The sequence below is a fragment of the Streptomyces sp. NPDC043867 genome, from assembly GCF_056435845.1.
Genome location: NZ_JBWKDS010000017.1, coordinates 100,785 through 158,455 on the forward strand (window position 1 = coordinate 100,785; position 57,671 = coordinate 158,455).

Genomic DNA, 57,671 nt, shown 5'->3' on the forward strand with positions numbered 1-57,671 from the left:
GGGGTGCGTGGTGGAGGGGGGGACAAGGCACCCTGGGTGTGCGTGTCGGGGGGTGTGGTCCTCCCCCCCCCCCCCCCCCCCCCCTCCACCCCCCCCCCCCCCCCCCGACCCGCCGGCGGGTCGCCGGCCCGGTCCGCCCTCCACCCGGGCGGACCGGGCCGGCCTGACATCCCCGCGCTCGGCCCGCTCGACGGCCGACCGCGGTCCAACGGGCTCTCGTCGGCGGCCGGTTCCGCCCCGGCCACCACTCCGCCCGGGCAACCCCGCGGCGCCCCCACCCGGGCGCCCACGCCGGGGCCCGGCCGTGACCCTTGACGAGTACACGTACACGACGAAGAATGAGCGCGCTGCGTGCTTTGACAACGTTGTCCAAGCCTGAGGAGGCCCTCCCGCCCATGAAATGGACCCAACGGCTCCGCGGAGCGGGCATGGCGGTCGTCGCCGCCGCGCTGCTCGGCAGCTCCTTCACCGCACCGGCCGCCCAGGCCGCCGACGCGCCGGACGGACCGCTCACCGACCTGGTCAACCCGTTCATCGGAACGGAGAACGAGGGCAACACCTACCCGGGTGCCGCGGTGCCGTTCGGCATGGTGCAGTTCTCGCCGGACACCGGCCACAACACCGGCTACGACTACTCCCACACCCACATCCGCGGGTTCTCACTCGTCCATCTGTCGGGCGTCGGCTGCGGCCTCGGCGGCGATCTGCCGGTACTGCCGACCACCGGGGACGTCACGAAGACCGACTACGCCGCCTACCAGGCCGGGTTCAGCCACGACGACGAGTCCGCGAGCCCCGGCTACTACAAGGTGGGCCTGAAGACCGGCATCGAGGCGGAGCTGACCGCAACGGAACGCACCGGCGTGCAGCGGTACACGTTCCCCGCGACCGGCAAGGCCAACGTCCTGCTGAACGCGGGCCAGTCGCTGCACAGGGGGATCACCACCGAGGTCGAGATCCTCGACGACCGCACGGTGCGCACCGCGATCACCGGCAGCGGCTTCTGCCAGGACACGAAGCCCTACACCGTCCACACCGTCACCCGCTTCGACCGGCCGTTCACGACGTCCGGCACCTGGAACGGCGACACCGTCACCACGGGCTCGAAGGAGTCGACGGGCACCGGCCGCAACGGCGCCTTCGTCCGCTTCGACACCACCGAGGACCGCACGGTCGAGGCGACCACCGCCCTGTCGTACGTGGACGCCCGGGGTGCCGCCGTCAACCTCCGCTCCGAGGGCGGCCGTTCGTTCGACGCGGTCAGGAGGGCGGCCCACCGCTCCTGGGAGGACCGGCTCGACGACGTACGCGCACGGGGCGGCGGCGACACCCTGCGCCGCACGTTCTACTCGTCCCTGTACCGGTCCTTCCTCGCGCCCAACATCGGCAGCGACGCCGACGGCCGCTACACCGGCTGGGACCAGCGGATCCACCGCGCGAAGGGCTTCACGTACTACCAGAACTGGTCGCTGTGGGACACCTACCGCACCCAGTCGCAGCTGCTGTCCCTGCTCGCGCCGCGCGAGGCCCGCGACATGGCGATCTCCGTCATCAGGATCGACGAGGAGAGCGGCTGGCTGCCCAAATGGGGCTACGGGACGGTCGAGACGAACATCATGACCGGCGACCCGGTCACCCCCTTCCTCACCAACGCCTATCAGCAGGGGCTGCTCAAGGGGTACGAGGAGCGGGCCTACCGCGCGCTGAAGAAGAACGCGGACGGGGTGCCGCCCGCCGACTCGCCGGCCGTCGGCCGCGAGGCGAACAAGGAGTACCTGGCCCACGGCTTCGCACCCCACGTCAAGGGGCGGCCGCACGCGAAGCCCGGCGACTCCGACTACGACCACGGCGCGTCCGCGACTCTGGAGTACGCCCTGTCGGACGCCATGCTCGGCGAGATGGCACGCGACCTCGGGCACGGGGCGGACGCCGCGCGCTACGCCGCCCGGGCGCAGAACTACCGCAGGATCTTCGACTCCTCGACCGGCTTCTTCCGCGCACGGGACGCCGCCGGGGCCTTCACCGGACCGGCGGACCCCGCCCGCAGCGAGGGCTTCCACGAGGGCACGTCCTGGCAGTACCAGTGGCTCGTGCCGCAGGACCTGCCCGGCATGGTCGCCCTGATCGGCGGCAAGCGGGCGGCCAACGAACGGCTCGACTCGTTCTTCGCCTACGACGAGCTGCTGAAGGACCCGGCGAAGACCGCCCGCGAGGTGTGGGTCAACGGGCCGTACGACTACTACACCGCGGACAAGTACAACCCGCAGAACGAGCCGGACCTGATCGCCCCCTACACCTACCTGTCGACCGGTGAGCCCTGGAAGACCACGGACGTGGTCCACGCGGCGCTGACCCTGTTCACCGACACCCCGACCGGCATGACGGGCAACGACGACCTGGGCACGATGTCCGCCTGGAACGTCCTGTCGTCCATCGGGATCTTCCCGGTGCAGCCCGGCTACGACAGCTGGGGTCTGTCCACGCCCGTCTTCGACCGCGTCGACCTCACGCTGGACCGGCGCTACTATCCGCGCGGCGCCCTGACCGTGACGGCGCCGGGCACCTCGGACGGTTCCCGGTACATCCGGTCGGCGCGGGTGGACGGCGACGCGTACGGACGTACGTATCTGACGACGGACCAGCTGCGCGGCATCCGCTCGCTCGCCTTCACCGTCGGCCCGGAGCCGTCCGGGTGGGGTACGTCCGAGGAGGCCGCTCCGCCCGCCCTGAACTGACCCGGTAGCTCCTCCGCCACCCCTGCGTCCCGCCTCTCCCTGAGGGGCGGGACGTAATCTGATGTTGACTGAGCGTAGCTTGATCGCCCTTGACCGTAATCGACGGTCAGGGGTTGACTTGCTGGTTCACCCGACCGTCGACGCGAGAGCAAGCCCTTGACCTCAGAGCCGCTCGCACCACTCGACCTGGCGTTCTGGAACATCGAGTCCGCCCGGCACCCCATGCACCTCGGTGCCCTCGGGGTCTTCGCGGCCCGGTCGCCCGGCGCGGCTGCGCACGCGGCCGAACTCCTCGCGGTGCGCGCGGCGGCCGTTCCGGGGCTGCGCATGCGGATCCGTGACTGCTGGCAGCCGCTGCCCTCCCCGCTGGCCTTCGGCGGTGCGACGCGGGAGCCCGTACCCGACTTCGACCCGATCCGGCACGTACGCCTCCACGCCCCGACGCGCGATTTCCACGCCGTCGCGGGCCGTCTCATGGAGCTCCCCCTGGAGCGCGGGCGGCCCCCGTGGCAGGCCAACGTGCTGCCCGCCGAGGACGGCAGGTCGTTCGCCGTCCTCTTCACCTTCCACCACGCCCTCGCCGACGGACTGCGCGCGCTGACGCTCGCCGCGGCGCTCATGGACCCGACGGACCTGCCCGCCCCGAGGCCGCGCCCCGCCGCACCCCCGCGGAGCCCTCTCCCGGACGCGCGCGACCTGCCGGGGCGCCTGCGCGACACGCTCAGCGACCTGGGCCGCGCCCTGGACATCGGGGCGTCCGTCGCCCGCGCCACCTGGGACGTACGGTCCTCGTCCGCGCTCACCTCCGAGGCCACCGGCACCCGCAGGACCGCGGGTGCCGTCATCGACCTCGACGAGGTGCACCGCGTCCGCAAGAGCGTGGGCGGCACCGTCAACGACGTGCTGATCGCCGTCGTCGCCGGTGCGCTGCGGCGCTGGCTCGACGAGCGGGGCGACGGCAGCGAGGGTGTCGCGCCCCGGGCGCTGATCCCGGTGTCCCGGCGCCGCCCGCGCACCGCGCACCCGCAGGGCAACCGGCTGTCGGGCTACCTGGTACGGCTGCCGGTGGACGATCCGGATCCGCTCGGCCGGCTGCGCACGGTGCGCACCGAGATGGACCGCAACAAGGACGCCGGACCCCACCGGGGCGCAGGCGCCGTCGCACTGCTCGCCGACCATGTGCCGCCCCTCGGGCACCGGCTCAGCGGGCCTCTCGTCGGCCAGGCGGCCCGGCTGCTCTTCGACGTCCTCGTCACCAGCGTGCCGCTGCCCAGCCTCGGCCTGACGCTCGGCGGCTCCCCGCTCACCGCGGTCTTCCCGCTCGCACCGCTCGCCCACGGCCACTCCCTCGCCGTCGCCGTGTCCACGTTCCGCGGACGCGTCCACTACGGGCTGGTGGCCGACGCGGAGGCCGTGCCGGATCTCGACGTGCTGGCGCGCGCCCTGCGCGACGAGATCGCCGGACTGGTGGCGGTCAGCGCGCTCCCGGCCGACGGCGACCGGCGCTGAACCCGGCTCCCGGGGCGGCCCAGGAGGGCCGGCCGGGTGACATGCGACCATTTTGCTGACACCCGCCGCGTCAGTATGCTCCTGAGCTGGCGGGATGCAGGGAGCAACGTGTAGGGTGCCCCCTTTTGGGAGCTGCCGTGGCCGTTCGAGGCGCGCGGCGGACCGAGTGACATGAGGAACGCAGCGGCGATGACGGTGACAGAGCACGGCCAGACGGGTGCCACGGACCTCGCGGAGGTGTCGTGGGGCCCCGGCATCGACCCGGAACGCCTCGCCGTCTGCCTCGGCGTGCTCGAGGAGCTCGACAAGCTGGACGTCGACCACCCCGACGCCATCGCGGTACGCCGCGCCACCGCCGGCGTCTACCGCACGGTCAAGCAGCGCCGCCGCCAGGAGCGCCGGGCCGCCAAGACCGCCCACGACAAGGCGGTCACCGAGTCCACGGCCACCGGATCCGCCCAGCGCATCGACGACGAGACCGAAGGCATCCTCCCGTCGTCGGTGACGGACGCCGGCGAGATCGCGGGGATCCTGCAGCGCCCGCGCTCCTGCTACATCTGCAAGACGCGGTACGTCGAGGTCGACTACTTCTACCACCAGCTCTGCCAGGGCTGCGCCGCCGAGAACCGCTCGCGGCGCGAGGCCCGCGCCGACCTCAGCGGCAAGCGGGCGCTGCTCACCGGCGGCCGCGCCAAGATCGGTATGTACATCGCGCTGCGGCTGCTGCGCGACGGCGCGCACACCACCATCACCACGCGCTTCCCCAATGACGCCATCCGCCGCTTCAAGGCCATGCCGGACAGTGACGAGTGGATCGGCCGCCTGAAGATCGTCGGCATCGACCTGCGCGACCCCGCGCAGGTGGTCGCCCTCGCCGACTCGGTCGCCGCCGAGGGCCCCCTCGACATCCTGATCAACAACGCGGCCCAGACCGTACGCCGTTCCGCGGGCGCCTACAGCGAGCTGCTGGCCGCCGAGTCGGGCCCGCTGCCCGCCGGTGAGCTGCCCCCGGCCGAGGTGATCGGCACCTTCGGCTCCGGCGCCGTGGCCGCGCTCCCGGTCGCCGGCGGCGGCGCGCTCACCGCGCAGGAGGTCACCGACCTCGCGCTGGTCTCCGGCTCGGCCTCCCTGGAGCGGATCGCGGCCGGCACGGCCATCGACGCGGGCGGACTCGTGCCCGACCTGCACGACACCAACAGCTGGATCCAGTCCGTCGAGGAGGTCACGCCGGTCGAGCTCCTCGAGGTCCAGCTCTGCAACTCCACCGCGCCGTTCATCCTCATCAGCCGGCTCCGGGCGGCGATGGCGGCGGCGCCGGCGAAGCGGACCTACATCGTGAACGTCTCCGCGATGGAAGGCGTCTTCAACCGCGGTTACAAGGGCGCGGGCCACCCGCACACCAACATGGCCAAGGCCGCCCTGAACATGCTGACGCGCACCAGCGCCCAGGAGATGTTCCAGAAGGACGGCATCCTGATGACCGCCGTCGACACCGGCTGGATCACCGACGAGCGCCCCCACCCCGACAAGATGCGGCTCGCCGACGAGGGCTTCCACGCCCCGCTCGACCTCATCGACGGCGCGGCCCGCGTGTACGACCCGATCGTCCGCGGCGAGCAGGGCGAGGACCTGTACGGCGTCTTCCTGAAGGACTACGCGCCCGGCAAGTGGTGACCCCCCAGGGCTGACGGCGTCTCGCCACGTACCGCGCCCTGACGGGTCGTCAGACAACGGACCGCCAGCGCAGGCGCGTTCAGGGCCGCATCGCGATCCCCCCGGTTCATCCCGTCCGTCGGGGCCCGTCCCGGGATGTGCCGCGTTCCGCATTTTCTTTCCCCCGCTGAGCCGAACGGGTGGTGGACGCTTGGGGCGCAAACTTCCAAATGCCCCCGTATCGTGGGGGGATGGACGCCGGACGACTCGATACGGTTACCTGTTGTTTTCAGCCCCATCGAGCGGGCGCCCGCTCATTTGGTTACTCTGTAGCGGACGGACAGCCACACTGGGTCCCACCCACACCCACGGTCCGTCCCGGGACAAGCCGTACATCACGGCCTGCTCTCCCTCGACTTACCGGCGCCACCGCGTCCGAACTGCTTCGACCCAGACCCGAGCGGGCGTCAGGCGCACGGCAGCAGAGTGGGCCAGTACATCCCGAGGGTGACCCGACACATAAGGAGTGCGCGGTGACACCGGAGAAGACGAACCCCGATCAACGTTCCAAGGAACGCCTGGAGCGTGCAGGCCTGTCCGAGAAGAAGCTCGGCAGCCTCGACGTGTGGGCCAGGTCCGCACCGATCCGCCTCGCGGGCTACGAGGACGACCTCGCCGAGCCCCATATCCTGCCCAGCGTGGACTGACCTCCGGAACATCCGCAGAGGACCCGTCGCCACAGAGATCAGCATGGGCGTGCCAGACTGACGCCCATGCTGATCAGGGAAGCCGCGGCCGAGGACTGGCCGCGGATCTGGCCTTTCTGGCACCGCATCGTCGCCGCCGCCGAGACCTACGCCTGGGACCCGGACACCTCCGAGGAGGCCGCCCGCGCTCTGTGGATGGGTCCGGGCAAGCGGGTGTACGTGGCGCAGGACGACACCGGAACCGTCGTCGGCTCCGCCTACGTCACCCCCAACTACGGCGGCCCGGCCGCCCGCATCGCCAACGCGGGCTTCATGGTCGACCCCGACCGGTCCGGCCGCGGCATCGGCCGCGCGCTGGCCGAACACCTCCTCGCCGCGGCGAAGGCCGACGGGTACCGCGGCATGGTGTTCAACGCCGTGGTGGAGACCAACCCCGCCGTCAAGCTGTGGACTTCGCTCGGTTTCACGATCCTGGGCACCGTCCCGGACGCCTACGAGCACGCCCGGCACGGCCGGGTGGGCCTGCACGTCATGTACCGGGCCCTCTGACGGCGGCCCCCGCTCGCTGGTCGAGCGGTGCGGTGCGCCGCCACGGCCGCAGCGTCTCCAACTGCCCCGCCACGTCCAGGAGTACGGGTTCCGAACCGGGCCTTCCCACGAGCTGCACGGCGCACGGGGCGCCCGACGCCGACGTGCCGAACGGGACGGACATCGCGGGCCAGCCGGTCAGATTCCAGGGCGGCGTCATCGGCGAGCAGGCGGTGTTGACCAGCAGGTTGCGCAGCCAGCCCCGCTCGTGCCAGGCCGCCGCGGCCGGTCCGCGCCGGGCGAGCGCCGGGGTCAGCAGCACGTCGTGCTCCGCGAAGAACGGCTCCAGCCGCCGGCGCAGCTCCGCACGCCGGTCACCGCCGCGGACGCTCCGCGCGAACCGGCGTCCCACGGCCGCGTGGACACGGGTGCGCCGGGCGAGCCGCCGCGGGTCGAGATCCTCGGCGTCCACCGCGGTGCCCGCGGTCCAGTGGGCCAGCGAGGTGCTGCCGAGCCACCACGGGTACGGGGGATCCGCGGGCCGTACCCGGTGACCGGCACCCGCCAGCAGCCCCGCGGCCTCGCGGGCGGCGGTCGTGTACGGCCGGGTGACGCGCACCCCGACGAGCGGGCTGCGCAGGGAGAGGGCGATGCTGTGCCCCGCGCCCCCGGACGGGTGTGCCGCGTGGTTGTCCGTCCCGGGGGCAGCGGCGGTACCGGCGAGGACCGAGAACATCAGACGGGCGTCCTCGACGGTGGTCGCGAGCGGCCCGTTCTCCGACATGCCGAACCAGTCCCCGTGGCCGATACCGGCCGGGACCACGCCGTACCCCGGCTTCAGCCCGACGAGCCCGCAGTGGGCGGCCGGGATCCGCAGCGAGCCCATCCCGTCGTTGCCGAGGGCGAGCGGCACCAGCCCGGCGGCGACCGCGGCCGCGCTGCCGCCCGACGAACCGCCCGCCGTGCGGGAGGTGTCCCAGGGGTTGCGCGCGATGCCGTGCACCCCGTCCGTGGTCCCGAAGACGCAGAGCTCCGGCACGTTCGTCACGCCCACCACGACGGCGCCCGCGGCATGCAGCCGCGCCACCGTGACGTGGTCGTGGACGGCGGGAGTGTCCGCCGTCGCCGCGGTGCCGTTGCGGGTGGCCTCGCCCCGTACGGGCAGGTTGTCCTTGACCGCCAACGGGACTCCCGCAAGGGGGAGTTCCGCCAGGTCCGGGCGGGCGGCGACCTCGTCGGCCTCGGCGAGCGCCGCGTCCGCCCGCACCTTGCGGAAGGCGCCGATTCGGGCGTCGAGGCGCTCGATCCGCGCGAGGTGCTCGGCCACCACCTCGCGCGGTGTGACCCTCTTCTCGCGCACGGCGGCGGCTATGTCGGCGGCGGTCCGGCCGGCCCAGCTGGTCACGGGCGCTCCTTGTCGGTGGGTGCGCCGCACGGTGGGTGCGCCGCACGGTGGGTGCGCCGCACAGCGGGGCGCGGCGGGTTCCTCGTCGGGCAACGCGGGCTTACTCGCGAGTAGTAGGGAGCACTGTGCCCGGAAAGGGGGCCGCGCGTCGAGCCCCTTCGACCGGCCGTCCCGGTCATCGCGAACCCTCGCGTGCGGAGCCCCGGAGCCCCGGAGCCCCGGAGCCCCGGAGCCCCGGAACGCCGGAACGCCGGAACGCCGGAACCCCGGCGCCCTGGGACCCCGGCGCCCTGGGACCTGGGACCTCCGGCACCCCGGGACCTCCGGCACCCCGGAACCTCCGGCCCGTGCCCGACTGTTCAGCGGTCGGCGGTCACGTCCCGCAGGGCCCCGTGCTGTCCCGTTCGATCAGCCGCGGCACCGGGACCTGCACCGTGCGCGCCGGGCCGCCGTCCAGCAGCGCCGTCAGCTCCTGCGCGGCGGTGCGCCCGAACTCCACGGTGTCGCGGGAGAGCGCGGAGAGCCACGGCTTGACCATGCGGCACAGTGCGGAGTCCTCCCAGGCCACCACCGACACGTCCCCGGGAACCGAGAAGCCGAGCTCGGCCGCGGCGGCCACCCCGGCGACCGCCATCACGTCGTTGTCGTAGACCAGCGCGGTCGGCGGTGCGCCCTGCTCCAGGACGCGGCGGGTCACCGCCGCGCCCTGCGCGTCCGAGTAGTCCGTGGTCACCGAGCGCACCTCGGCCAGACCGCGCCGGCCGGCCTCGTCGCGCAGCGTACGGATCCGGCGCTCGGTGTGCGCGAGGCCGGGCAGGCCCGCGATGTGCACGATCCGGCGGTGCCCGAGGGCGTGCAGCTCGCCGACGACCGCGGCCATCGCGCCGGCGTCGTCCGCCCACACGACGGACAGCCCCGGGTGCCCCGCGTCGGGCACCCCGCCGATGACCACGGCGGGCAGGCCCAGTTCGTCGAGGAGGTCCGGCCGAGGGTCGTCGGTGCGCGGATCGACGACCAGCACACCGTCCACGCGGTGCTCGGCCCACCACCGCCGGTACACCGCGCACTCGGCGGCCACGTCCTCGACCACCTGGAAGAGCAGGCCGAGATGGCGCTCGGCCAGCACTTCCTGGATGCCCGAGATCAGCTGCAGGAAGAACGAGTCCACGCCCAGGGTGTCCGCCGGGCGCGCCACGACGAGGCCGACGGTGGCCGTGCCCTCGCCGGACAGCTGCCGCGCCGCCGTGCTGGGCCGCCAGCCCAGCTGTTCGGCGACCCGGCGCACCCGGTCCCGCGTCACCTCGGAGACTCCGGGCCGGTCGTTCAGCGCGAAGGAGACCGCGCTCTCGGAGACCCCGGCACGCTGCGCGATGTCCTTCATCGTCGGCCGGCGCGCGGGGGATCGCTTGGCTGACACACCTGGCCCCTTTCCCGTGGCTTGCGGCCGTCAGCGTACCGCAGCCGACTACAGACTAAAGCGCTTGAGTCAGGGCTGACTAAAGCGCATTAGTCGTAGGCGGGCACGGATTCTTGAAGCGGGTCTGACCTGGTAATTCGTCCGGCAGGCCAATTTCGTGTGCACGAATGCATTGACTTCCCGGCGGGCCTGCGTGCAAGGTCTGCGACGGCACCCGTTCATCCCCTGCGAAGGAGCCCCATCCGTGCGTATCTCCCGCAGAGCCCTCGCTGTCGCCGCCGCCGTCACCGTCGTCCTGCCGCTGAGCGCCTGCGGCTCCGGGGACGACGGCAGCGGCTCGACGGACGCCTCCGGCAGGATCGAGGGCGACATCACCTTCCAGACCTGGAACCTGCGAGCGAACTTCAAGCCGTACTTCGAGGGTGTGATCGCCGACTTCGAGAAGAAGTACCCCGGCACGCACGTGAAGTGGGTCGACCAGCCCGCCGAGGGCTACGCCGACAAGATCAGCGCGGACGCGGCCGGCGGCACCCTGCCGGACGTCGTCAACGTCTCGCCCGACCTCGTCGCCCCGCTCGCCCGGGCGGGCCTCGCCCTCGACCTCGACAAGGCCGCCGGGAAGTACCGGAAGGAGTACCTGGACGGCGCCTGGGCCAGCCACCGGATACCGGGCACGACCGGCACGTACGCGTTCCCCTGGTACCTGAACACGGGCCCGCTGTTCTACAACAAGAGCCTCTTCGAGCAGGCCGGGCTCGATTCCTCGAAGCCTCCGAAGACGTACGACGAACTCTTCGCCGACGCGCTGCGACTGGCGAGGAAGAGCAAGGGCGAGGTGGCCACGCTCGCCAACGTTCCCACCATCGAGGACTTCGGCCGCTACGGTGTCCGGCTGATGAACGAGGAAGGCACCAAATTCGCCTTCGACGACGCCAAGGGAATCGAACTCCTCACCAAGTACAAGGAGTTGTACGACGCCAAGGCGCTCGACTCGCAGGCGCTGACCGCGACCCCCGAGTCGTCCGGCAAGAAGTTCCTCACCGGGGCCGTCGCCATGAACCCCGGCAGCGCGCTGGACCTCGGCAACTTCAAGAAGCAGGCGCCGAACCTGTACAAGAACATCGGCATCACGGACCAGATCACCAGCACCGGCAAGGTGAACATGTACGTGATGGGCGTGATGGTCAACTCCCGGACCAGGCAGAAGCCCGCCGCGGTCGCCTTCGCGCACTACGTCACCGACGCGAAGAACCAGATGTCGTTCGCCAGGAAGGTCGCGATCTTCCCGAGCACCGCCGGATCGCTGGACGACCCGTACTTCACCAAGCAGGACGGCACCGACGAGACCCGGGTGCGCGTCGCCGCCGCCAAGTCCCTGAAGAACGCGGTGAACTACACGCCGGTCCTGTTCAGCGAGCAGATGAAGACCGCGCTGCGCAACGAGGTCGCCAAGGCACTGCAGGGCAAGCAGAGCCCCGAAGCGGCACTTGACAACGCTGTCAAGGCCTGCGACCGGCTCCTCCAGCAGCAGGGCTGAACCGGCATGGCGAGTTCCACACTCTCCCGGGTGAGCGGTCCGCGGCGCGAGACGCCTCCCGGTCCAAAGGGGCGCCCGCGCCGCGTGCGACGCCATCTCCCGTTCAGCCCCTGGCTGTTCGCCGCGCCAGGCCTGCTGATCACGGGCGCGTTCATCCTCTACCCGTTCGTCTCCACGCTGGTCAACGCCTTCACCGACCGGCGGACCCTGATCCCCGGCCGGTTCGTGGGCCTGGACAACTTCCGGGAGCTGCTGCACGACGAGATGTTCTGGATCGGCCTGCGCAACAGTGCCCTGTACGTCGTCGGGGTCGTCCCCGCACTCGTCCTGCTGCCGCTGCTGCTCGCCCTGCTGGTCCGGAAGAACATCCCCGGCATCACCTTCTTCCGGTCGGCGTTCTACACCCCCGTCGTCGCATCCGTCGTCGTGGTCGGACTGATCTGGGTGTGGCTCCTGGACGAACGCGGCCTGGTGAACTCGCTGCTGGAGGCGATCGGCGCCGGCCGGGTCGGCTTCCTCAGCGACCAGTGGCTGCTGCTGCTGAGCGCCATGGCCGTCACGGTCTGGAAGGGTCTCGGCTACTACATGATCATTTATCTGGCCGCGCTCGCCGACGTGCCGCGCGAACTGCACGAGGCCGCCGCGGTGGACGGCGCGGGTACGGTGCGCCGCTTCCTCACGGTGACCGTGCCCGCCGTCCGCTCCACCATGGTGCTGGTCGGCGCGCTCTCCTCCGTCGCCGCCTTCAAGGTCTTCTCCGAGGTGTACCTGATGGCGGGACCGGACGGCGGCCCGGCGGGCGAGGACACCACCCTCGTCATGCTCGTCCAGCGCACCGGCACCGGCCTCACCGGCCGGGTCGGCTACGCGTCCGCCCTCTCCGTCGTCGTCTTCGTCGTCACCGTCGCGCTCATGCTGCTCGTGCTGCGCGCCGACCGGAAGGAGGACGCGTGACCACCCTTGAGAAGACGCCCGGGGCCCGCCAGGCACCCGGGGAAAACACCCCGCGGCGGCGCGTCACCGACGAGCACGGCCGGCGCATCGGCGTCCGCGAACTCGCCCTGCGATACCTCCTGTTGCTCGCCGTCCTCGCGCTCACCGTCGGCCCCTTCGTCTGGCAGCTGTCCACCTCGCTCAAGGGCCCCACCGAGGACATCTTCAGCTCGCCGCCGCGCTTCCTGCCGGACGACCCCACCCTGCACAACTACCGGCGCGTCGCCGACACCATCCCGGTCTGGGACTACGCCCTCAACTCGCTCAAGGTCGCCGGAGCGAACGTCGTCACGAACTGCGTCGGCTCGGCGCTCGCGGGCTACGCCCTGGCCCGGCTGCGCTACCGCGGACGCGGCATCGCCACGCTCGTCTTCGTCCTGGCGATGCTCGTCCCCGTCGAGGGCATCATCATCGCCCAGTTCACGACCATGCGTGAGCTCGGCCTGAACAACACCCTCATCGGGGTCGTCCTGCCGGGCTGCATCGGCGCGATGAACGTGCTGCTGATGCGCAACGCCTTCCGCAACCTCCCGTACGAGATCGAGGAGGCGGCCTACGTCGACGGGGCGAACGCCTGGCAGCGGTTCCTGCGCATCGCGCTGCCGTCGGTGAAGGGCACCCTCGCCGTGGTCGCGATCTTCGCGTTCATGGGTGCCTGGGACGACTTCCTGTGGCCGCTCATCGTGCTCAGTGATCCGTCGAAGTTCACCCTGACCATCGGCCTCAACTATCTGCACGGCACCTTCGCCAACGACGAACGGCTGGTCGCCGCCGGCACGATCATCGCCGTGGCACCGCTGATCGCCCTGTTCGCCTGCCTCCAGCGGTACTTCTTCCGCGGCGTGGGCGAGGGCGCCGTGAAGGGCTGAACCCGCGGAGAGGGGGCCACGCCCCCTTCTCCTCGCGGCGCGCCGGACCGAACTCCCGCCACCACCCGATTCGCAAGGATCCCGTATGTCCTCTGCCGTGCGCTTCGGCGTCAACTACACCCCCAGCGAAGGGTGGTTCCATCACTGGCTCGACTTCGACCTGGACGCCGTCCGCGCCGACCTCGACTCCATCGCGCGGCTCGGTCTCGACCACATCCGGGTCTTCCCCCTGTGGCCCTACTTCCAGCCCAACCGCACCCTCATCCGCCCGCGCGCCGTCGAACAGCTCGTCGCCCTCGCCGACGCCGCCGCCGACCGGGGACTCGACGTCAACGTGGACGGCCTGCAAGGACATCTGTCCAGCTTCGACTTCCTGCCGGCGTGGACCCAGACCTGGCACCGGCGGAACATCTTCACCGACCCCGAAGTGACCGAGGGGGAGGCGGAGTTCGTGCGCACCCTCGCCGCCGCACTCGCCGACCGGCCCAACTTCATCGGCATGACCGTCGGCAACGAGATCAGCCAGTTCGCGGCGGGCCCGCACCCCGACCCGGACCGCATCACGCCCGCGGAGGCGGAGGCCTGGCTGCTGACCCTGCTCGCCGCCTGCGAGAAGGGCGCCCCCGGCAAGCTGCACCTGCACGCCTCCTACGACGCCACCTGGTACCAGGACGACCAGCCCTTCACCCCCGCGCACGCGGCACGGCTCGGCGCGGTCACCGCCGTGCACTCCTGGGTCTTCAACGGCACCGCCCAGCGCCACGGCCGGGCCGGCCCGGCCACGGAGCACCACGCCGCGTACCTCGTCGAGCTGTCCAAGGCCTGGGCGGACGACCCGCACCGGCCCGTCTGGCTCCAGGAGGTCGGCGCGCCCGCGCCCGTCATCCCCGCCGAGCACGCGGCCGCCTTCACCGAGGCGACCGTCACGAACGTGCTGGACTGCCCCGACCTGTGGGGCGTCACCTGGTGGTGCTCGCACGACGTGAGCCGCGGCCTCGTCGACTTCCCCGAACTCGAGTACTCGCTCGGCCTGTTGACGAACGACCGGCGGACGAAGCCCGCCGGGGAGACCATCGCGCGGATCGCCGCGGAGCGGCGGACCCACCGCCCCGCGCCACGCACCACCGCGCTGGTCGTCGACACCACGCCGGGCCGCTCGGTCTGCGCGCCCGGCGGACCGGTCTTCGAGGCCTTCGCCCGGCTGGCCGGCGACGGCGCCCGCCCCACCACCGTGCTGGCGAGCCGCGCCGGCGACAGGGAACACCTCACCGCCCGCGGCATCACCGAGACCGTCACCCCCGACCAGGTCACCACGTGACCTGCCGCACCACGAGCACACCTGGGCAAGCACCGTAGTCCGTCCCCCAACGTTACGGAGCACACCGTGAACCTCAGCAGACGCACCGTCCTGCTCGCCGGAGCCGGCGCCGCCGCGGGACTCGCCCCCGGCCTGTCCGCCACGGCCGGCGCGGCCACCCGGGACCTCCAGCCGTACGCCTCCTACTGGTACCCCGACTCGCTGCCCTCCGGCACCCCGGGCGCCGGCATCACCTGGCGCAGCCTGAAGACCTGGCGCGCCGCGGACGACACGGACCTCGCGTTCAACGCGGCGTCCGTGCCGCTCGCCACGCGCTTCACACCGAAACCGGCGAACCGGACGGCGCGCGCGGGCCAGGCCCGGATCCAGTCCCTCGTCTCCTTCGGCCCGACGGCGGGCAACCCCTCCCAGGGCGCACCGACCGCCGACTACTACGCCCTGACCCACTGGGCGTACATCGACGAACTCGTCTTCTGGGGCGGCTCGTCCGGCGAGGGCCTGATTCTCGCCCCCAACGCGCCGGTCGTCGACGCCGCCCACCGCCACAACGTACCCGTCCTGGGCAACGTCTTCCTGCCCCCCGCCGCCTACGGCGGACAGCTGCGGTGGACCCGCGACCTCGTCCAGAAGGACACATCCGGGAACTTTCCGCTCGCCGCGCAACTCGTCGCGGTCGCCGCCGCGTACGGCTTCGACGGCTGGTTCGTCAACGCCGAGACCGGCGGCGGCGACGCCGCCCTCGCCGCCGACATGCTCGGCTTCCTCAAGGAGCTCAAGGCACTCGGAGCGGCGAAGGGGCAGCGGGTCACCTGGTACGACTCGATGACCGCCGACGGCTCGGTCAGCTGGCAGGGCGCGCTGAACAGCCGGAACAAGGCCTTCTTCCAGACGGCCGACTCCATGTTCGTCGACTTCCGCTGGTCGCGGAGCACGCTCGCCTCCTCGGGCACGGCAGCACAGCAACTCGGCCGCAGCCGGTACGAGTTGTGGGCGGGCGTCGACGTCGAGGCGAACGGCACCAACACGTCCGTCGACTGGGACGCCATCGTGCCGGCCGACAAGGCCCACGTCGTCTCCGTGGGCCTCTACCGACCCGAGTGGACCCGCAACCACCTGCCCGCGGACCGCACCCCGGGAGACTTCCACGCGGCCGACGACGCGTTCTGGACCGGCGCCTCACGCGACCCCTCCACGCCCGGCCCGACCGCCGGCTGGCGGGCCCCGGCCGTCTCCGTCGCCGACCGTTCGACCGTGACCGCGCTCCCCTTCGCGACCACCTTCAACACCGGCCACGGCCAGAAGTGGTACGACGGCGGCAAGGTCACCTCGGACCGGGCATGGAACCATCTCGGGCTCCAGGACCGGCTGCCCTCCCGCCGCTGGGTCGTACGCACCACCGGCCGTCGCCCCGACGTCACCTTCGACTTCGCGGACGCCTGGCGCGGCGGCAGCAGCCTGCTCGTCGCCGGCCCGCTCGACGCGCCGGTCACCCTGGACCTGTACGCCACCCGGCTGCCGCTCGGCACGGACACCGTCGTCGAACTGACCCACCGCACCGACGCGGGCGCGGTCAGGACCGAGCTCGCCGTCGCCACCGCCGAACCCGGCACGGCGGGCGGGGCACCCCCGTACACCTACTTCCCCGTCGAGGCGGGCAGCGGCGGCTGGCGGACCTCCACCGTGCGTCTGACCGGCCTGACCGGAACCATCCGCGCGCTGGGCGTCCGGCTCACCCCGAGCGGCGGCACCCCGGTCCGCCACCGGCTGGGCGGACTCGCCGTCCGGAACGCGCGGGCGACCCCCGCCGCGCCCGCCGGCCTGCGGATCACCGACGCCGACGGCGGCGACCTGCGCCTCGCCTGGCAGGCCGCCCCCGGCGCCGTCCGCCACTACGAGCTGTACCGCACCCTCCCCGACGGCACGCGCCGCTTCCTCGGCGGCACCTGCCAGAGCGCGTTCTTCGTCAAGGGGCTCACCCCCGAGCAGCAGGAGAGCGCCGCACGGTTCGAAGTGCGCGCGGTGGGGGAGCTGTTCACCATCTCCACCGCCGCCACGACCACCCATCCCTGGTAGCCCGCACCCACACCCACGGAGCACCCCATGCATGACGACCGCACCCTGGTCGAAGCCCGCCTCAAGCGCGTCCTCGACGAGCGCATCCGCCCCGCCGTGTATCCCGAGTCCGTACCGCTGGACGTGGCGGTGTGGAACGCGCCCGGCGAGCCCGTGCCGGTCGCCGAAGGACTGGCGGCCGACGCGAAACCGGTCGAGGTCGGCGCGCGCTGGGGTGCTCCGTGGGGCACCAGCTGGTTCCAGGTCACCGGAACCGTCCCGAAGGAGTGGGCGGGACGGACCGTCGAGGCGATCCTCGACCTCGGCTTCGACGAGAACATGCCCGGCTTCCAGTGCGAGGGCCTCGTCTACCGGCCCGACGGCACCCCCGTGAAGGGACTCAACCCCCGCAACCAGTGGGTGCGGATCGGCGCGCCCGCCGAGGGCGGCGAGGAGGTCCGGCTGCACATCGAGGCCGCCTCCAACCCGGTCATCCTCGACTACCACCCCTTCGTGCCGACCCGGCTCGGCGACAAGGAGACGGCGGGCAGCGAACCGCAGTACACCCTCACCCGCATGGATCTGGCCGTCTTCGACGAGACCGTGTGGCAGCTGGTCATCGACCTGGAAGTGCTCGGCGAGCTGATGGCCGAGCTGCCCGTGGAGTCCGCGCGGCGCTGGGATCTGCTGCGCGCGGTGGAGCGCGCCCTGGACGCGGTCGACCTCCAGGACGTGAACGGCACGGCCGCCGCCGCACGCTCCCGGCTCGAAGGAGTACTCGCCGCGCCCGCCGTGCCCTCCGCGCACCGCATCAGCGCCGTCGGGCACGCGCACATCGACTCGGCGTGGCTGTGGCCACTGCGCGAGACCGTCCGCAAGGTGGCCCGGACGACCTCCAACATGACCGCTCTGCTGGAGGACGAGCCCGACTTCGTCTTCACCATGTCCCAGGCCCAGCAGTGGGCATGGGTCAAGGAGCACCGGCCCGAGGTGTGGGCGCGCGTGAAGAAGGCCGTCACGGAAGGGCGGTTCGTGCCCGCCGGCGGCATGTGGGTCGAGTCCGACACGAACATGCCCGGCTCGGAGGCGATGGCCCGTCAGTTCGTGCACGGAAAGCGGTTCTTCCTGGACGAGTTCGGCATCGAGAACGAGGAGGCCTGGCTGCCCGACACCTTCGGCTTCGCCGCGGGCCTCCCGCAGATCATCAAGGCGGCGGGCTCCAAGTGGCTGCTCACCCAGAAGATCTCGTGGTCGCAGACCAACAGGTTCCCCCATCACACCTTCCAGTGGGAGGGCATCGACGGCACCCGGATCTTCACCCACTTCCCGCCCGTCGACACCTACAACTGCTCCATGAAGGGCAGCGAGATCGCGCACGCCGCGAGCAACTTCAAGGACAAGGGGGTCGCCCGGCACTCCCTGGCGCCCACCGGCTGGGGTGACGGCGGCGGCGGCACGACACGCGAGATGGTCGCCAAAGCGGCCCGGCTGCGCGACCTGGAGGGCTCCGCAACCGTCGTCTGGGAGGCTCCCGAGGAGTTCTTCAAGAAGGCGGAGGCCGAGTACCCGAACGCGCCCGTGTGGGTGGGCGAGCTGTACCTGGAACTGCATCGCGCCACGCTCACCAGCCAGGCTAGGACCAAGCAGGGCAACCGCCGCAGCGAGCACCTCCTGCGCGAGGCCGAACTCTGGGCGGCAACCGCGGCCGTACGCACCGGATTTGCCTACCCGTACGAGGAGTTGGACCGGATCTGGAAGACGGTCCTGCTCCACCAGTTCCACGACATCCTGCCCGGCTCGTCCATCGCCTGGGTGCACCGGGAGGCACGCAGGACGTACGAGCGGGTCGCCGAGGAGCTGAACGCCGTCATCGACTCGGCGCAGCGCGCGCTGGCCGGCGAGGGTTCGGCGCCGCTGGTCTTCAACTCGGCGCCGCACAGCCGCGACGGGGTCCCGGCGGGCGGCGCCCGGACCCCGGCCGTCCTGGGCGAGACCGCCCTCGAACCCCGCCCGGGCGGCGGCTACGTCCTGGACAACGGGATGCTGCGGGTCGGGATCGACGCGCGGGGGCTGGTCGTCTCCGCGTACGACCTGTCCGCCGACCGGGAGACGGTCGCCCCCGGACAGGCGGCCAACCTGCTGCAGATCCACCCCGACTTCCCGAACATGTGGGACGCCTGGGACGTCGACGAGTTCTACCGGAACACGGTCACCGACCTGGTCGACGCCGACGAGGTCGCGCCGGGGGAGGACGGTGTCTCGGTGCGGGTCGTCCGCTCCTTCGGGGCGTCGCGGGTCACCCAGGTGCTGTCGCTGGCACCCGGCGAGCAGCGCCTCGGCATCGACACCGAGGTCGACTGGCACGAGACCGAGAAGTTCCTGAAGCTGGCCTTCCCGCTCGACGTGCACGCCGAACGGTACGCGTCCGAAACCCAGTTCGGGCACGTCCACCGGCCGACGCACACCAACACCAGCTGGGAGGCCGCCAAGTTCGAGGCGTGCAACCACCGGTTCGTGCACGTCGAGGAGCCCGGGTGGGGCGTGGCGGTCGTGAACGACTCGACGTACGGCCACGACGTGACCCGTACCGTGCGCGACAGCGACTCCGGTACGACCACCACGGTGCGGGTCTCGCTGCTGCGCGCCCCGCGCTTTCCCGACCCCGAGACCGACCAGGGTGTGCACCGGTTCCGGCACGCGCTGGTGCCGGGCGCGGCGGTCGGTGACGCGGTGCGCGAGGGGTGGCGGATCAACCTGCCCGAGCGCCGGGTGACCGGGTCCCAGGAGGTCGCGCCGCTGGTGACCGTCGAGCAGGACGCGGTCGTGGTGACGGCGGTCAAACTGGCCGACGACGGGAGCGGGGACGTCATCGTGCGGTTCCACGAGTCGCGGGGCGGGCGGTCGCGGGCGACGCTCACGCCGGGGTTCTCCTTCGAGGAGGTCGTCGTGACGGATCTGCTGGAGCGGCCGCTTGCCGGGGCGGGGGTGCCTGAGCGGGACGGGGCGCGGCTTCGGGTGCCGTTGCGGCCGTTCGAGTTGGTGACGCTTCGGTTCGGGCGGGGGTGACGAGGCCGGCCGGGGTTTCCCCGGCCCGCTTCCCTGCCGGGTCCCCGGGGGGTTGCCTTGGTGGTTCCGTGCCTGGTCCCCGGGGGCGGTTTCCAGGGGGTTCCGGGGCGGGCCTCGGGGGGATTGGCCGAGGGCGGCTGGAGCGGGGGTTTTCTCGCCCCCTCCGCCCCTTCCCGTCCCGACTCGGGGCTCCGCCCTGGGCCCCGCTCCTCAAACGCCGGAGGGGCTGGGGGAGCGGTCCCGACTCGGGGCTCCGCCCTGGGCCCCGCTCCTCAAACGCCGGAGGGGCTGGGGGAGCGGTCCCGACTCGGGGCTCCGCCCCGGGCCCCGCTCCTCAAACGCCGGAGGGGTTGAATTTTTCCCGGCCGGCGCTGAGTCCTTGCCCGGCCGGGGCTCGATGCGGCTCCGTCTACGGTTCCAGCTGCGTCCGCAGCCAATGCTCCACCTCGCCCACATGGGCCGCCGCTGCCGCTCGGGCCGCTTCCGGGTCGTGGGCGAGCAGGGCGCGGTGGATCGCCGCGTGCTCGCGGCGGGTGCGTTCGAAGGCGCCCTGCTCCTGGTAGCCGCGCCACACCCGGGCGCGGAAGGTCCGGGAGGAGAGTCCCTCCAGGATCGCGGCCATCGTCTCGTTGCCTGCCGCCGCCACGACGGCGCGGTGGAAGGCCAGGTCGTGCGCGAGGATCTCCTCGGGGTCATCCGTCGCGTTCATGGCCAGCAGGTGTTTCCCGACCTCGGCGAGCTGGTCGGGGGTGATCCGCGCGGCAGCCAGTGCGGTCGCCGTCGATTCGAGGATCCGGCGCACCTCGAGCAGCTCGACGAGTCGCGGTCCCCGGGAGAGGTCGGCCACGATCCCGAAGGTCTCCAGGAGGTCCCCGGCCTGCAACTGCGTGACGTAGATACCCGATCCGTGCCGGGCCTCCAGGACCCCCAGGACCGTGAGCGCACGGATGGCCTCGCGCATCGAGCTGCGGGACATGCCGAGCCGGGCCGCGAGATCGCGCTCGGTCGGCAGCCGCTGCCCGGGTTCCAGCCGGCCCTCGCCGATCATCTCCTTGATCCGCTCGATGGCGCGCTGCGTCACCGTGCCCTTCGGCGGGGCGGCCTCCGTCTCCTGGGGCTCGCTCTCGTCCACGCCGCTTCCTCCTGTTGCCGGGTGCGCGCAGTCTAACCAGCCAGGTGGTCGGACCACTGCGGCCGGAAACCGGGACGACTTGGCTCCGGAGGGTGGTGTGGGCCTCAAGTGGTCTGATAAATATTCGTCCGGTCAACGTTCGCGCCCGCCCCCGAGCCCCGGACCGAAAGGCCTCCCGTGCCCCCCACCGCCGCCCGCGTCACCGCGGTCGACACCTACGACATCCGCTTCCCCACCTCGCGCGAGCTCGACGGGTCCGACGCGATGAACCCGGACCCCGACTACTCGGCGGCGTATGTCGTGCTGCGCACCGACGCGGCCGACGGCATCGAGGGCCACGGCTTCACCTTCACCATCGGGCGGGGCAACGAGGTCCAGGTCGCCGCGATCGAAGCGCTGCGGGCGCACGTGACCGGACGGTCCGTCGACGAGCTGTGCGCCGACCCCGGCTCCCTGAGCCGGGATCTGATCGGCGACAGCCAGCTGCGCTGGCTCGGGCCCGAGAAGGGCGTGATGCACATGGCGATCGGCGCCGTCGTCAACGCCGTGTGGGACCTGGCCGCCAAACGTGCGGGAAAGCCGCTGTGGCAGCTGCTCGCGGACGCCGAACCGGAGTGGCTGGTGCGGCAGGTCGACTTCCGCTACCTCACGGACGCCCTCACCCCCCACGAGGCGCTGGAGCTGCTGCGCCGCGGCCGGCAGGGGGCCGCCGAACGCGCCGCGGCACTGCGCGAGAAGGGTTTCCCCGCCTACACGACCTCGCCCGGCTGGCTCGGCTACAGCGACGAGAAGCTCACCCGCCTCGCCGCTCAGGCGGTCGCCGACGGCTTCACCCAGATCAAGCTGAAGGTCGGCGCGGACCTGGCGGACGACCTGCGCCGCTGCCGCGTCGCCCGCTCCGTGGTCGGACCCGGCATCCGCGTCGCCATCGACGCCAACCAGCGCTGGGACGTCGACGAGGCGATCAGCTGGGTCGGCGCTCTCGCCGAGTTCGCGCCCTACTGGATCGAGGAGCCGACCAGCCCCGACGACATCCTCGGACACGCGGCCGTCCGCCGGGCCGTCGCACCGGTGAAGGTCGCCACCGGCGAGCACGTGCAGAACCGCATCGTCTTCAAGCAGCTGCTCCAGGCGGGCGCCGTCGACATCCTCCAGCTCGACGCGGCGCGGGTCGGCGGCGTCAACGAGAACCTCGCGATCCTGCTGCTCGCCGCCAAGTTCGGCGTGCCCGTCTGCCCGCACGCCGGCGGTGTCGGGCTGTGCGAACTCGTCCAGCACCTCTCGATGTTCGACTTCGTGGCACTCGCCGGCACCACCGACGACCGGGTCATCGAGTACGTCGACCATCTCCACGACCACTTCATGGACCCCGTGGTGATCCGCGACGGCCACTACACCGCGCCCACCGCGCCCGGCTTCTCGGCGACCATGCGGCCCGAGTCCGTCGCGGAGTTCACCTTCCCCGGCGGTACCTTCTGGACAGCCGACCTCGCGCAGCAGTCACTCACCGACCCGAAGGACGAGACGGCATGACGGACACTCAGGAAATCCGCGACTTCGCCGGCCTCAGGGCGCTCGTGACGGGCGGCGCCTCCGGTATCGGCCGCGCCACCGCCGACCTCCTCGCCGCCCGCGGCGCCCGGGTCGCCGTGCTCGACCTCGATCCGAGCGGTGTGGACGAACCCCTGCTCGCGTACCGGGCCGACGTCGCCGACGACGCGTCCGTCCGGGACGCCGTGGCCGCTGCGGTCGCGGACCTCGGCGGCCTGGACGTCCTGGTCAACAACGCGGGCATCGGCGCCCAGGGCACCGTCGAGGACAACGACGACGAGCAGTGGCACCGGGTCCTGGACGTCAACGTTCTCGGCATCGTGCGCACGACCCGTGCCGCGCTGCCCGCCCTGCGGGTGTCCGCGCACGCGGCCGTCGTGAACACCTGCTCCGTCGCCGCCACCGCCGGCCTGCCCCAGCGCGCCCTCTACTCCGCCTCCAAGGGCGCGGTCCTCTCCCTCACCCTCGCGATGGCCGCCGACCACGTCCGCGAGGGCATCCGCGTCAACTGCGTCAACCCCGGGACCGTCGACACTCCCTGGGTGGGGCGCCTGCTCGACGCGGCCCCCGACCCCGGCGCCGAACGGGCCGCGCTCGAAGCGCGTCAGCCCACCGGACGCCTCGTCTCGGCGCCCGAGGTCGCCGGGGCCGTCGCGTACCTGGCGAGCCCGCTGTCCGGCGCCACCACCGGCACCGCCCTCGCCGTGGACGGCGGCATGCAGGGACTGCGCCTGCGCCCGGCGGCCCGGTGAGCACGCTCGGGAGCAGCCGCGTGGAGGTCGGTGACCTCGCCTTCGGCGCCGCGGGCATCGGCAACCTGTACACCGCGGTCGGTGAGGAGCAGGCGCGTGAGGCCGTGGACGCGGCCTGGGCCGCGGGCATCCGCTACTTCGACACCGCGCCCCACTACGGCCTCGGTCTCTCCGAACGCCGCCTCGGGGCCGCCCTGCACGACAGGCCCCGCGCCGACTACACCCTCTCCACCAAGGTCGGCCGCCGCCTGGAGCCCCACGACGCGGGCGGTGACGACCTCGCCAACGGCTTCGCCGTGCCCGCGACCCACCGCCGCGTCTGGGACTTCAGCGCGGACGGTGTACGACGCGGCCTGGAGGCGAGCTTGACCCGCCTCGGCGTCGACCACGTGGACGTCGTCTACCTCCACGACCCCGACGACCATGCCGAGCAGGCGTTCCGCGAGGGCTACCCCGCCCTGGAGAAGCTGCGCGCGGAGGGTGTGGTGGGTGCGATCGGCGCCGGCATGAACCAGACCGCGATGCTCACCCGCTTCCTGCGCGAGACGGACGTCGACGTCGTCCTGTGCGCGGGCCGCTACACCCTGCTGGACCACCGGGCACTGACCGATCTGCTGCCCGCCGCCCAGGACCGCGGCGCCTCCGTCGTCGTCGGCGGTGCCTTCAACTCCGGCCTGCTGGCCGACCCGAAGCCGGGCGCGACGTACGACTACGCCGCCGCGCCACCCGAGTTGCTGGACCGGGCCCTGCACCTGAAGACGCTCGCCGAACGGCACGGCACCACGCTGCGCGCCGCCGCCCTGGCCTTCCCCGCCGCGCACCCGGCGGTGGCGAGCGTCCTGGTCGGCGCCCGCTCGGCCGCCGAAGTGCGGGACTGCGCCGCGCAGTTCACGACACCGGTGCCGGCCGGCTTCTGGCAGGAACTGCGCGACGCCCGCCTGCTGCCCGAGGAAGCCCCCGTACCCGTACCGGGAGAGCAGCCGTCGTGAGAGCCGTCCCGCACACCGGGGTCCGCGCGGACCGCGTCGCCGCTCACGAGGCCGCTCACCGCGACGACTCCGGCGAGGGTGCCGGTGCGGGCCCGCCCGTGGCGGGGAAGCTGCCGTGACCGTCGACGCACACCACCACGTGTGGGACCTCGCCGTCCGCGACCAGGACTGGATCACCGGGAGGCAACTGCGGCCGCTGCGGCGGAACTTCACGGTCGCGGACCTCGCGCCACAGGCCCGGGCGGCGGGCGTCGAGCGCACAGTGCTCGTCCAGACGGTCACCGTGCCCGAGGAGACCCCCGAGTTCCTGGCGCTCGCCCTGGAGAGCGACCTGGTCGCCGGAGTGGTCGGGTGGACCGACCTCACGCGGCCCGACGTCGCCGGGGAACTGGCGCGCCTGGCGGAACTGCCCGGCGGCCGGCACCTCAAGGGCGTCCGCCACCAGGTCCAGTCGGAGCCCGACCCGGCCTGGCTGCTGCGGCCGGACGTGCGCCGGGGACTGTCCGCCGTCGCGGAGGCGGGGCTCGTGTACGACCTGGTGGTCCTGCCCGACCAGCTCCCGTCCTGCGTCGGGGCGGCCGCCGCCCTGCCCGGACTCACCTTCGTACTGGACCACGCGGGCAAGCCGCCCGTCGCCTCGGGTGAGCTGGAGCCGTGGGCGTCCGGCGTCCGGGCACTCGCCGCCCTCCCCAACACGGTCTGCAAACTGTCCGGTCTGGTCACCGAGGCCGACCTCGCGCGGTGGACGGCCGACGACCTGCGCCCCTACGCCGACACGGTTCTGGACGCCTTCGGCCCCGGCCGCCTGATGTTCGGCTCGGACTGGCCGGTGTGCACCCTGGCGGCGAGCTACCCCCAAGTCGTGCAGTGCGCACAGGAGCTGACCGGGCAACTGAGCGCGGGTGAACGCGCCGACGTCTTCACGAACACCGCGGCCAGCGTCTACCGCCTCTGAGACCCCGAGGCCAGCCGCGTCGGCGGCAGGAAATCCCGCACATACGTCCGCTCCCAGCACGCCCCCGTCGCCCGCAGCTCGCGCCAGGTCGTGCAGCGGTAGTGGAAGAGCCGGGCCCGCACGAAGCGCGGCGGGGCGTCCACGGGGAACGGTGACCGGCGCAGGAGCCGCAGCGTGTCACGGTCGTTCTCCAGCAGCCGCTCGACCAGGGCCCCGAACCACGGCTCCGCGTACGCCGGGGAGAGGGCCGCGAACCACATCATCCAGTCGAGCCGCAGATGGTACGGCGCGAACTGGCGCGGCCAGCGCCGCGGATCACCGGGCTTGCCCCGGAACTCGTACTCCCGCCAGTCCGAGTCCTCGCGAGCCACCTCCTCCGAGGTGCCCTCGACCACCACCTCGTACCGGATGCGGCTGACACTGCCGAAGGCGCCGTACGTGTTGACCAGGTGCAGCGGGTCGAACGAGCGGTTCATGACCTGACGCCGGGACAGCAGGTTGCGTGCCGGACGGTAGCTCAGGCCCAGCAGCAGCGCGGCGACGGCCAGGACGACGACCTCGTACCAGAGCGGCGCCGCGGGCGTCTTCGGCGCGGTGGCCGGGAGTTCCAGCGCGGACAGCGCCAGCACGATCGTGACCCAGTTCAGCCAGGAGAAGTTGCCCGACAGGACCAGCCACAGCTGGGTGACGATCATCAGCGCCGCGGCCACCGTCGCGACCGGCTGCGGCGCGAACAGCAGCACCGGCACCACGAGTTGGGTGACGTGGTTGGCGGCCGCCTCGATACGGTGCACCGGCTTCGGCAGGTGGTGGAAGAACCAGCTCAGCGGCCCCGGCATCGGCTGCGTCTCGTGGTGGTGGTCCAGGCACGTCAGCCTGCGCCAGCACACGTCACCACGCAGTTTGATCAGCCCCGCCCCGAACTCGACCCGGAACAGCACCCAGCGCAGCAGGAAGAGGACGACGACCGGTGGCGCCACCTCGTCGTTGCCGAGGAACACCGCGAGGAACCCGGTCTCCAGGAGCAGGGACTCCCAGCCGAAGCCGTACCAGGTCTGACCGACGTTCACGATCGACAGGTACAGCGCCCACGGGACGAGCCACAGCAGCATCGCGCCCCACAGGGGGAGCCGCGCGTCGAGGCCCGCAAGCAGCGCCGCCGACACCGCGCAGCCCGCCCAGGACCAGGCCGCGAAGAACCGGTCGGAGTAGTGCAGCTGGAACACGCTCGGTGCCCTGCGGAACGGCACCCGGGCCACGAAGCGGGGCACGGGCAGCATGCCGCGCTCCCCGAGCAGCGCCCGGAACTGCAGCGCCGCCGTCAGGAACGCGACCAGGTACACACCCGCCAGCCCCCGCTGGAAGACCACCCGGCTCACCCAGTACTCCGGTGCCGTGAACCACTCCACGCCCGTCTCCTCACTCCTGCCCGGTCCGCCGCTCACCGAACGGGTCCCCGCCGCCGGACACCCCGACACCGCGTCCCGGGCCGGCGCCCTCACCCGTCACCCGTACGCCGCAACCGGCCCCGGTGGCGTGCCGGGGCGCACCGCAGCGCCTCCCGAAGACGCCCACAAGTCGAATAATCGGGCAGATCCTGGCAAGGTGGGCGCATGGTTGATCGGGGAGCGAGCGCCCTGTCACTCCCGGACGACTGGCCCGCCCGCCCGGATCCGATCATGGCGCTCAACCGCATGGGCAGCTTCGACTGGAACCTGGACACCGCGCTGATGTACATGGACGTTCAGGCCCTGGCCGTGTTCGACATGAGCCCGGACGAATACGACGGCCACCCGCAGACCCTCGGCGCGCGGGTACCGCCGGCCGACGCCCACGGCCTGGACACCATGGTCTCCCAGGCCCTCAAGGACGGCAGCGCCAACTACGGCGCCTACTTCCGCGTCCGCCACCGGGACGGCTCCCTGCACTGGACCCACACCCAGGGCTACATCCACCGCGACGGCACCGGCCGCCCCCGCCGGATCCTCGGCATCGTCCGCGACGCCACCCAGGAGCTGAGCGAGAGCGCCGAGCGCCGGGAGAAGGCCGCCGAGGACGAGGCGCGGCGCCAGCAGACGAACGTCGTGCAGATCACCACGGCCGCGCTCGCGCACGCCCGCACCGTCGAGGACGTCATCGACGTCCTCGAGGACACCCAGGGCGTCACCCACCTGGGCGCCACCAGCCTGGTCATGGGCCTGCTGGAGGCCGGCCGGATCCGCCTCGTCGCGGCGGGTCCCGAGGACAGCTACGTGCCCGGCACCCGGGTCACCCGCATCGACGAGCAGTACCCGATGAACGAAGTCGTCCGGACCCTCGTCCCGCACTTCATCGAGTCGCCCGAGGAGTTCGCCGAGGCCTACCCCCTGCTCTGGCCCAACATCACCGATCTGAAGATCACCTCGGCCGCCTACCTCCCGCTCATCGTGCAGGCCAGACCCATCGGTGCGATCGGGCTGCTCTACGACGACCGGCGCGGCTTCTCGGCGGAGGAGCGCAACGTCCTGGTCGCCCTCGGCAGCAGCATCGCCCAGAGCCTCCAGCGGGCCATGTTCTTCGAGCAGGAGAAGGACCTCGCCCAGGGCCTCCAGCAGGCCATGCTGCCGCGCTCGATCCCGAGCGTGCCCGGCGCCGACCTCGCCGTCCGCTACCGCTCCGCCGCCCTCGGCCGGGACATCGGCGGCGACTGGTACGACCTGATCCCCCTGCCCGGCGGGCGCGTCGGCGCCGTCATCGGCGACGTCCAGGGCCACGACACCCACGCCGCCGCCGTCATGGGCCAGCTGCGCATCGTGCTGCGCGCCTACGCCGCCGAGGGGCACACCCCCGCCACCGTGATGGCCCGCGCCTCCGTCTTCCTGCACGAACTCGACACCGACCGCTTCGCGACCTGCCTGTACGCCGAGGCCGACCTGTCCACCGGAGTCGTCCAGGTGGTCCGGGCCGGCCACATCGATCCGATCGTGCGGCACACCGACGGCACCTGCCGGCGCCTCCCCGTCGAGGGAGGACTGCCGCTCGGCCTGTCCGCGGAGTTCGGCAGCCTCGAATACCCGGTCGACACCGTCGAGCTCGACCCCGGCCAGACCCTGCTGCTGTTCACCGACGGACTCGTCGAGCAGCCCGGCATCGACCTCGACGAGGGCATGCGCACCCTCCGCGAGCTGGTCAGCTCCGGACCCGACGACGTCAGCGACCTCGCCGACCGCCTCATCGAGGTGGCCGAGGAACGCTGCGGCGACGACGACGTGGCCCTGCTCCTGCTGCGCCGCCGCGGCCCCACCCAGCAGACCGGCGGACGGCTCCAGCAGCACGTCGCGCCCGGCGACCCCGAGGCCCTCACCGAGGCGCGGCACATGATCCGCGCCGCGGTCCGCGCCTGGGGCGCAGGCGACCGAGCCGACGAGATCGAACTGGTCGCCGACGAGCTGATCACCAACGCGCTCATGCACACCGAGGGGGCCGCGGTCGTCACCCTGCGCGCACTGACCGGTCCCGGCCGCAGGCTGCGCGTGGAGGTCGAGGACTCCTCCAGCGCGCTGCCGCGCCGCCGCGAGGCGGGAGAGTCCGGTGTCTCGGGGCGCGGCCTGCTGCTGGTCGACCTGCTCACCGACGGATGGGGCGTGGAGGCCCGGGGCGGCGGCAAGTGCCTGTGGTGCGAGTTCGCGGTCCCGGACCGGGACTGACGGACGGTTCCCCTGGCGCCGCCGGTGCCGGGTGGCACTCTGGACCTATGCCGGAACTGCCCGAGGTCGAAGCGCTCAAGGACTTCCTGGACGGCCATCTCGTCGGCCGGGAGATCGTCCGTGTCCTGCCCGTCGCGATCAGCGTCCTGAAGACGTACGACCCGCCGCTCGGTGCCCTGGAGGGCCGCGAGGTCACCGCGGTGCGCCGGCACGGCAAGTTCCTGGACATCGAGGCGGGCGGCCTGCACCTCGTGACGCATCTGGCCCGCGCGGGCTGGCTGCACTGGAAGGACAGCCTGCCCGACGGGCCGCCCCGCCCCGGCAAGGGGCCGCTGGCGCTGCGCGTGGCCCTGGGGACGGGCGAGGGCTTCGACCTGACGGAGGCCGGCACCCAGAAGCGCCTCGCGGTGTACGTGGTACGGGACCCGGCCGAAATCCCCGGCGTGGCCCGGCTCGGGCCGGACCCGCTCGCCGCCGACTTCGACGAGGGACGGTTCACGCGGCTGCTCGAAGGCGAGCGGCGGCAGCTGAAGGGCGCCCTGCGGGACCAGAGCCTGATCGCGGGCGTGGGCAACGCCTACAGCGACGAGATCCTGCACGCCGCGAAGATGTCGCCCTTCAAGCTGGCGTCCGCACTCACACCCGAGGAGACCAGCCGGCTGTACGAGGCGCTGCGCGGCACGCTGACCGAGGCCGTCGAGCGGTCCCGCGGGGTGGCCGCGGGCCGGCTGAAGGCCGAGAAGAAGAGCGGTTTGCGGGTGCACGGCCGCACCGGGGAGCCCTGCCCGGTGTGCGGGGACACCATCCGCGAGGTGTCCTTCAGCGACTCCTCGCTGCAGTACTGCCCCACCTGCCAGACGGGCGGGAAGCCACTCGCGGACCGGAGACTGTCGCGGCTGCTCAAGTAGGGGCGGCCGGTCCGGTCCGTCCGTCTCTGCGGGGCGCAGAGGAGCACGGGGCGCCGGTCAGCGCGGGTCGAGGGTCACCAGGCGCTCGCCGTCCTTCGTGCGCACCTCGAACCGGCTGATCTCCCCGGGCTTGAACGCGGCGCCGCCGTGCATGCCGGACGCGTGGGACTCGTGCCCGGGGACCATCCAGCTCGTCGCCGTCTCCTCCGAGCCGTCCTTGCCCACCACCACGAGGCGGCAGGCGCGCGGACCGCCGGCGTCCTTGACCCGCACGTCGAACTCACTGCCCCAGACCCGGTCCGTCCACCTGACCTGCGCCCACACACCACTGTGCGCGTCGGTCGCGGCGACCCGGTCGGCCGGGGAGTCGTGCGCCGTCACGACCGCGACGGCGGGGCCGCCCGCGGCGAGGACCACGGTGGCGGCCACGCCGAACAGCCAGCGCCTGCGTCCCGCCCGGTGGCGCGACGCCACCTCGCCGAGCAGCCGGTCCAGAAGCCGGGGCCCGGGAGCGGCGAAGGGATGCACGGCGCGCGGTGTCGCCCGCCGGTACAGCATCAACTGCCGTGCCGCGGGCCGGAATTCGCTCACGTGGGCGGTGCAGCTCGGACACCCCATGAGGTGGTCCTCGAAGCGGAAGGCATCCGCTTCGTCCAGCACGCCGAGCGTGTAGGCGCCGACGTCGCGATGGCGTTCCAGGGACCTCATACCAAATCCTCGTGCCGGGGGGCGGGGTGGGGTGGTGTTGCTGTTGCCCATCGGTACGGACCAGACCGCCGAATCATTCAAGACCCGCGGGGAAACGGGGCGAGATGTTCGGAGCGGAGCGGCCCCCGGATTGGTCGGAGCCGGAAAAGTTTCCGCCGTCAGAAGAGATGGATCGCCAGGTGCCCCAGCGGCAGCCCCAGCTGCCAGGCCGGAGTCCACACCTTCGGCCCGTCGTCCTCGCCGGGGACCGGACCGCCGCCGGGCACCGCGTCCAGGTCGGGCGCGAGCAGCTCGGTCTCCTCCAGCCAGCGCCAGGCCGCCTCCGCCAGCTCCAGGTCCGGCGCGGGCCCGCCCGCCTCGGCCGACTCCTTCGCGACCCGCGCCATGCGTCCCCGCACCCAGTCCTGCCACGGCTGGTCGTACGCCGTCAGCGACAGCCAGGTCTCCAGCTGCGAGACGACACGGATGCCGGGGAGCTCGCCGCCGGTGTCGGACAGGAAGATGGTCAGCGCCAGGGCGTCACGGCCGGCGCGGAACTCGAAGGACGTGGGCGGCATCAGATCGCCGGTTCTCAGCAGTTCGTCGGCGATGTACTCGGCGTACAACCACGCCATGGGGACGGCCAGTTCGCCGCCTCCGGTGCCGCCTGTGCTCTCTTGACCTCTGTGCAGCATCCCTTCCTGCCCTCCTCCGGTGCGTGCGCGTCGCCCGCCCCCGGGTCCCGGTCCGGAAATCCGGATGAGGACAGCTCATGGCCCAACCATGGTCCTCAGCAAGGCGTTTTACGGAGGTTTGACTGATCCTCCGGTTTCACCGCAGGTCGGCCGCGTATCCCGGAAGAACCCGGCGCAGGGCGCGCAGCGCGTAGTACGCGCGGGACTTCACGGTACCGGGCGGGATCCCGAGCGCCTGAGCGGCCTCCGCCACACTCGCCCCCCGGAAGTACACCTGCACCAGGACTTCACGGTGCTCGGGAGTGAGTGTCTTCACAGCCTCCCGCACATCGAGCGTGGCCGCGGACCGTTCGGCGTGGTCGGCGCACACCCGGGCGCTCTCCAGCACCTCGTCCCCGACCTCGTCCGGGCGCGCCCGGCGGGCTCGCCGCGCGTCGATGGCGAGCCGCCGTCCGACGGTGAGCAGCCAGGGGCGGACGGAGGTGAAGTCGTGCGCGCGCAGCGCCTCGGGGTGCTGCCAGGCGCGGACGAGCGTCTCCTGTAGCAGGTCCTCGGCGCGCTGGCGGTCTCCGTCGGAGAGCCGCAGCAGCAGCGCGAACAGCGGTCGGCCGTGCTCGCGCTGCAGCGCGGCCAGCTCGTGTTCCGCGGTCGTGCCGCGGGTGATGGTGGTGGTTCCGGCCGTCATGGCCTGTATGCCAGCGGGTGGCGCTCCGCGGGGACAGGGGCGGGGCGCAGGTGTGCGGTGGGCGGTCGATGCGGTCGGTGAACGGCACGACGAACGGTCCACCGGGGGTGGGGGTCCTGCTTCGCCCCCAAGAGGGTCGGGCCGGTCCCTGGGGCTCGGGGCTTGACATGACCACACGTGCGCGACTGGCCTGTACCGGTCTCGCGGCGGTACTCGTCGCGGTGGCCGCCGGCTGTCAGGCCGAGGGGCCGCCGAAGGCACGGGCGGGACATCCGGCGGCGCCGCGGGGGTTCACGCTCGTCGCCTCCGGTGACGTACTGCCGCACAGCTCGGTCATCGAGCGGGCGAGGGGGGACGCGCGCGGCCGTGGACACGACTTCGGGCCGATGCTCGCGGGGGCCGAGGCCGTCGTGTCGCGGGCCGATCTGGCGCTCTGCCACATGGAGACGGTGTACGGCGCCGACGGCGACTACAGCGGCTACCCGGCCTTCAAGTCCCCGCCCCAGGTGGCCCGGGGCCTCGCCGCCACCGGCTACGACGGCTGCTCCACCGCCTCGAACCACAGCCCGGACGACGGCGCGGCCGGTATCCACCGCACCCGCGACGCCCTCGACCGGGCAGGCGTACGGCACGCCGGGACGGCCAGGACGGCCGCCGAGGCGAGCGTTCCGACCGTCCTGCGGGCGGGTGACGCGGATGTCGCCCACCTCGCGTACACCTACGACACGAACGGCTACCGGTTGCCGGAAGGCCGGCCCTGGGCCGTCAACCTGATTGACCGGGACCGGATCGTCGCGGACGCCCGGGCCGCCCGTGCCGGGGGCGCCGACGTGGTCGTCGTGTCCGTGCACTGGGGAAGCGAGTGGCAGGACGAGCCGGACGAGCAGCAGACGACCCTGGCACGGGAACTCACCGCGTCCCGGACCGGCGGGCGCCCCGACATCGACCTGATCCTCGGGACGCACGCCCACGTCCCGCAGGCGTACGAGAAGGTGAACGGCACCTGGGTCGTCTACGGCATGGGCGACCAGATCGCCGGCGAGATGGTCAACCACGAGGGCGTCCCGGACCCGCGCGGCAACCAGAGCAGCATCGGACGCTTCACCTTCGCCCCGCCCGCGCGGCCGGGCGGCCGCTGGGACGTGACGAAGGCCGAGTTCCTCCCGCAGCGGTTCGACGTCCGCTCCGGCCGGGTGGCCGGCGTCGGCGCGGCACCGGCGGGAGGAGCGGACGCCGCCGTACGCCACCGGATCCGGGACGTCGTCCTGAGCCGGGGCGCGGCCCAGGACGGCCTCGTCATGGGCCGGTAGCGGACGGCGGCACGGAGCTCTTCGCCAGCTCGGAACGCCGGTACGAGTACCCGAAGTAGATGACGCAGCCCACCAGGAACCACACGGCGAACCGCACCCACGTCCGCCACTCCAGGAACGTGATCAGCCAGATGGAGAAGACCACGCCGAGGGCCGGGACCACCGGCATCCACGGCGTGCGGAAGGTGCGCGGCAGATCCGGCTGCCGGTAGCGCAGCACGATCACCGCGACACACACGACGACGAACGCCAGCAGGATCCCGATGTTGGTCAGTTCGGCCGCCTGGCCGATCGGCAGGAACCCGGCGATGGCCGCCGACGCGAACCCGACGATCCACGTCACACGCGTCGGCACGTGCCGGGTCGGGTGCGTCCTGGCGAACCACTTCGGCAGCAGCCCGTCCCGGCTCATCGAGAACCAGACCCGGGTGACGCCGAGCATGAACGTGAACATCACGGTGAGGATGCCGATGATCGCACCGACCGCGATCACGTCCGCGAGCCCGCTCAGGCCCACCGACTTGAAGGCCGTGGAGAAGCCGCTCTCCTTGTCGATGTCCCGGTAGTTCTGCATGCCGGTCAGGACCAGACAGGCGGCCACGTACAGGACCATGGAGATGCCGAGGGAGTAGAGGATCGCCTTCGGCATGTGACGCTGGGCGTCCTTCGACTCCTCGGCAGCCGTCGACATGGCGTCGTACCCGAAGACCGCGAAGAAGACGGTCGCCGCCCCCGTGAACGCCCCGCCGACCCCGTACGGGAAGAACGGGTTGTAGTTGCCGGTGTCGATGTGGAAGACGCCCACGCCGATCACGAGCAGCACCACCAGCACCTTCAGGACGACGACGACCGTCTCGAACCGGGCGGCGTTCCTGATGCCCAGGTTCAGCAGATACGCGATCAGGAGGCACAGGACCGCGGCGAACAGGTCGACCCGGTGGCCGTCGCCGGTGCCGGGCGCCCCCAGCATCCAGCCCGGCAGGTCGGCGCCCATCTCCTCGACCAGGAAGCTGAAGTACCCGGAGATGCCGATGGCGACCACCGCGACGATCGCCGTGTACTCGAGGAGGAGGTCCCAGCCGATGAACCAGCCCGCGAACTCGCCGAGCACCGCGTAGCCGTACGTGTAGGCGGAGCCCGCCTTCGGGATGAGGCCCGCGAACTCCGCGTACGACAGGGCGGCCGCCGCGCTCGCGATGCCGGCGATCAGGAAGGAGACGAGGACCGCGGGCCCGGCCGTGCCGTTGGCGACCGTGCCGGCCAGCGTGAAGATGCCGGCGCCGATGATGCCGCCGACCCCGATGGCGGTCAGCTGCCACAGGCCGAGCGTACGGACGAGTCCCGTGCCCTCGCCGGCTTCCGTCTCGTCGATCAGTTCGATGGGTTTGCGGCGGAGAATGCCTTCACCCATGCGGAGCCCGGCCATGAGCCTCACCTCGTCGCTGACGGCAATCGGCTGACGGCGGATCATGATGCTCCTGCCGCGGCGGCGACGGAAGACGCCACGCACATCCGCGTGCGGCTACGGCACCACCGTCACCGGCCAGCGCCCCGCCTTCACCAGGCGGATCGCGACCGAGCCGACGATCCGGTGCCCCGCCTGCTCGGAGGCGCCGACCACCACGGCGTCCGCCTTGAGCTCGTCGGCCGCCGTGACCAGGCCGCCGTAGGGGTCGCCGCGGAAGGTGTGGAACTCCCAGCGCACGTCGAATATGTCCTTGACCCGCTCGGCGGCCTCCCGGATCTGGGCGACCAGGCCCTCGGCGATCTCGTCGGTCGTCTCCGCGACCGGCACCCCGAGCGCCGCTCCCGCCGCCATCACGGGCTGGACGTAGACGACGGCGAGGAGCGCGTGCTGCCGCCGCGCCAGACCGGAGGCGTACGCCGCCGCGCGCAGCGAGGGGTCGGAGCCGTCCACGCCGACCACGATGACCTTGGGACCGTCGGTGCCCCGCTCGAACCGGGGCGAGTGCTGCTGTTCCGTCACGGCGGTGAGGCTATCGGAGGCCTGTCCTCCGCCGACCGCGCGGGCACCCGAACCTCCCCAGCCGGCACCCGAACCTCCCCAGCCGGCACCCGCACCCGTACCTCGCACCCGCAGCCAGCATCCGCAGCCGGACCCGGCACCCGTCCGGCCGGACGGGGCCCGCTGCATCGCCGCGCCGCCGCTGAATGGTTCCATCGGGTGCATTCGGGGGTCCGCAGCCGTGTTGCGGAGCGGCACCGGCGGTCAAATGGGCGACTGATGAGTCATGAAAAAGGATCAGCTGCTCACGCGGCGCACGGCGATGCTCGCCGGCGCCGCCGTGCTGGGCGCGGCCGGGGCGGCGGGCACGGCCCGGCTGCTCACCGCCGAGCCGGGCGCGCACCCGGTGCAACGCCCCGCGCCGGTCTCGGGTCCTCAGGCGCGGCGCGCGTTCACGCCCTCCGCGTACCGCCTCCAGCCCATCACCGGATACGGCCCGCCGCACGGCGGACCCGCCAGGGCCCTCGTCCGGCACGAACCGTTCCTGCGGATGTCCGGACGCGGGCGCAGCATGGTGCTCACCTTCGACGACGGGCCCGACCCGCGCTACACCCCGGACATCCTGCGCACCCTGCGCACGCACGACGTCCGCGCGATGTTCTTCGTGTGCGGCGAGATGGCGGCCGACAACAAGGACCTGTTGCGCGAGATGGCCGACGACGGGCATGTCGTCGGCAACCACACCTGGACCCACCCGCTGCTGACCCGGCTCTCCCGTCCGGCGATCCGCTCGGAGATGGAGCGCACCTGCGACGTCATCGACAAGACGTACGGTGAGCCGCCCGCCTGGTTCCGCGCCCCCTACGGCGCCTGGAACCGGGCGGCCTTCCAGCTGGGTGCCGAGCTGGGCATGGAGCCGATGGCATGGACGGTCGACACGCTCGACTGGACGACACCGGGCACCCGCACGATCGTCGACCGGGTGGAGCGCGGTGCCGGGCCGGGCGTCGTGGTGCTCTCGCACGACGCGGGCGGCGACCGTTCGCAGAGTGTCCGGGCGCTGCGCGACTATCTTCCGGAACTGCTGGATTCCGGGTACCACATCACCGTGCCGCGGAGACAGTACACGTAGGAACAGCGCCTGGGCCGGGCATTCAACCCGGATCGCCGGAAGATCCCGCCCGCCCGGCCGGGGGGACGCTCAGCGGACCTCGGTCAGGCGGGCGAACACGACCACGTTTCCGTCGTAACCATGCTGCTTGGAGAAACCGCCTCCGCAGGTGATGACCCGCAATTCCGGTGTCCCCTTGCTGCCGTAGACGCGGTCTCCGGGGAAATTGCTCTTCTCGACGACCTCGATGCCGTAGATCTCGAATACGGCGGTCTTCCCGTCCTTGCGCTGGATCTCGACGCGGTTTCCCTTCTTGAGCGCACCGAGCCCGTAGAAGACGGCGGGTCCGAGCCGGTTGTCGACATGACCGACGACCACGGCCGTGCCCTTCTCGCCGGGCGAGACCGCGCCGGTGAACCAGCCGGCGAGATTGGGGTCCTCGGGCGGCGGCGCGTCGACCCAGCCCTCCGCGTCGAGTCCCACGGGCATGGCGGGGGCGTCCACCTGGATGCCGGGGATCCGGACCCGGTCGACCTCGGAGTACGGCAGGGGAGCGGGCACGGCCTTGCGGAAGGTGCCGCCGTTCTGGGTACGGCTGTCCGCGGCCGCCGCCGTCGCCGGCTGCGGCGGTCCGACATCGAACTCCCCCGAACCGTTCCGAATGAGAGCGAGGCCGGTCAGCAGCACAAGCGCTATCACGCCCCACGGCGCGCGCTTCTTCTGCCGCTCCTCTTCTTCGGCGAGCTCGGACGCGTGCATTCGCAATCCCCTCTCGACGCGGCCGTCGCCGTGTCCGTCGCGCATATGAGAACGCTAAGCGCAGCACGCCCGGCGGGCGACGGGGGAACGTGCGAACGGGTGGTGCGCGACACCGGCGTGAGCCATCCGAGTTGCCGTGCGCAGGAAATTTCTGACGGTCCGTGACCTGCGGCGACAGCCCTCTGCGTGGAATTCTCACGGCGTGTCCTCTCACCAGGACGGACCATTCCCGAAATGCGGCTCCGCACAAGGCATCTGAGGGTCTGTCTGGGAGGCGCTTTCTCGCCGATCGACCGGGGACGGTTCCCGGGGCGCCTTCCGCGGAGGATCACATGCGTACTACTCGTGCCCTGGCGGTCTCTGCCGCCGCGGTCGCGGTCGTGGGGCTCGCCGCCCCCGCGGCCACGGCGTGGGACAGCCCGAGCAACATCGTCGCCATGCCCAGCGTCATCGCGCGGGGCGGGCAGCTGACCATCACCGTGGACGGCTCGTCCTGCCAGATGCCCGGCAGCACCGTCTCGTCGAGGGTCTTCCCGGCCACACCGCTGCGCCACGTGAGCGGCCGGACCTCCTCGGCGACGGTCACGGTCGACCGCCACGCCCAACCGGGTTCCTACGACATCACGGCGCGCTGCGGGGAGGGCAGGACCCTCACCCGGCCCGCCGCCTTCACCGTCATCGGCGGTACCCGCGGTGGTCTCGGCGGCAGCAGCTCCGCCGGGGCGACGCCCACCGACATGGCGATCGGCGGCGCGCTCGTCGCGGCGGCCGTCGTGGGCGGCGGGGTGTTCTGGATGCGCCGCAGGGCGGAGAGCCAGATCTGACCGGCCGGCCCGCCGGAGACCGCACGTGACAGCCCTTCGCCCCGCACCCTTTTAAAGGGGTCCGGGGCGAAGGGCTGTGCGGTCCGCCGTCAGGAGTCGCCGGTGGCGCGGCGTCGGGACGCGTACCACGCGGCGCCGACCGAACCGGCGATGAGCGCGGCCCCGAGACCGATCTGCTGGACGTCGAACCCGGCCACGCTGCCGCCGATTCCGGCCTTCACGCCCCGGTGCACGGGGGCCAACGGGCGGCTCGGGCCGTCCGGGTGTCCGGCGGCGATGCCGAGGTCCGTGTGGCCGCTCACCCCGTCGCAGGTGAACGTCACCTGGTACACGGCGCCCGGTCTGGCGTCCCGGTCCACGGTGGCGGTGGCCGACGACTGCCGGTGCGGGATGGTGACGGTGTCGAAGACGCCCGAGGACACCGTGGCGTTGCCCTTGCAGCCGCCGTCGCGCCGCAGCAGCAGCGTGACCTGACCGCCGGCGGCGACGGTCGACGGCTGGACGCTGAAGCCGAACGGGGTGATGTTGCGTTCTTCCTCGCCTGCCGTCGCGGCGGGTGCGGTCAGGGTCAGGACGGTCATGCCCAGCAGTGCGGCCGAAGCGACGCCTATCGCGCGCATGGTGTGCCTCCGGGTCCCCGAGGAGCCTGCTGCGGACCTTTTCCGCGTGCGTCACAAATGCACCTCGATGACCGAAACGCTAAGAAGGTGTGCGCTGCGGCGCGATCCCGGTCGCGCGAATGGGGCAATCGTGTGGGCCGCGCAGGGGACGCCGTACGTGCGGACGGGGGACGGGGGCGGCGTGGCGTCCACCTCCGGGGCTACCGCTCCTGGTGGGAGCCCGTCATCCGGCGAGGTGCGGGAACAGCGTGTGGAAGGGCTCCACCGAGGCCGCGATGCCCCGGCTGTAGGGAGCGTCCAGGTCCCAGATCAGAAAGAGGAGGAAGGCGATCAGGGCGGAGAAGAGTCCGGCGAGGACCAACTCGCGTGCCGTGCGCCTGATCTGGAGCGCGAAGATCATGCCGACGGTCACGACGGCGCCGGCGATCAGCCCGAACCACACCACGCCGGGCATGGTCGCCCCGGACGACGCGCCGCGGCCGTTGCGGGCGTCGTCCGCGGCGGTGACCTGGTCGAGGAGAGGCTGGTAGGCCTGGGCCTCGAAGTCCGTCCTCGGCTGGTAGTCGGTGACGTCCTGCCGGATCCGTTCGAAGAGCCGGCCGCCCTCCGCGCTGAGCTTCTGCTCGTCGGCCATGCTCTTCCACTCACTTGTGACGACATGACCGGCATAGGAGTTGACGTCGTCCCGGATACGGTCGCGGACGTCTGGGGGATACACCCGCACCCGCTCCGAGATCTCGTGCAGCGCCTGGGCCTCCGCCTGTACCTGGTCCTGGGCGATCCCGCGGCCCTCCCAGACGCCGGCGATGGCCAGACCCAGCACGATGGCGTACACCACGCCGATCATCATCGTCATGTACTCGATCACGTCCGGGGTCTCGGACGGGTCCTCGTCCTCCCTGGCGGTGCGGTGCCGGACGAGGGTCACGATGAGGACGACGGCGCACGCGGCCGCCATCGCGAGGATGAGAACAAGCCATTCCGACAAGGGTGTCTCCAGGGGTCAGCGCGGACGCAGCGCGGCGACGGCGAGCACGGCGGGCGCGGTGATGAGCAGGGTGAGCGAGACCAGCGGCGGGCCACCGCGCGGGGGGTGCTTGCGCGGGGACGTCCGGTACTCCGGATAGCTCACCGGGGCCGGCGACGCCTTGGGCGGCGGGCTCGGCTTGCGGGAGCGCGTCGGTGCCGGTTCAGGCGTCGGCTTCTCGACGGCCACCGGCGTCGGCGGCGGGGCCGCGAGCCGCGGCCTGGAAGCGGGCGGCGGCCTGGAAGCGGGCGGTGCAGGCGGCGGGGGCGGGGGTGGCGTGGGTTTGGAGGGCGTGGGCTTCGGTGGCGTCGGCTCGGGCGGTTTCGGGGGCGGTGGCGATGGTGGCGGCGGCTCGGGCGTGGGTGTCGGGCAGGGCGGCGGGATCTCCGGAGGCGGCCGGCACCATCCGGCCCCCGCGACCGCCATCGCCTCCACCGCGCCGTCCGGACCGACCGTGGCGTACGCGCACGCGTCGGCGGCCGCCTCCCCGGCAGGCGCGCCACTGAGGAACCAGGTCAGCGCGAGCAGCGCCAGGACCCTTACGGCGAGCGCGGGCCGGGTCCGTTCGGGTGAGTGCACGACCGAGATCATGAGGCGCCCGGCGGTGCGGCACACCGGAGCCGCCGCGGATTGACCCGAAGGAGGGGCATACGCCTTCGGCGGGTTTGCCGTGCCACGCGAAGGATCTCCCGGGGTGCGTACATCCGTACGATCCGTCACCCGCACGACACGGGATCCGGAAAGAAATGTGCGGGCCGGTTGAACACTTCACCCCCTCCCGCTCGTACCTAAGACCATGAGCGGCGCACTAGGACGCTGCAACACCCAAGCGAACAGCGGGAGTTGACATGAAGACCTCCTGGCGGAGCGCCTCACTCGTAGCGGCAGCTGCGGCAGTACTGGCGCTCACGACGGCGTGCGGTCAGGAACAGGGCACCCAGTCGACGGGAACCCAGAACGTGGGTGCCGCACCGGCCGCCGACGGTTACGGGGCCGGCTCCAGCGACGGTTACGGCGCCGATGCCAAGGAAGAGCAGGGCTCGGCCGCGAAGGCGGAGACCGCGGGTCAGCTCTCCGTCACGGAGAACGTCAAGCTCGGCGAGGTCGTCACCGACAGCGCCGGTCTCACCCTCTACCGGTTCGACAAGGACACCGCGGAGCCGCCGAAGTCGGCCTGTGACGGCGACTGTGCCAAGGCCTGGCCGCCGGTCCCCGCCGACGGTGCCTCCGCCGCGGCCGGGGTGGACAAGTCCCTGCTCGGCGAGGTGACCCGTACGGACGGCACCAAGCAGCTGACGATCGCCGGCTGGCCGATGTACCGGTACGCGAAGGACACCAAGGCCGGTGACACCAACGGCCAGGGCGTGGGCGGGACGTGGTACGCGTCGGCTCCCGACGGCAAGAAGGCCGCCGCGGCCGATCTGCCGGGCCTGTCCGTCCGCAACGACCCGAAGCTCGGTGAGGTCGTCGTCGACAAGAACGGCATGACGGTCTACCGCTTCATGAAGGACCAGGCCTGGCCCGTCTCCAAGTCGGCCTGCACGGGCGCCTGCCTGGAGAAGTGGCCCGCGGTCGCGCCGGTCGAGGCGAACGACACCAAGGGCGTCGTGAAGAAGGGCCTCATGTCCTTCACCCGGCCGGACGGCGTCAGGCAGATGACGGTCGACTGCTGGCCCGTCTACACCTTCTCCGGTGACAAGGCCCCCGGGGACACGAACGGCCAGGGCGTCGGCGGGACGTGGTACGCCGTCTCGCCCGAGGGAAAGCCGGTCGGCGCCTCGAAGTAGGGCCGTCCTCAACGGGATTGATCCTCTCGCGCGGACATTGACGCGGCGTGGAAGGAAGTTGACGAAGAGGCACCGAGTGCCGGACGAACGGAACAACGCGCGCGACCCCGGTCCGCCCCCTCCGCACCGCGCGGAGGGGGCGGACCGCTTCGGCGTGCGCGATGCTCCGGGATGGTTCGGCCGCATTCGGTGGGGACCTCGCGGCCCCGTTCAGAGGGTGCGCAAATCGGCATGTGCCGGAGGCAGTGACCGGTAACGGATGGTCAATTTCCGTTTTGGCTCGCCCGTTTGGCGGGCGATCAGTAGCCTCAGCTCGAACACCGGATCGCCTACGCCCGCCGCCTACGCCTGGAGAGATTGATGGAGCGTCCCGCCTGGGCCCCCCGGAGCATCGACATCTCGGTGCCGAGTGTGTCCCGCATCTACGACTACTACCTGGGCGGTTCGCACAACTTCGAGGTCGACCGGGAAGCGGCACGCGCGGCGATGGAATTCCTGCCGGGACTTCCGAAGATCATGCAGGCCAACCGCGCGTTCATGCGCCGCGCCGTGCGCTACGCCGTCGGTGAGGGCATCACCCAGTTCCTCGACATCGGCTCCGGCATCCCGACCTTCGGCAATGTCCACGAGGTCGCCCAGGCCGCCAGCCCCGGCGCGCACGTGATGTACGTGGACCACGATCCGGTGGCCGTCGCGCACAGCCAGGCGGTGCTGCAGGGCAACGAGCACGCGGACGTCCTCGCGGCGGATCTGCGCAGGCCCCGCGACATCCTGACGAACCCCCAGGTCCAGCGTCTGATCGACCTGAACCGTCCGGTGGCACTCCTCCTCGTTGCCATACTGCACTTCGTGGAGGACGCGGACGACCCGTACAGTGCGGTGGCCGAGCTGCGCGACGCACTGGCGCCGGGCAGCCTGCTGGTCCTCACGCATGCCTCGTACGAGGGAATCCCGCTCCCGCCGGAGCGGGCCGAGGGTGCGGTGGACGTGTACAGGAAAGCCCGCAGCCCGCTGATCATGCGCTCGCGCGAGGACATCGCGCGGTTCTTCGAGGGGTACGACATGGTGGAACCCGGACTGGTGCCGATGCCGGACTGGCGGCCCGACACGGCACCCGAGGACGAGGATCCGTACTCCTATTCCGGTTTCGCGGGCGTGGGGCGCGCGGCGTGACCGCGGAACCGGACGGACCGGAGGACAGACTCCGCAGGTTCGCGACGATCTGGAGCCGGGCGGTCTTCCCGGTGACCTCCACGTCGCTGACCCGCCCGGAGGTCGAGGAGCAACTCCTGCCGCTCGCCCGCCGGTTGAGCGACGCGCTGCTGGCCAGGTCGTACCAGGCCGCCGAGGGCAAGGCGGTCGGCGCGGCGCTGGTCGCCGCACACTGCACCGACCCGGAGGCACTCAGCCGCTCCCTTGAGTGCGTGGACGCCTACCTGGTCCTCTACTGCGGCGGGGACGGTAACCGGGAGGCCCTGCGGACGCGTTCCGCGCGGCTGCAGCACGGGATCGCCGCCGGTTTCGCGCAGGCCCTGCGGGACCGGACGCTGGCCGAGCAGGAAGCCATCTCCCACGCCGCCCTGAACGCGCGCAGCGTGGTCGCCGAGGCGCTGCACGCGAGCGAGGCGCGCTTCCGCGCGGTGTTCGAGGGCGCGGCCATAGGAATCGGCATCGCCGACCTCGAAGGCAACATCCTCCAGGTCAACGGCGCGCTGCTGCGGATGTTCGGGGGCTCCGAGCAGTCCCTGCGCGGCCGCCGGGTCAGCGACTGGACCCACCCCGACGACGCCCCCCAAGTCTGGCGGCTGTACGACGAGTTGGTCAGGGGTGAGCGCGAGCACTACCACGTCGAGAAGGCCTTCTACCGCCCCGACGGCACCGCCCTGTGGACCAACCTGACGGTTTCCCTGCTGCGGGACGCGGACGGCCGCCCCCAGTACCAGCTCGCGCTCATGGAGGACACCACCGAGCGCCGGCTGCTCAACCTGCGGCTGCGGTACGAGGCCACGCACGACGCCCTCACCGGGCTGCCCAACCGCACGCTGTTCTTCGAGCGGCTGGAGAAGGCCCTGTCCGCGGGCGAGGGCCAGCGCTTCGGACTGTGCTACCTCGACCTGGACGGCTTCAAGACCATCAACGACAGTCTCGGCCACGCGGCCGGCGACCGGCTGCTCGTCGAGGTCGCCGACCGGCTGCAGTCCTGCGCGACCGCCTCCGGCGAGATGGTCGCGCGGCTGGGCGGCGACGAGTTCGTGGCGCTGACCACCGGCACGGACACCGAGCACGAGGTCGACGAACTCGTCGGACGCATCATGAACGCGCTGGTCACCCCGGTCAGCATCGACGGCCGTGAGCTCACCGTGCGGGGCAGCATCGGCGTGGTCGAGGGGCCCGCGGGGGAGCGGGGGCCCGCGGAGGTGCTGCGCAGCGCCGACATCACGATGTACCGGGCCAAGTCCGCGGGCGGCAACCGTTTCGAGCTCGCCGACCCCGAGGCCGACCTCCGGGCCATCACCCGGCACGGCCTCACCACCGCGCTGCCGGCGGCCCTGGACCGCAACGAGTTCTTCATCGAGTACCAGCCGCTGGTGCACCTCGGCGACGGCAGTGTCCGGGGCGCCGAGGCCCTGGTCCGCTGGCTCCACCCGCAGCACGGTGTCCTCGGCCCCGACCGCTTCATCCCGCTCGCCGAGCACACCGGGCTGATCGTTCCGCTCGGCCGCTGGGTCCTGGACCAGTCGGTCCGCCAGGCCCGGCAGTGGCAGGAGCGGCACGCCGGCGCGGGCCCGCTGCGGATCAACGTCAACCTGTCGCCCTGCCAGCTCACTCATCCCGGTCTGGTCTCCGACACCGTCGACATCCTGGAGCGGGCCGGCCTCGAACCCGACGCCCTGTGCCTCGAGGTCACCGAGTCCGCGCTGATCGGCGCCGACGACGACCTGCTGAAACCGCTGCGCCGGCTGGCTGAGATGGGCGTCGACATCGCCCTCGACGACTTCGGTACGGGCTACTCGAACCTCGCCAATCTGCGCCGCCTGCCGGTGAGCGTCCTCAAGCTGGACCGCTCCTTCACGCAGGGCATGCAGCAGTTCCCGGCGGACCCCGTCGACCTCAAGATCGTCGAGGGGATCGTCGCTCTCGCCCACAGCCTCGACCTGGCGGTCACCGTCGAGGGCGTCGAGACGGGCGCCCAGGCCGAGCAACTGCGGATACTGGGCTGCGACACGGCCCAGGGCTGGTACTACGCCCGTCCCGGCCCGCCGGAGCGGCTGCACGAGCTGGCGCTGGTGGACGCGACGGGCTGACCCGGCGGCGGCGGTGGTGAGGGGGGAGGGCTTGTGCGGGACGAGGACCGGCTGCTGGACGGGCGCTACCGTCTGGACGGGCGGATCGGCGCGGGCGGCATGGGGGAGGTGTGGCGGGCCCATGACGAGCACCTGCGCCGGCCGGTGGCCGTCAAACTGATCACCGCCCTCGACCACGACCGCGATCCCACCGTGGCGGCCCGCTTCGTGCGGGAGGCGCGAGCCGCGGCCCGGCTGTCCAGCCCGTACATCGTCACGGTGTACGAGCTCGGCGCCGCGCGCACCGACGGCGGCGTGACGGTCCCGTACCTGGTGATGGAACTGGTCGACGGACGTCCGCTGAACCGGCTGGTCCACGGCCCGGAAGGCCTGCCCGCCCTGGCCGACGTGGCTCGCTGGACCGGCCAGATGTGCCGGGCACTGAGCACCGCGCACTCCGCCGGGGTGGTCCACCGGGACGTGAAACCGGCGAACGTCCTGGTGACCACGGGCGACACGACCGACGCCGAGGACGGCTCCGTGAAGGTGCTGGACTTCGGTATCGCCCGGTTCCTGGACGGCACCGGCGCGCCGACCGCGCTCACCGCCGCGGGGTCCCTCGTCGGGACGCCGGCCTACATGTCGCCGGAACAAGCGCGCGGGGACGTCCCTGTCGACGGGCGCGGCGACCTCTACTCGCTGGGCTGCGTGCTGCACGAACTGCTCACCGGGCGGCCGCCGTTCGAGGCGTCCGCCTGGCACGTGCTCCTCCGCCGGCACCTCGACGAACCGGCGCCGCCGCCGAGCCGGCTGCGGGCCGGACTCCCTCACGGGTGGGACGAGCTGGTCCTCGCGCTCCTCGCGAAGGACCCGGCCGACCGGCCGCGGACCGCGACGGAGGTCCGGGACCGGCTCGCCGCGCTGGCGGCCGGTCCGCCGCCCCCGCCGTTGCCCCGGCCTGGGGGATTTCCGTCGCAGGCCGACGCGGACGCCGAGACCCGCACGGCCCCGGAACCGTCGGCACCGGTGCCCTGGCCGCCCACGGCGGCGCCGTCGGTTCCCGCCCCGGCTCCGGCGCCGCCCGCCGTGCCGCAGGCGGCACCGGAATCCGCACCTCGTCCGGTCCGGCCGGAGTCATCGGCGCCCGAGCCCGTACGGCCCCGGTCCGAACCGGCCCCGCCACCCGTGTTCGGGCCGCCCGCTTCCGCCGGACCCGGAACGGGGCGGACGGGGTCGGGGCCGGGTAATTCGCCGGGGTCCGTGCCGCGCCGGCCGGACGACGCGGGTGCGGGCCGTCCGCCGGCGGACGGCGGCGCGGTCCCGTCGCAGCGAGAACCCCGGGCCGCGGACATCGTGCCCGCGGGGCTCGGGGCGGCCGTCGCCCTGTTCGTGACGGTGGTCCTCCTGCCCTGGTGGGTGGCCGTCGTCGTCGCCGCGGTGGCCGTGACCGCCGGGGCGCGGGTCGCCGCCCGCAGGTGGGGACTGTTCCGGCCGGGGAAACACCAGTGACGCCCTGAGACCGGCGCCCCGTGACGCCCCGCAACTCCGGGCGCCGGGTGCGGGGACCGACGGCTGGCGGGCGTCCCCGGTCGTGACCGCCGATGCCGTGGCCCGCCGCGGGGCGCGAGGCCGGCTCAGCGCTCCAGCAGCATCCGCTGGAGCTCCCGGGCGGCCCGGGGCGGCGCCACGTCGCTGCGGTGGGCCAGGGCGATCGTCCGGTGCAGACCGGGCCGGGCCAGCGGGGTCACGCGCAGGCCGCGCCCGGACCGGGTGGCCACCATGCGCGGTACGACGGCCACGCCGAGGCCCGCCCGGACGAAGCCGAGCACCGCGTCCATCTCGCCGCCCTCGACGGCGAAGTCCGGCTCGAAGCCCTCGGCGCGGCAGGCGGCCACGGTCAGCTCGCGCAGGTCGTAGCCGTGCCGGAACATCACCAGACGCTCGCCTTCGAGGTCGGAGATCCGCACCGTGCGGCCCCGGCCCGGCGCGGGCGCGTCCGGCGACGACACCACCACCAGGTCCTCCCGCAGCACCTCCACCGTGGTCAGCGCCGGGGAGGGCGTCGGCAGCGGGAGGACCACCAGCGCCAGGTCGAGCGCGCCGCGTGCCAGTTCCCGTACGAGATCGTGGGAGCCGCCCTCCTCGATCAGCAGCCGGACACCCGGATAGCGGTCGTGGAAGGCCCGCAGGACGTCCGGGAGCAGCCCGGTGCACAGGCTCGGAGTGGCCCCGAGACGCACCCGGCCGCCGCGCAGCTGCGCCAGTTCCTGCACCTCCTGGCGGGCGGTGTCCGCGTCGGCGAGGATGCGGCGCGCGAGCGGCAGCAGGGCCTGTCCGGCGTCCGTGAGCGTGATGTTGCCGCGGGCCCGCTGGAACAGATCGGCGCCCAGCTCCCGCTCCAGCGCCTTGATCTGCTGGGACAGGGACGGCTGGGCGACATGGACGAGGTCGGCGGCCCGGGTGAAGTGGCGGGCCTCTGCGACCGCGACGAAGTACTGGAGCTGGTGGAACTGCACCCCACCACGATAGGTCATGCCTATGGAATCGAGCCGGACCATGTCTTGGACCGATCGGGGTCGGTGGCCCTAACGTCCTGAGACATGGCTCTGGCAACGCGGACGGACCGACGGCCGTCCATCGCACGCACCGTGTGGGACAGCTCCGTCGGGAAGAAGACGGTGATGGCCGTCAGCGGCCTGATCATGCTGCTCTACCTGGTCGCCCACATGATCGGCAACCTCAAGATCTTCTTCGGTGAGGACGAGTTCGACCACTACGCGCACTGGCTGCGAACCGTCGGCGAGCCCTTCATGCACTACGAGTGGACGCTCTGGCTGATCCGTGTGGTTCTGGTGGCCGCCGTCGTCGCCCACGCCACCGCCGCGTACCAGCTGAGCCGCCGCGACCTCAGGGCGCGCCCGAACAAGTACGTCCACAAGAAGCCGCGCGCCGGCTACGCCACCCGCACGATGCGCTGGGGCGGGATCATCCTCGGCCTCTTCATCGTCTGGCACCTCCTCGACCTGACGACCGGCACCGCGCACGCGGGCGGCTTCCAGTCCGGGCACCCCTACCAGAACGTCATCGACACCTTCTCGACCTGGTACGGCAACGCCGTCTACATCGTCGCGATGCTGGCGCTCGGCCTGCACATCCGGCACGGCTTCTGGAGCGCGGCCCAGACCCTGGGTGCCGGAAGCCGCACCCGCGACCGTGCCCTCAAGACCGCCGCCGACGTTCTGGCGCTGGTGCTGACGGCCGGTTTCGTCTCCGTACCCGTGGCCGTGATGACCGGAGTGGTGAGCTGACATGAACTCCTATGCCGCATACCGGACCGGTGAACCGGCCGTCGACCACAAGGCCCCGAAGGGTCCCGTGAACGAACGCTGGGACACCCGCCGTTTCGAGGCCAGGCTGGTCAACCCCGCCAACCGCCGCAAGCACACCGTGATCGTCGTCGGCACCGGCCTCGCGGGCGGCTCCGCCGGCGCCACACTCGCCGAACAGGGCTACCACGTCGTCCAGTTCTGCTACCAGGACTCGCCCCGCCGCGCCCACTCGATCGCCGCGCAGGGCGGCATCAACGCGGCGAAGAACTACCGCAACGACGGCGACTCCGTCCACCGGCTGTTCTACGACACCGTCAAGGGCGGTGACTTCCGGGCGCGCGAGTCCAACGTGCACCGCCTCGCCCAGATCTCCGTCGAGATCATCGACCAGTGCGTCGCCCAGGGCGTCCCCTTCGCCCGCGAGTACGGCGGCCTCCTCGACACGCGCTCCTTCGGCGGCGTCCAGGTCTCCCGCACGTTCTACGCCCGCGGCCAGACGGGCCAGCAGCTTCTGCTCGGCGCGTACCAGGCACTGTCCCGGCAGATCGCCGCGGGCAACATCGAGATGCACCCGCGCACCGAGATGCTCGACCTGATCGTGGTCGACGGGCGGGCCCGCGGCATCGTCGCCCGCGACCTGGTCACCGGCCGGATCGACACGTACTTCGCGGACGCCGTCGTCCTCGCCAGCGGCGGCTACGGCAACGTCTTCTACCTGTCGACGAACGCCATGAACTCCAACGCGACCGCGGTCTGGCGGGCGCACCGGCGCGGCGCCTGGTTCGCCAACCCCTGCTTCACCCAGATCCACCCCACCTGCATCCCGCGCACCGGCGAACACCAGTCCAAGCTCACCCTGATGAGCGAGTCGCTGCGCAACGACGGACGCATCTGGGTCCCGAGGGCCAAGGGCGACACCCGCCCGCCGGACGAGATCCCGGAGGACGAGCGCGACTACTACCTGGAGCGCATCTACCCCTCCTTCGGCAACCTCGTGCCCCGCGACATCGCCTCCCGCGCCGCGAAGAACGTCTGCGACGAGGGGCGCGGCGTCGGCCCCGGCGGCCAGGGCGTCTACCTGGACTTCGCCGACGCCGTCCGGCGCATGGGCCGCGCCAAGGTCGAGGAGAAGTACGGCAACCTCTTCGACATGTACGCCAGGATCACCGCCGAGGACCCGTACACGGTGCCGATGCGGATCTATCCCGCCGTGCACTACACGATGGGCGGCCTGTGGGTCGACTACGACCTCCAGACCACCGTCCCCGGCCTGTTCGCGATCGGCGAGGCCAACTTCTCCGACCACGGCGCCAACCGGCTCGGCGCCTCCGCGCTGATGCAGGGCCTGGCCGACGGCTACTTCGTGCTGCCGTCCACGATCAACGACTACCTCGCGCGCAACCCGCACCACGAGCCGATCACCGACGAACACCCCGTCGTCCAGGAGGCGCTGGCGGAGACCGAGGACCGGCTCCGGCTGCTCCTCGCCGTCGACGGCGACCGCACCCCCGACTCCTTCCACCGCGAACTGGGCGAACTGATGTGGGAGTTCTGCGGCATGGCCCGCAGCGAGGGCGGCCTGCGCAAGGCACTGGAGCGCATCCCCCGGATCCGCGAGGAGTTCTGGCGCCGCATCAAGGTGCCCGGCACCGGCGAGGAGTTCAACCAGTCGCTGGAGAAGGCCAACCGCGTCGTCGACTACCTGGAGCTCGCCGAGCTCATGTGCCTCGACGCACTGCACCGGTCCGAATCCTGCGGCGGCCACTTCCGCGAGGAGTCCCAGACCCCGGACGGCGAGGCCGCCCGCAAGGACGACGCGTTCTCGTACGCGGCCGCCTGGGAGTTCACCGACACCGGCGAGGCGCCCGTCCTGCACACGGAAGACCTCGTCTTCGAGTACGTCCACCCCACCCAGCGGAGCTACGCATGAAGCTCACCCTGCGCGTCTGGCGGCAGCGGAACGCCGACGCCGACGGAGCGATGTCCACGTACGAGGTGGACGGCATCTCGGCCGACATGTCCTTCCTCGAGATGCTCGACACCCTCAACGAGCAGCTCATCCTCGACGGCGACGACCCCGTCGCCTTCGACCACGACTGCCGCGAGGGCATCTGCGGCGCCTGCTCGCTCGTCATCAACGGCGACGCGCACGGCCCCGAGCGCACCACCTCCTGCCAGCTCCACATGCGGTCCTTCCGGGACGGCGACACGATCGACATCGAACCGTGGCGGGCCTCGGCCTTCCCGGTGGTGAAGGACCTGGTCGTGGACCGGTCCGCGTTCGACCGGATCATCCAGGCCGGCGGCTACATCACCGCCCCGACCGGCGCCGCGCCCGAGGCGCACGCGACGCCCGTGCCGAAGCCCGACGCCGACTTCGCCTTCGAGCACGCGGAGTGCATCGGCTGCGGCGCCTGCGTGGCGGCCTGCCCGAACGGCGCGGCGATGCTGTTCACCTCGGCCAAGGTCAACCACCTCAACGTCCTGCCGCAGGGCGCCCCCGAGCGGGAGACCCGCGTCCTCGACATGGTGGCGCAGATGGACGACGAGGGCTTCGGCGGCTGCACCCTCGCCGGCGAGTGCGCCACCGCCTGCCCGAAGGGCATCCCGCTGGTCTCCATCACCGGCATGAACAAGGAGTGGCTGCGCGCGACCCGCAGGGCGGGCAGGCGGTAGCACGCTCTTCACGCAACGTTCGCCGGCAGGGTGCGGACGGGCGGGACCGGGAGTGGTGCTCATCCCCGGTCCCGTCTCGCCTTCCCGGCACCCGTCGGCCGGCCCCGCACGGGCGCCCCCTGGCATTCAGCATCCCCACATCCCGGCTCCCGGCACAGGTCACGCGCACGCCAATCGGCATCGGAAGAACAGGAGCGCACAGACCGCACCGATCCGGTCTGCCGTGCCCCGCCGAACCGGCCCGTGACCAGGCCCGTGACCAGGAGAGTGCCATGACCGGCGTTTCCACCCTCGACAGCCCTCCGCAGCCGATGTCCCCCGCCCGCTACACCGTCACCCTCGCCCGCGACGCATCCGACGTCCGGGCCGCACAGCGACTGCGTCACGACGTCTTCGCCGGGGAGATGGGCGCACTGCTGGCCTCTCCGCAGCCGGGCCTCGACGCCGACGCCTTCGACGCCCACTGCGACCACCTGCTGGTACGCGACACGGCCGGCGGACAGGTCGTCGGCACCTACCGGCTGCTTCCCCCGGAACGGGCGGCGGTCACCGGACGCCTGTACTCGGAGAGCGAGTTCGACCTCGGAGCGCTGGCCCCGATCCGTCCCGGCCTCGTCGAGGTCGGCCGCTCCTGCGTGCACCCCGACCACCGCGACGGCACGGTCATCGGACTCATCTGGGCGGGCATCGCCCGCTACATGGTGCGCAGCGGCCACGAATGGCTGGCCGGCTGCTGCTCCCTGCCCCTCGACGACGGCGGCGCGCTCGCCGCGAACACCTGGGACCGGGTCAGGAGCAAGCACCTGGCACCCGAGGAGTACCGCGTACGGCCGCTGCTGCCCTGGTCGCCGGACACCGGCCGCACACCGTCGTCACCGGCCGCGCGCCGGGAACTGCCCCCGCTGCTGCGCGGGTACCTCCGCCTCGGTGCCTGGGTGTGCGGAGAGCCCGCGCACGACCCGGACTTCGGCGTCGCCGACCTGTACGTGCTGCTGTCGATGCGCCGGATCGACCCGCGCTACCTGCGGCACTTCCTCTCCCTGGTACCGGCGTGACACGGCTCCCGCGGGCGCCGCACCCGCCGTCCCATGGCCTGGCGGCGCCCGCGGCGGCCGGCGCCTGGCTGCCCAGCGCGCCCTGTTCCCCGCCGGTCTGCGTGCAGGGCACGGCCGGGGCGTCGGCCGTGCCGCGCGCCGCGCTGCGGCTGGCGGCGGTCCTGGCGCTGACCGCCGCGGGAGTCGCACTGATCCCCGTCGCCGCCCGGATCCCCGGGGCGCCCCGGGACCGGCTGATCCGGAGCTGGTGCCGGGCGGTCGTACGGGCCTCGGGCGTACGCGTGCGCCTCACCGGCGGGGCCGCCCCGGCCGGCGGGCTGCTCCTCGCCGCGAACCACATCTCCTGGCTCGACATCCCCCTTCTCGCCGCCGTCCGGCCCTCCCGCATGCTCGCCAAGTCCGAGGTCCGGCGGTGGCCCGTCGCGGGCGGGCTCGCGGCGCGCGCCGGCTCCCTGTTCATCGAACGCGACCGGCTGCGGGCGCTGCCCGGGACGGTCGCGCGGATCGCGCAGGCCCTGCGCGCGGGCGCCGCGGTCGTGGTCTTCCCCGAGGGCAGCACCTGGTGCGGACGCGCCCAGGGCCGCTTCCGGCCGGCCGTCTTCCAGGCCGCGCTCGACGCCGGTGTCCCCGTCCAGCCGGTGCGCGTCCGCTACCGGCTCGCCGGGGGAGCGGCCAGCACGGCGCCCGCCTTCGTCGGTGACGACACGCTGCTCGCGTCGCTGTGGCGGGTCGTGTCGGCACGCGGTCTGGTGGCGGAGGTGGAGGTACGGGCCGTGCTCGCCGCGGGCGCCCACCCCGACCGGCGCGCACTGGCCGCCGCGGCCCAGCGGGCGGTGGCGGGAGCGTCCGCCGGGGCTGCCCCGCAGGGGGTGACCGTGCGGCCGGGGTCTTTTGACGCCGCTCCGGCCGGTGGCCTTCCCTCCGCCGCCCGGCCGGCAGGGTCCGGGCCGCAGTCCCCGGGGCGCCGGGGCGGCCCGGCCCGTGCCCGGCACCTCGGCCGGGCATGACCTCGCCGCGGGACGCCCGGCCGGGACCACCGGCATCCCGCGGCTTGCTACGTCGAGGCCGGTCCCGTCGACGGTGTGCGGGACAGGAACGCTTCGAGGTGGCGGGCCGTGCGGCTCTCCCGTACCGCCGCGACCGCCGCCGGAGGCCCCGCCGCGACGATCCGTCCGCCCGCGTCGCCGCCGCCGGGCCCGAGGTCGATCACCCAGTCCGCGCCCGCGACCACCGCCATGTCGTGCTCGACGACCACGACGGTGTGGCCCGCGTCGACCAGCCCGTGCAGTTGGCGCATCAGGACCTCGACGTCGGCCGGGTGCAGACCCGTCGTCGGCTCGTCGAGGACGTAGAGCGTGGCACCCCGCCGCACTCGCTGCAACTCGCTCGCCAGCTTGATGCGTTGGGCCTCGCCGCCGGACAGCTCCGTCGCGGGCTGGCCGAGCCGCAGATAGCCGAGGCCCACGTCGAGGAGGGTGGAGAGGCTGCGGGCGACGGCGGGAGTGTCCGCGAAGAATCCGGCGGCGGCCTCCACCGTGAGGTCGAGCACCTGGGCGATGTTCCGGCCGCGGTACGTCACTTCGAGCGTCTCGGGGTTGTAGCGGGCCCCGCCGCAGTCCGGACACGGGGCGTACGTGCTCGGCAGGAAGAGCAGCTCGACGCTGACGAACCCCTCGCCCTGGCAGGTCTCGCAGCGCCCGCCCGCGACGTTGAAGGAGAAACGCCCCACACCGTAGCGGCGCCGCTTCGCCTCGTCCGTCGCGGCGAAAACCTTGCGGACGACGTCGAACAGGCCCGTGTAGGTGGCCAGGTTGGAGCGGGGCGTCCGCCCGATGGGCTTCTGGTCGACGCTCACCAGCCGCTCCACGCCCGGCAGTTCCGGCGTCACCTCGCCGATCAGGGTGGACTTCCCGGAGCCGGAGACCCCGGTGACCGCGGTGAACACCCCGAGCGGGAACTCGGCGGTCACGCCGCGCAGGTTGTGCCGGCTGACCGGGCCGACCTCGAGGTGGCCGCGCGCGGGACGCACGTCCCGGACCGGCCCGGGGGAGCGGTCGAAGAGGTGCCGTGCGGTCGCCGACTCCGCCACCTCCGCCAGCGCGGCCACCGGGCCGCTGTGCAGGATCCGTCCGCCGTGCTCACCGGCGTGCGGGCCGACGTCGACCAGCCAGTCCGCGCCGCGCACGACATCGAGGTGGTGCTCCACGACGAACACCGAGTTGCCCGCCGCCTTCAGCCGGTCCAGGATCGTGAGCAGGGCCTCCGTGTCCGCCGGGTGCAGTCCCGCGGACGGCTCGTCCAGGACGTAGACGACCCCGAAGAGTCCGGAGCGCAACTGCGTGGCCAGGCGCAGACGTTGCAGCTCGCCCGCGGACAGGGTCGGGGTCGCGCGGTCCAGGCTCAGATAGCCGAGGCCCAGTTCGACGACGGGGGCGATGCGCGCCCGCAGGTCGTCGGTGAGGACACGGGCCGTCTCCCCGCGCGGCTCCAGCGCCTCGGCCAGCCCGGCCAGCGGCAGCGCCGCCAGTTCGGCGACCGTGCGGCCCGCGAACGTCACGGCCAGCGCCTCCGGCCGCAGCCGCCGGCCACCGCAGACCGGACACGGCGCACTCTCCAGGAACCGCTCGGCCCTGGCCCGCAGCGTCGCGCTCCGCGAGTCCGAGAACGTCTTCATGACATAGCGCCGGGCGCTCATGTACGTGCCCTGATAGGGGCGTTGGATGCGGTCGGCGTCACGCACCGGATGCACGGTGACGACCGGCTGCTCGTCCGTGAACAGGATCCACTCCCGCTGCTCGGCGGGCAGTTCGCGCCAGGGCAGGTCCACGTCGTACCCCAGCGCGTCGAGCACGTCGCGCAGGTTCTTGCCCTGCCAGGCCCCCGGCCACGCGGCGATCGCGCCCTCGCGGATCGACAGGGACGGGTCCGGTACCAGCGACTCCTCGGTCGTCCGGTGCACGCGGCCGAGTCCGTGGCACTCCGGGCAGGCCCCGGCCGCCGTGTTCGGTGAGAACGCGTCCGAGTCCAGCCGTGCCGCGCCGGCCGGGTGGTCACCGGCGCGCGAGAACAGCATCCGCAGCGAGTTGGAGAGGTTGGTGACCGTGCCGACCGAGGACCGTGAACCGGGCGCCGAGCGCCGCTGCTGCAGGGACACCGCCGGCGGCAGCCCGGTGATCTCCCCGACCTTCGGCGCCCCGATCTGATGGATCAGCCGGCGCGCGTACGGGGCGACCGACTCGAAGTACCGCCGCTGGGCCTCCGCGTAGATCGTCCCGAAGGGGAGCGAGGACTTCCCGGATCCCGAGACCCCCGTGAACACCACCAGCGCGTCGCGCGGGATGTCGACGTCGACGCCCCGGAGGTTGTGCTCCCGGGCGCCGCGCACACGGACGTAAGGGTCGTGGGGGCTGTGCATGGCCGGGCTCCCGGGTGCGGGGGACAAAACCCCACGATTCTAGTGCCGTGTCAGCCAAGGTCTGCCCGTCAAGGAGCGGCGTCCGGTGCGTGCTCTGGGGGTCCCCCCGGCCGAAGGCTGGGGGAGTGCCGGCCGGAAGTCCTCGTACTGGACGTACTTGGGCTTTCGGCCGGTGCGGCGAGAGTGCGTGCCGGGCGTCGCGACGGGGCGAACCTCGGCTGACGCGGCACTAGGCCGCCGCCAGCCCGGCGACCCGCGCCAGCCTGCGGTACGAGTCCAGCAGCGCGTCGCGGTCGTACGTACTGGTCGTGACGAGCACCTCCTGCGCGCCCGTCTCCTTGACCAGGGTCTCCAGCTCGTGGGCGACCTGGTCCTCGGTGCCGGCGAGGTGACCGGCGAGCCCGGACTCGTAGAACTCGCGCTCCCGGGCGCTCATCTCGAGTGCCTCCACGCGTTCGGCGGACGGAAGGGGCGGGAACGTGCCGTGGGTGCGGGAGTACGCCATCGACCAGGCCTCCGGGACCAGGATGCGGCGCGCGTCCTCCGGGGTGCCGGCGACCGCGATGGTGCCGGACACGACGACGTACGGCTCCCGCGCCCAGGGGGAGGGCCGGAACGTCTCACGGTAGTGGTCGATGCCGCGCCGCATCCGGTCGCGGTTCCCGAGGTCGCCGATGACCAGCGGCAGCCCGGCCCGCGCGGCGGTCGTGGCACCCTCGCCGAGGGCCAGCACGAAGGGCGGCACCGTCAGACCCTCCGCCGGACGCGCGTGCACCCCCGTCGGGGACGTGCCCCGGAACCATCCCAGCAGCTCGTCCAGCTGGGCCGCGAAGTCCTCCGCGTCGTCCTTGTCCCGGCCCAGCGCCCTGCGTACGCCGTCCGTGAAGCCGACGGAGCGGCCGAGCCCCATGTCGATCCGGCCGGGGAAGAGGGACTCCAGCACACCGAACTGCTCGGCCACCACCAGCGGCCGGTGGTTCGGCAGCATGACGCCGCCGGTGCCCACCCGGATGCGGCGGGTGGCCGACGCGACCGCCGCCGCGAGCACCGTCGGGGCCGAACCGGCGATCCCGGGGACACCGTGGTGCTCCGAGACCCAGATCCGGTGGTACCCGAGATTCTCCAGCTCGCGCGCCAGCCGCACGGTGTCCCGCAGCGCCTGCGCCCCGTCGTGGCCCTCCCGGGTGCGGGAGCGGTCGAGTACGGACAATCGTGTGGCTGCCACGCGGGATCCCTTCCGATGCGCCGGTCCCCGGAGCCGGCACGGGCGCCCCGGACCGGTCCGTTGGTTCGGCTGTGCCGCTGTCGGTCCCCCGGTACAACAACGCCGGTGCCCCGCGACTTCCGAGGCGATACGAACCCCGGTGAGCGGGTGCGCCCCGGGCGGCGTACTGAACAGATGCGCCCCGGGCGGCGTACTGAAGGGGTGGGACCTCGGTCCACGCCCCACGCAGCCCTGCACGCCGGAGGTACCTCACCCGTGACGACCATCAAGGAAGCCCCGACGCGGGCCGCGCGGCGGGACGCGGACGAACCGCGGGGCTGGCAGTTCAGCTCGCCCCTCGTGCTCACCATGCTGCTGCTCGTCCTGGTCGCGTTCCAGGGGCCGGTGCGCCGGGCGCTGTCCGTGCCGGTGATGCAGAGCTGGATGACCGTCTTCGTCGCGGTGGTCGTGCAGGCGCTGCCCTTCCTCGTCCTCGGCGTCCTGCTGTCGGCTGCCATCGCCGTGTTCGTCCCGGCGTCGTTCTTCGCCCGGGCCCTGCCCGCCCGGCCGGCCCTCGCGGTACCGGTCGCGGGGCTGGCCGGGGCCGTCCTGCCCGGCTGCGAGTGCGCGTCCGTACCGGTGGCCGGGGCGCTGGTGCGCCGCGGTGTCACCCCCGCGGCGGCGCTGGCGTTCCTGCTGTCCGCCCCGGCGATCAACCCGATCGTCCTGACGGCCACCGCGGTCGCCTTCCCGCGTGAGCCGCGGATGGTCCTGGCGCGCTTCGTGGCGAGCCTGCTGGTGGCCTGCCTGATGGGCTGGCTGTGGCAACGGCTGGGGCGCGCCGACTGGCTGCGGCCGCCCGCCCGTCCCTCCTTCGAGGGCCTCGGCAGGGGAGCGGCGTTCTGGGGGTCCGTGCGGCACGACGTGGTGCACGCGGGCGGTTTCCTCGTCGTCGGGGCGATGGCCGCGGCGACCCTCAAGGCCGTGGTGCCGGCGGACTGGCTGCACGCCGCGGCCGGCAACCCCGTGGTCGCGGTCCTCGCCCTGGCGGTCCTCGCCGTGCTGCTGTCCATCTGCTCCGAGGCGGACGCGTTCGTGGCGGCGTCCCTGGCCCCGTTCCCGCTCACCGCGCGGCTCGCGTTCCTCGTCGTCGGACCCATGATCGACCTGAAGCTGTTCGCCATGCAGACGGCCACCTTCGGCCGCGGGTTCGCCCTCCGGTTCGCCCCCGCGACCTTCACCCTGGCCGTCCTGGTGTCGGCGCTCGTCGGGTCGGTGCTCCTGTGAACCGGCAGGCACAGGCGGCCGTGCTCTTCCTCACCGGCGCCGCGGTGCTGCACGCCGCGTTCACCGACCTCTACCTGCGTTACGTCAAGGCCGGTCTGCGTCCGCTGCTGATCGCGGCCGGGATCGTCCTGATCGCCACCGCCGCCGCCACCGTCCGGTACGAACTGCGGGGCCGGCCGGCCGAGCGC

48 protein-coding genes (1 of these 48 only partly in view) are annotated in these 57,671 nt (G+C 72.5%); 31 read left to right on the top strand and 17 right to left on the bottom strand.

Translation table 11 applies throughout. The annotated features are described in order from the left end of the window. Window positions 1-395: 395 nt before the first annotated feature. From AC069T_RS18855 to AC069T_RS18875, 5 genes are all read left to right on the top strand, one after another. Window positions 396-2,735: a GH92 family glycosyl hydrolase gene (locus AC069T_RS18855; protein WP_478783810.1), complete on the top strand. Its 2,340-nt coding sequence runs from the start codon at window positions 396-398 to the stop codon at window positions 2,733-2,735. A gap of 156 nt (window positions 2,736-2,891) precedes the next feature. Beyond that, window positions 2,892-4,244 carry a wax ester/triacylglycerol synthase family O-acyltransferase gene (locus AC069T_RS18860; protein WP_478783811.1) on the top strand — a complete coding sequence of 451 codons (1,353 nt, stop codon included), beginning with the start codon at window positions 2,892-2,894 and terminating at the stop codon, window positions 4,242-4,244. Between the two features lie 189 nt (window positions 4,245-4,433). Next, a complete protein-coding gene (locus AC069T_RS18865) occupies window positions 4,434-5,918 on the top strand; it encodes an SDR family NAD(P)-dependent oxidoreductase (protein WP_478783812.1) in 1,485 nt (494 codons plus the stop codon). Between the two features lie 512 nt (window positions 5,919-6,430). Beyond that, on the top strand, window positions 6,431-6,604 hold the full coding sequence (locus AC069T_RS18870; protein ID WP_358850719.1) for a hypothetical protein: 174 nt from the start codon (window positions 6,431-6,433) through the stop codon (window positions 6,602-6,604). Between the two features lie 66 nt (window positions 6,605-6,670). Further along, window positions 6,671-7,153 (top strand): GNAT family N-acetyltransferase, encoded by a 483-nt coding sequence (locus tag AC069T_RS18875; protein ID WP_358850718.1) that lies wholly within the window; start codon window positions 6,671-6,673, stop codon window positions 7,151-7,153. On the opposite strand, the gene AC069T_RS18880 is transcribed toward AC069T_RS18875, so the two are convergent. Both AC069T_RS18880 and AC069T_RS18885 read right to left on the bottom strand, forming a co-directional pair. Then, window positions 7,134-8,537 carry an amidase gene (locus AC069T_RS18880; RefSeq protein WP_478783813.1) on the bottom strand — a complete coding sequence of 468 codons (1,404 nt, stop codon included), beginning with the start codon at window positions 8,535-8,537 and terminating at the stop codon, window positions 7,134-7,136. The genes AC069T_RS18875 and AC069T_RS18880 overlap by 20 nt on opposite strands. 373 nt (window positions 8,538-8,910) lie before the next feature. Continuing rightward, on the bottom strand, window positions 8,911-9,954 hold the full coding sequence (locus AC069T_RS18885) for a LacI family DNA-binding transcriptional regulator (RefSeq protein ID WP_478783814.1): 1,044 nt from the start codon (window positions 9,952-9,954) through the stop codon (window positions 8,911-8,913). A gap of 244 nt (window positions 9,955-10,198) precedes the next feature. On the opposite strand from AC069T_RS18885, the gene AC069T_RS18890 reads away from it, so the two are divergent. The 6 genes from AC069T_RS18890 to AC069T_RS18915 all read left to right on the top strand — a co-directional run bounded on the left by AC069T_RS18890 (window position 10,199) and on the right by AC069T_RS18915 (window position 19,789). Then, window positions 10,199-11,491 carry an ABC transporter substrate-binding protein gene (locus tag AC069T_RS18890; protein WP_478783815.1) on the top strand — a complete coding sequence of 431 codons (1,293 nt, stop codon included), beginning with the start codon at window positions 10,199-10,201 and terminating at the stop codon, window positions 11,489-11,491. 6 nt (window positions 11,492-11,497) lie between these two features. Next, entirely contained in the window at window positions 11,498-12,445 is a 948-nt protein-coding gene (locus AC069T_RS18895; protein WP_478783816.1) for a carbohydrate ABC transporter permease, read from the top strand. Then, window positions 12,442-13,353 carry a carbohydrate ABC transporter permease gene (locus tag AC069T_RS18900; protein WP_478783817.1) on the top strand — a complete coding sequence of 304 codons (912 nt, stop codon included), beginning with the start codon at window positions 12,442-12,444 and terminating at the stop codon, window positions 13,351-13,353. Before AC069T_RS18895 ends, AC069T_RS18900 begins: the two co-directional genes overlap by 4 nt. An 85-nt stretch (window positions 13,354-13,438) precedes the next feature. Next, on the top strand, window positions 13,439-14,671 hold the full coding sequence (locus AC069T_RS18905; protein WP_478783818.1) for a glycoside hydrolase 5 family protein: 1,233 nt from the start codon (window positions 13,439-13,441) through the stop codon (window positions 14,669-14,671). Between the two features lie 66 nt (window positions 14,672-14,737). Continuing rightward, window positions 14,738-16,744 (top strand): endo-beta-N-acetylglucosaminidase, encoded by a 2,007-nt coding sequence (locus tag AC069T_RS18910; RefSeq protein WP_478783819.1) that lies wholly within the window; start codon window positions 14,738-14,740, stop codon window positions 16,742-16,744. 27 nt (window positions 16,745-16,771) lie between these two features. Beyond that, window positions 16,772-19,789 carry an alpha-mannosidase gene (locus AC069T_RS18915; RefSeq protein ID WP_478783820.1) on the top strand — a complete coding sequence of 1,006 codons (3,018 nt, stop codon included), beginning with the start codon at window positions 16,772-16,774 and terminating at the stop codon, window positions 19,787-19,789. Window positions 19,790-20,198: 409 nt separating this feature from the next. Here the strand turns inward: AC069T_RS18915 and AC069T_RS18920 are convergent, their stop codons facing one another. Then, on the bottom strand, window positions 20,199-20,921 hold the full coding sequence (locus AC069T_RS18920) for a FadR/GntR family transcriptional regulator (protein ID WP_478783821.1): 723 nt from the start codon (window positions 20,919-20,921) through the stop codon (window positions 20,199-20,201). 177 nt (window positions 20,922-21,098) lie between these two features. On the opposite strand from AC069T_RS18920, the gene AC069T_RS18925 reads away from it, so the two are divergent. The 4 genes from AC069T_RS18925 (at window position 21,099) to AC069T_RS18940 (ending at window position 25,168) form a co-directional block, all read left to right on the top strand. After that, window positions 21,099-22,454: an L-fuconate dehydratase gene (locus tag AC069T_RS18925; protein ID WP_478783822.1), complete on the top strand. Its 1,356-nt coding sequence runs from the start codon at window positions 21,099-21,101 to the stop codon at window positions 22,452-22,454. Between the two features lie 14 nt (window positions 22,455-22,468). Next, entirely contained in the window at window positions 22,469-23,224 is a 756-nt protein-coding gene (locus AC069T_RS18930; protein ID WP_478783860.1) for an SDR family NAD(P)-dependent oxidoreductase, read from the top strand. Next, a complete protein-coding gene (locus AC069T_RS18935) occupies window positions 23,221-24,213 on the top strand; it encodes an aldo/keto reductase (RefSeq protein ID WP_478783823.1) in 993 nt (330 codons plus the stop codon). Before AC069T_RS18930 ends, AC069T_RS18935 begins: the two co-directional genes overlap by 4 nt. 115 nt (window positions 24,214-24,328) lie before the next feature. Beyond that, window positions 24,329-25,168: an amidohydrolase family protein gene (locus tag AC069T_RS18940; protein ID WP_478783824.1), complete on the top strand. Its 840-nt coding sequence runs from the start codon at window positions 24,329-24,331 to the stop codon at window positions 25,166-25,168. Here AC069T_RS18940 and AC069T_RS18945 read toward each other — a convergent pair. Next, on the bottom strand, window positions 25,156-26,577 hold the full coding sequence (locus AC069T_RS18945) for a lipase maturation factor family protein (protein WP_478783825.1): 1,422 nt from the start codon (window positions 26,575-26,577) through the stop codon (window positions 25,156-25,158). The genes AC069T_RS18940 and AC069T_RS18945 overlap by 13 nt on opposite strands. Before the next feature lie 204 nt (window positions 26,578-26,781). Here AC069T_RS18945 and AC069T_RS18950 point away from each other — a divergent pair, with 204 nt between their 5' ends. Beyond that, window positions 26,782-28,854: a SpoIIE family protein phosphatase gene (locus AC069T_RS18950; RefSeq protein ID WP_478783826.1), complete on the top strand. Its 2,073-nt coding sequence runs from the start codon at window positions 26,782-26,784 to the stop codon at window positions 28,852-28,854. Between the two features lie 47 nt (window positions 28,855-28,901). Beyond that, entirely contained in the window at window positions 28,902-29,762 is an 861-nt protein-coding gene (locus AC069T_RS18955) for an Fpg/Nei family DNA glycosylase (protein ID WP_478783827.1), read from the top strand. 57 nt (window positions 29,763-29,819) lie between these two features. On the opposite strand, the gene AC069T_RS18960 is transcribed toward AC069T_RS18955, so the two are convergent. The 3 genes from AC069T_RS18960 to AC069T_RS18970 form a co-directional block, all read right to left on the bottom strand. Then, window positions 29,820-30,470, bottom strand: coding sequence for a zf-HC2 domain-containing protein (locus tag AC069T_RS18960; protein ID WP_478783828.1), 651 nt, complete (start codon window positions 30,468-30,470; stop codon window positions 29,820-29,822). A 158-nt stretch (window positions 30,471-30,628) separates the two neighbouring features. Beyond that, window positions 30,629-31,144 carry a hypothetical protein gene (locus AC069T_RS18965; RefSeq protein WP_478783829.1) on the bottom strand — a complete coding sequence of 172 codons (516 nt, stop codon included), beginning with the start codon at window positions 31,142-31,144 and terminating at the stop codon, window positions 30,629-30,631. 136 nt (window positions 31,145-31,280) lie between these two features. Then, window positions 31,281-31,829 (bottom strand): sigma-70 family RNA polymerase sigma factor, encoded by a 549-nt coding sequence (locus tag AC069T_RS18970; RefSeq protein ID WP_476752697.1) that lies wholly within the window; start codon window positions 31,827-31,829, stop codon window positions 31,281-31,283. Between the two features lie 167 nt (window positions 31,830-31,996). Here AC069T_RS18970 and AC069T_RS18975 point away from each other — a divergent pair, with 167 nt between their 5' ends. Further along, window positions 31,997-33,139, top strand: coding sequence for a CapA family protein (locus tag AC069T_RS18975; protein ID WP_478783830.1), 1,143 nt, complete (start codon window positions 31,997-31,999; stop codon window positions 33,137-33,139). Here the strand turns inward: AC069T_RS18975 and AC069T_RS18980 are convergent. After that, window positions 33,126-34,565, bottom strand: a complete 1,440-nt coding sequence (locus tag AC069T_RS18980; RefSeq protein WP_478783861.1) for an amino acid permease — start codon at window positions 34,563-34,565, stop codon at window positions 33,126-33,128. The genes AC069T_RS18975 and AC069T_RS18980 overlap by 14 nt on opposite strands. A 96-nt stretch (window positions 34,566-34,661) precedes the next feature. Further along, a complete protein-coding gene (locus AC069T_RS18985) occupies window positions 34,662-35,126 on the bottom strand; it encodes a universal stress protein (protein ID WP_478783831.1) in 465 nt (154 codons plus the stop codon). Between the two features lie 265 nt (window positions 35,127-35,391). On the opposite strand from AC069T_RS18985, the gene AC069T_RS18990 reads away from it, so the two are divergent. After that, the gene (locus AC069T_RS18990; protein ID WP_478783832.1) at window positions 35,392-36,237 is read left to right on the top strand and encodes a polysaccharide deacetylase family protein; all 846 of its coding nucleotides are present in this window, start codon (window positions 35,392-35,394) and stop codon (window positions 36,235-36,237) included. Window positions 36,238-36,306: 69 nt separating this feature from the next. On the opposite strand, the gene AC069T_RS18995 is transcribed toward AC069T_RS18990, so the two are convergent. Continuing rightward, a complete protein-coding gene (locus tag AC069T_RS18995; RefSeq protein ID WP_478783833.1) occupies window positions 36,307-36,975 on the bottom strand; it encodes a class F sortase in 669 nt (222 codons plus the stop codon). Window positions 36,976-37,307: 332 nt separating this feature from the next. Between AC069T_RS18995 and AC069T_RS19000 the strand changes: the two genes are divergently transcribed. Continuing rightward, complete coding sequence (locus tag AC069T_RS19000) at window positions 37,308-37,799, top strand: hypothetical protein (protein ID WP_478783834.1); 492 nt, start codon at window positions 37,308-37,310, stop codon at window positions 37,797-37,799. Window positions 37,800-37,888: 89 nt separating this feature from the next. Here AC069T_RS19000 and AC069T_RS19005 read toward each other — a convergent pair whose 3' ends face one another. The 4 genes from AC069T_RS19005 to AC069T_RS19020 form a co-directional block, all read right to left on the bottom strand. Beyond that, a complete protein-coding gene (locus AC069T_RS19005) occupies window positions 37,889-38,419 on the bottom strand; it encodes a hypothetical protein (RefSeq protein ID WP_478783835.1) in 531 nt (176 codons plus the stop codon). 223 nt (window positions 38,420-38,642) lie between these two features. Next, entirely contained in the window at window positions 38,643-39,407 is a 765-nt protein-coding gene (locus tag AC069T_RS19010; RefSeq protein ID WP_478783836.1) for a bestrophin-like domain, read from the bottom strand. 15 nt (window positions 39,408-39,422) lie between these two features. Beyond that, window positions 39,423-39,551 carry a hypothetical protein gene (locus AC069T_RS19015; RefSeq protein ID WP_355794043.1) on the bottom strand — a complete coding sequence of 43 codons (129 nt, stop codon included), beginning with the start codon at window positions 39,549-39,551 and terminating at the stop codon, window positions 39,423-39,425. 58 nt (window positions 39,552-39,609) lie between these two features. Continuing rightward, a complete protein-coding gene (locus AC069T_RS19020) occupies window positions 39,610-39,852 on the bottom strand; it encodes a hypothetical protein (RefSeq protein ID WP_478783837.1) in 243 nt (80 codons plus the stop codon). A gap of 442 nt (window positions 39,853-40,294) precedes the next feature. On the opposite strand from AC069T_RS19020, the gene AC069T_RS19025 reads away from it, so the two are divergent. The 4 genes from AC069T_RS19025 to AC069T_RS19040 all read left to right on the top strand — a co-directional run bounded on the left by AC069T_RS19025 (window position 40,295) and on the right by AC069T_RS19040 (window position 46,026). Then, window positions 40,295-41,233, top strand: coding sequence for an SCO0930 family lipoprotein (locus AC069T_RS19025; protein WP_478783838.1), 939 nt, complete (start codon window positions 40,295-40,297; stop codon window positions 41,231-41,233). Between the two features lie 360 nt (window positions 41,234-41,593). Beyond that, window positions 41,594-42,406, top strand: coding sequence for an SAM-dependent methyltransferase (locus AC069T_RS19030; RefSeq protein ID WP_478783839.1), 813 nt, complete (start codon window positions 41,594-41,596; stop codon window positions 42,404-42,406). After that, complete coding sequence (locus AC069T_RS19035; RefSeq protein ID WP_478783840.1) at window positions 42,403-44,538, top strand: putative bifunctional diguanylate cyclase/phosphodiesterase; 2,136 nt, start codon at window positions 42,403-42,405, stop codon at window positions 44,536-44,538. Before AC069T_RS19030 ends, AC069T_RS19035 begins: the two co-directional genes overlap by 4 nt. 33 nt (window positions 44,539-44,571) lie before the next feature. Continuing rightward, window positions 44,572-46,026: a serine/threonine-protein kinase gene (locus AC069T_RS19040; RefSeq protein ID WP_478783841.1), complete on the top strand. Its 1,455-nt coding sequence runs from the start codon at window positions 44,572-44,574 to the stop codon at window positions 46,024-46,026. A 125-nt stretch (window positions 46,027-46,151) separates the two neighbouring features. Here AC069T_RS19040 and AC069T_RS19045 read toward each other — a convergent pair whose 3' ends face one another. After that, window positions 46,152-47,033, bottom strand: coding sequence for a LysR family transcriptional regulator (locus AC069T_RS19045; RefSeq protein WP_478783862.1), 882 nt, complete (start codon window positions 47,031-47,033; stop codon window positions 46,152-46,154). 120 nt (window positions 47,034-47,153) lie between these two features. Here AC069T_RS19045 and AC069T_RS19050 point away from each other — a divergent pair, with 120 nt between their 5' ends. The 5 genes from AC069T_RS19050 (at window position 47,154) to AC069T_RS19070 (ending at window position 52,584) form a co-directional block, all read left to right on the top strand. Beyond that, the gene (locus AC069T_RS19050) at window positions 47,154-47,825 is read left to right on the top strand and encodes a succinate dehydrogenase (protein WP_478783863.1); all 672 of its coding nucleotides are present in this window, start codon (window positions 47,154-47,156) and stop codon (window positions 47,823-47,825) included. A 1-nt stretch (window position 47,826) separates the two neighbouring features. Next, window positions 47,827-49,776: a fumarate reductase/succinate dehydrogenase flavoprotein subunit gene (locus tag AC069T_RS19055; protein WP_478783842.1), complete on the top strand. Its 1,950-nt coding sequence runs from the start codon at window positions 47,827-47,829 to the stop codon at window positions 49,774-49,776. Next, window positions 49,773-50,522 (top strand): succinate dehydrogenase/fumarate reductase iron-sulfur subunit, encoded by a 750-nt coding sequence (locus AC069T_RS19060; protein WP_478783843.1) that lies wholly within the window; start codon window positions 49,773-49,775, stop codon window positions 50,520-50,522. Before AC069T_RS19055 ends, AC069T_RS19060 begins: the two co-directional genes overlap by 4 nt. 272 nt (window positions 50,523-50,794) lie before the next feature. Beyond that, entirely contained in the window at window positions 50,795-51,577 is a 783-nt protein-coding gene (locus AC069T_RS19065) for a GNAT family N-acetyltransferase (RefSeq protein ID WP_478783844.1), read from the top strand. Window positions 51,578-51,615: 38 nt separating this feature from the next. Continuing rightward, window positions 51,616-52,584, top strand: a complete 969-nt coding sequence (locus AC069T_RS19070) for a lysophospholipid acyltransferase family protein (RefSeq protein ID WP_478783864.1) — start codon at window positions 51,616-51,618, stop codon at window positions 52,582-52,584. A gap of 47 nt (window positions 52,585-52,631) precedes the next feature. Here AC069T_RS19070 and AC069T_RS19075 read toward each other — a convergent pair whose 3' ends face one another. Both AC069T_RS19075 and AC069T_RS19080 read right to left on the bottom strand, forming a co-directional pair. Then, window positions 52,632-54,992: an ATP-binding cassette domain-containing protein gene (locus tag AC069T_RS19075; RefSeq protein ID WP_478783845.1), complete on the bottom strand. Its 2,361-nt coding sequence runs from the start codon at window positions 54,990-54,992 to the stop codon at window positions 52,632-52,634. A gap of 229 nt (window positions 54,993-55,221) precedes the next feature. Next, window positions 55,222-56,217: an LLM class flavin-dependent oxidoreductase gene (locus tag AC069T_RS19080; RefSeq protein ID WP_478783846.1), complete on the bottom strand. Its 996-nt coding sequence runs from the start codon at window positions 56,215-56,217 to the stop codon at window positions 55,222-55,224. 255 nt (window positions 56,218-56,472) lie between these two features. Here AC069T_RS19080 and AC069T_RS19085 point away from each other — a divergent pair, with 255 nt between their 5' ends. Together AC069T_RS19085 and AC069T_RS19090 are read left to right on the top strand one after the other, a co-directional pair. Further along, window positions 56,473-57,483 carry a permease gene (locus AC069T_RS19085; protein ID WP_478783847.1) on the top strand — a complete coding sequence of 337 codons (1,011 nt, stop codon included), beginning with the start codon at window positions 56,473-56,475 and terminating at the stop codon, window positions 57,481-57,483. Then, window positions 57,480-57,671 carry the start of a TIGR03943 family putative permease subunit gene (locus tag AC069T_RS19090; RefSeq protein WP_478783848.1) on the top strand. The gene runs 603 nt beyond the window's last position, so the window shows 192 of its 795 coding nt (coding positions 1-192); it begins with the start codon at window positions 57,480-57,482; its stop codon lies off the right edge, out of view. The genes AC069T_RS19085 and AC069T_RS19090 overlap by 4 nt, the downstream gene beginning before the upstream one ends.

Bases quoted from the DNA above. Each gene is read 5' to 3' on its own strand.
- AC069T_RS18855 (WP_478783810.1), top strand. From the start codon at position 396: ATGAAATGGACCCAACGGCTCCGCGGAGCGGGCATGGCGGTCGTCGCC.
- AC069T_RS18865 (WP_478783812.1), top strand. From the start codon at position 4,434: ATGACGGTGACAGAGCACGGCCAGACGGGTGCCACGGACCTCGCGGAG.
- AC069T_RS18875 (WP_358850718.1), top strand. From the start codon at position 6,671: ATGCTGATCAGGGAAGCCGCGGCCGAGGACTGGCCGCGGATCTGGCCT.
- AC069T_RS18895 (WP_478783816.1), top strand. From the start codon at position 11,498: ATGGCGAGTTCCACACTCTCCCGGGTGAGCGGTCCGCGGCGCGAGACG.
- AC069T_RS18905 (WP_478783818.1), top strand. From the start codon at position 13,439: ATGTCCTCTGCCGTGCGCTTCGGCGTCAACTACACCCCCAGCGAAGGG.
- AC069T_RS18915 (WP_478783820.1), top strand. From the start codon at position 16,772: ATGCATGACGACCGCACCCTGGTCGAAGCCCGCCTCAAGCGCGTCCTC.
- AC069T_RS18950 (WP_478783826.1), top strand. From the start codon at position 26,782: ATGGTTGATCGGGGAGCGAGCGCCCTGTCACTCCCGGACGACTGGCCC.
- AC069T_RS18955 (WP_478783827.1), top strand. From the start codon at position 28,902: ATGCCGGAACTGCCCGAGGTCGAAGCGCTCAAGGACTTCCTGGACGGC.
- AC069T_RS18960 (WP_478783828.1), bottom strand. From the start codon at position 30,470: ATGAGGTCCCTGGAACGCCATCGCGACGTCGGCGCCTACACGCTCGGC.
- AC069T_RS18965 (WP_478783829.1), bottom strand. From the start codon at position 31,144: ATGCTGCACAGAGGTCAAGAGAGCACAGGCGGCACCGGAGGCGGCGAA.
- AC069T_RS18970 (WP_476752697.1), bottom strand. From the start codon at position 31,829: ATGACGGCCGGAACCACCACCATCACCCGCGGCACGACCGCGGAACAC.
- AC069T_RS18975 (WP_478783830.1), top strand. From the start codon at position 31,997: ATGACCACACGTGCGCGACTGGCCTGTACCGGTCTCGCGGCGGTACTC.
- AC069T_RS18980 (WP_478783861.1), bottom strand. From the start codon at position 34,565: ATGGCCGGGCTCCGCATGGGTGAAGGCATTCTCCGCCGCAAACCCATC.
- AC069T_RS18990 (WP_478783832.1), top strand. From the start codon at position 35,392: ATGAAAAAGGATCAGCTGCTCACGCGGCGCACGGCGATGCTCGCCGGC.
- AC069T_RS18995 (WP_478783833.1), bottom strand. From the start codon at position 36,975: ATGCACGCGTCCGAGCTCGCCGAAGAAGAGGAGCGGCAGAAGAAGCGC.
- AC069T_RS19000 (WP_478783834.1), top strand. From the start codon at position 37,308: ATGCGTACTACTCGTGCCCTGGCGGTCTCTGCCGCCGCGGTCGCGGTC.
- AC069T_RS19005 (WP_478783835.1), bottom strand. From the start codon at position 38,419: ATGCGCGCGATAGGCGTCGCTTCGGCCGCACTGCTGGGCATGACCGTC.
- AC069T_RS19020 (WP_478783837.1), bottom strand. From the start codon at position 39,852: ATGGTGCCGGCCGCCTCCGGAGATCCCGCCGCCCTGCCCGACACCCAC.
- AC069T_RS19025 (WP_478783838.1), top strand. From the start codon at position 40,295: ATGAAGACCTCCTGGCGGAGCGCCTCACTCGTAGCGGCAGCTGCGGCA.
- AC069T_RS19030 (WP_478783839.1), top strand. From the start codon at position 41,594: ATGGAGCGTCCCGCCTGGGCCCCCCGGAGCATCGACATCTCGGTGCCG.
- AC069T_RS19055 (WP_478783842.1), top strand. From the start codon at position 47,827: ATGAACTCCTATGCCGCATACCGGACCGGTGAACCGGCCGTCGACCAC.
- AC069T_RS19060 (WP_478783843.1), top strand. From the start codon at position 49,773: ATGAAGCTCACCCTGCGCGTCTGGCGGCAGCGGAACGCCGACGCCGAC.
- AC069T_RS19065 (WP_478783844.1), top strand. From the start codon at position 50,795: ATGACCGGCGTTTCCACCCTCGACAGCCCTCCGCAGCCGATGTCCCCC.
- AC069T_RS19075 (WP_478783845.1), bottom strand. From the start codon at position 54,992: ATGCACAGCCCCCACGACCCTTACGTCCGTGTGCGCGGCGCCCGGGAG.